The sequence below is a fragment of the Shewanella sp. SM87 genome (genome assembly GCF_025653705.1).
GTDB lineage: Bacteria > Pseudomonadota > Gammaproteobacteria > Enterobacterales > Shewanellaceae > Shewanella > Shewanella oncorhynchi.
This window is the reverse complement of record NZ_JAKKSC010000012.1, coordinates 1-57,671: the sequence shown is the minus strand read 5'-3', so window position 1 is coordinate 57,671 and position 57,671 is coordinate 1. Positions and strand designations below refer to the sequence as shown.

Below are 57,671 nucleotides of genomic sequence, written 5' to 3'. Positions count from 1 at the left end.
GTTTGCATATCCACGATAGGTTGATAATGCAGGGCAAATTCATTTTGTGCCACGGCACGGCGTAGACGTTGTTCTAACTCCATCCGGGCGAACATGGCTTGATTCATACCCGCGGTGAAGTATTTAAAATTGTTCCGTCCCGCATCTTTGGCTTGATACATGGCGGTTTCGGTATTGCGGGTGAGTGAGCCGGTATCTAACCCATCTTCGGGATAGACGCCAATACCAAAGCTGGCCGAAATCTGGATCTCGCGGTCATTTAAGTTAAATGGCATACCTAAGGTTTCAATGATTCGGGTTGCCATGTGTTCGATGGCGAGTTCGTTAGTCAGTCGTGGCAAGATAAGCACAAACTCGTCGCCACCGATACGTGCGATAAAATCGGTTTTCCCCGCAATGCCTTCTAAGCGCTTTGCGACATCTTTAAGTAATAAGTCGCCAGTGGCATGGCCTTGTACATCATTGATATATTTGAATTGATCCAAATCAATCAGCAAGATAGCCAGCTTGCGAGAGTCATGCTGCGCCACATGGATTTCGTGCTGCAGTCGTTCATTGAACAGCTTACGATTAGGCAGCCCAGTTAACCCATCGAAGTTGGCCTGATACCAAAGATCCTGCTCATATTGCTTACGCTTACTGATATCCATTAATAAACCAATATGTTGGATTATTTTACCTTGCTCATTTCGCACCACAGTGATCGCTAGATACTCGGGATATACTTGGCCATCTTTGCGTTTATTCCAAACTTCACCCTCCCATTTCCCTTCTTTTTGTAGTGACTCCCACATGGCGGTGTAAAAGTGCTTAGGATGACGGCTAGAGCTGAGTAGGGAGGGACTGCGGCCTTTCACCTCTTCCAATGTATAGCCAGTAATATTGCAGAAAGCCGGATTGACCAGTTCGATATGGTTGTCGGCATCAGTCACCACTATGCCTTCGGCAGAATAGTCAAACACAGCTGCAGCGCGGCTTAGGGCATGGTTCGCTTTTTGCCGTTCGCTAATCATACGGTTCATGGCACGGGCCATGCGGGCGAGTTCATCTGTGCCTGAGACTTGGATATTAATATTGAGCTGTGGATCTGCTGCCATTTGCTGCATGTCATTGGCAATCTTAGTGATCTTATCCATAAAATTGCGGATTATCTTTCGTCCAAGCCAAAGTGTGATGGTCGCGGTGAACAAAGCCGAGAACAAGTATAAGCCGAGTAAGATTAAGGTGTGGTTTTGTTGATATTCGCTCTGCTGCGCCATGTTCTTGGTGATATTTTGCGCCAGCAAATGTAGTTGATTGATACGCTGAGTGGTGAGATCCCACCACTCCTGGCTATCAATTGGATGTGGCGGCATTAATAGTTGGCTCATCGCTTGGCTTAATTTGTCCTCGCTGGCAGGGACTTGCGCGATGGCTTTGATCTCCGTCATCGGCAAACCTTGCTGCTTCAGTTGCTGCAACTTGACCATGCTGAACTGGTATTGATCTATGCTGTCCTCAATGGTTTTCAGCGCTGCTTTAAATTCGGGTAGAAAGCGGGTCTCATGACTGAGTTCATCCAAATTAAGCTGAATCGTCGCAAGTGCGGTATTAAATTTTTTCAGTGAAAGCTCATCGCCCTTTAGTAGATAGTTCTCGAAACTATCCATTAAGCCACCGTAACCTAAGTAAGCATTAATATTTTGTGCCAGAGCACTAATGCGAGTTTGTTGTTCAATTTGTTTGCTGATTTGCAGAATGCGTTGATTTTCTGGCGAATCTTGTAGGTTTTGCAGCAAGGACTTTCTTTCGGAAATTGATGCATTACTTGCGTGCATCACGGCTCGATCATATTCATACATGAAGGAGATTATGGTGCGGTAATCATTAATATTGAGTGACTTGCTGCTCAGTAATTGATTGATGGCACTTCGTTCTTTTACGGCCAACTCCTGCACCATAAGCAGGTTCAAGAGATCGGTATAGGCGCGGGATTGGTTGATTTCATTGGTTTGTAACTGCAATAACTGGATGAGCTGCAAAAGCTGAGTGTGGAATTGATTATAGAGATCTGTAAACTGGCTCATTGTACCGTTAGCATGGTTTTGGTGGACGTTAGCGAGTTTGTGGCCTGTGAGTTTGAGCGCATCTAACAATGCGTTCATTTTGTTTGCTTCAATACTTTTAGGGTCGAGCGCCTCCAGAAGATGCTCTAAAGGCTCGCTGTTCAGTAATGCATCGAGTGCTTTTGACCTAGTCGCTTGTTGCTGTAATAGCACTTCATCGGTTGGTCGCTGATTTGTACTTAGACCATATTCGTTTTGCAACTGATAGAGTAGCTCAGTGATTTGTGCCGTCGTTTGTACCGCAAGATGACTGTGCTTGGCCGAGTGTGATTCCTTTATTAAGTCATGCATGCGCGTCAGAATGAAAAAGCTCATCATTAATAATGGGACTAACGAAAACAGAATGAGCTTTTGCTTCAAACTGAGATGGTGTAGCGCTGACGGCATTAAAGATCACTCCACTCGTTCGCCTAGGCAGAAAAAGAAAATTCAACGTAATAACGTTGAATCCGAGTTACAAATAGGACTAGGCACAGGGTGAGGATATTTAACATAGGCAGCCAGCTACCGCGACCTTTAGTTTATGGATATCTAATCTAGGTCACGAAATTAAGCAAATTGTTATATATCATGCTAAGAGACTATTTTTATTAACCTATTTTGCACCTATCAAACAAGCATTTGCTTTGTCTGTGATGTGAAGCAGTATTTCATCATTCGAAAGAATGACTTGTTTAACTTTACCTTTTATCGTTTTTTTAGTGCATTAGGTGGAACGCGATTGTTAACGGTAAATCTACTTAAATAAAAAGGACGTTTGCCGCAGCGAAACGTCCTTCTATTTAAATCAATGCCCTAGATTCAGGCGATTGGCGCGTTATCTAGCCGACATTGGCCAGCAATGATTTGCGATAAACGACAATATCTTCAATCGTTAACACGGGTATATTGTGCTGAGTTCCGAAGGCAATAATTTCGGGCAAACGCGCCATAGTGCCATCGGTGTTAGTGACTTCACACAATACGCCAGCGGCTTTTAAACCCGCGAGTTGCATTAAATCAATAGTGCCTTCAGTGTGACCACGGCGGGTCAACACCCCACCCGGTTGGGCGCGAAGTGGATACACATGGCCAGGACGAGCGAGATCACTTGGCTTAGCGCCATCGGCAATCGCCGCTTTAATGGTGGTCACGCGGTCTGCAGCAGAAACGCCAGTCGTCACACCGACTTTAGCTTCAATACTCACAGTAAACGCCGTGCCGTATTGGCTCGAGTTGTTTTCCACCATAGGGGGCAACTCGAGGGCTTTGACTTTTGCATCGGGTAAACACAGGCAAACAATACCGCTACATTCACGGATGAGCATGGCCATTTGAGCGTTAGTCAGCGTCTCGGCAGCGAAAATTAAATCGCCTTCGTTTTCTCTATCTTCGTCATCGACAACTAACACACCTTGGCCTTGACGCAGGGCATTAAGACCCGCTTCAACGCGTTCGATAGCAGTACCAAAAGGAGCAAGTAAAGACTGATTCATGGTTAATATCCTTAAATAAACGACATTGGAATATCCAGAATCAGGGCGTGCAGAAATACAACGTAATCAAACCAAAAGGCTCGATTTTGCTGTAGCAATATCACTTCACTTGGTGTGAAGTTATTGCAAAACATGAGGCTAACACTGAGATACACAAGCGCGTTGCACTGAGATACCACAATGTTGTCTTACATTCTCTTCCATCCGGACTCAGCACTGTCGCCATTAAAGCAAAACAGTCCATTACCGTCGGCTCTGGAATAGTCAGTTTTGCACTAGGCAAAATCTAAGGCACCAGATCTGCTGACCCCGAAAGTGATTTCGGGCGCTCGCGGGCTTTGGGTGTCGCTCAGCAAAATAATCACTTAGTCGTTACCCATTTACCGCCGGTGGGGAGTTTCACCCCGCCCTGAGAATTTGCTTTTGAGCCATTTGCGCTCAAAAACGCGGTTATGTTGCTCTTATTTACCGCGAATGGCAACTTCTCGCGTTCAATGTTTGCGCTAGTGCACACCTGACCACTATCATACTGAACACATAAGCTAATTGACTTGCCGTCGCATTCTTCGACGGTCGTTATGGACGTCACAAGGACGTATAAATGCGCTCTCTGCTACTCACTTTAGGTATTGTTATGCTGTTATCCGCTTGTTCGACCTCCAAAGGGCAAGTACCTGCCCCGGTTGCTGAAAAAATTCCCCATGTGATGACTTTACATGGCGTAACGCGTACCGATGATTACTATTGGCTGCGTGATGATGAGCGCAAAGATCCTAAAGTGTTGGCCCATCTCAACGCTGAGAATCTCTATACCGCTGCTTATTTCAAGCCATTAAAGCCATTGCAAGATGGTCTTTATAAAGAGTTAACCGAGCGTTTAGTCGCCGATGAGTCGAGCGTGCCGTACCAATGGCATCAGCACAGCTATTATCACAGATACCAAGAGGGCAGCGAATATCCGCTGATCAGCCGTAAGGGCGCCGATGGTGTTGAGCAAGTGATGCTCGACGTTAACGAGCGAGCTAAGGGCCATGAGTTTTATGGTTTAGGTGGCGCGAGTGTGAGCCCAGATGAAACCATGTTGGCCTTTGGCGAAGACGTCCTCAGCCGCCGTGTATATCACATCTATTTTAAAGATTTGGCTTCGGGCGACATGATCACCGACGTGCTTGAAAATACCGAAGGTCGTGTAGTGTGGGCGAACGACAACAAGCATGTGTTCTATATCGCCAAAGATCTAAAAACCTTGCTGGGCTATCAAGTGTATCGCCACGAGCTGGGCACTAAGCAATCGAGCGATGTCTTAGTGTATGAAGAACAAGACGATTCATTTTATATTTCACTTGGTAAAACCTTAGATGAGTCGCAAATTGTGTTGTTCCAAGAAAGCACCACGACGAGTGAAGTGTCTATTCTCGATGCCAGCGAGCCTTTAGGTTTATTCAAGCCAGTATTAGCGCGGGAAGAAGGTCACGAATACAGTGTGTCTAAGCTGGGTGATACTTATTACATTCTCACCAACTGGCAGGCGACTAACTTCCGTTTGATGAAAGTCGCCATTAAAGATGCGGCGGATAAATCTAAGTGGCAAGAAGTGGTTGCGCATAATTCCAATGCCCGTATCGAAGATGAGTTAGTGCTCAAGGATTATCTGATTATTCAGACCCGTGAAAACGGCCTGACGCGGATTAAAGTGATGCCGCTCAATGGTCAAAAGCCCTTCGAGTTGAGCTTTGATGAGCCTGCTTATGTGATGGGTTTAGAGATTAATTCCCAGCAAGACAGCAATAAGTTACGCATATTTTACTCCAGCCTAACGACGCCAGAAGCTGTATACGAATATTCGCTGGTGAATCCCGATAGACGTGATTTATTAAAACAAGATCAAGTCTTAGGCGGCTTCGATGCCGGCCAGTATCGTGCAGAACGGATATTTGTAACGGCCCGCGACGGTGCGAAAGTGCCCGTCTCTTTGGTATATCGCAAAGATAAATTCAAGAAAGATGGCACTAACCCTCTGTATCAATACGGTTATGGATCTTACGGTTACACAGTAGAACCCGATTTTTCTTCATCCGTTATCAGTTTGCTTGACCGCGGTTTTGTGTATGCCATTGCCCATGTGCGCGGCTCAGAAATGCTAGGTCGCCCTTGGTATGACAATGGTAAGTTGTTGAATAAGCAGAATACCTTCAATGATTTTATTGACGTAACAACGGCATTAACGGCGCAAGGTTATGGCGACAAAAACAAGGTTGTTGCCTCTGGCGGCAGCGCGGGTGGTTTGCTAATGGGCGCGATTGCTAATCAAGCGCCGGATAAGTATTTCGCCCTTGCAGCTCATGTGCCTTTTGTTGATGTGGTGACGACTATGCTGGACGAGTCGATTCCGTTGACGACCAATGAGTACGACGAGTGGGGCAATCCGAACGAGAAAACTTACTTTGATTACATGTTGAGTTACTCGCCCTACGACAATGTCACCGAGCAAGAATACCCACACATGTTAGTGACGACAGGCTTACATGATTCCCAAGTGCAGTATTTTGAACCCGCCAAGTGGGTCGCTAAACTGCGCGATGTACAGAATAAGTGGTACAAGATGGACGATAAGGTGTTGTTATTCAATGTGGATATGGAAGCTGGCCACGGCGGTAAGAGTGGCCGTTATCGCCAGTACCAAGACACAGCCCAAGAATATGCGTTCTTCTTGAGTCTATTAGGTATGGCGAAGTAGGTTATTCGCAAGTGACTGAATCAGCCGTCAGCCTAGGCAATACTGACAGAGGCGCTTTACAGCAACATGAGTCACTGGTGGCAGACACACTTGTCCCAGTGACTAGCGCTGTCGCAACCAAAAATGTTGTTACAGAAGCTTCGCTGAATCCCGTACCATTAAATCCTGCACCATCGAAGCCTACACCCATAAAATCAGCACCCCTCTGGTATTTGTATCTAGTTCGCTGCGCCAACGGGCATTTATACACAGGCGTCACCACCGACGTAGCGCGACGCTTTAGCGAGCATCAGTCGGGTGGCATCAAATCCGCTAAGTATCTGCGCGGTAAAGGTCCGTTAACCCTGATGTATCAAGAGCAGGTTGGCAGTCACGGCGATGCACTGCGCCGTGAGATTGCAGTTAAAAAGCTGAGTCGCGCTCAAAAGCTGACGTTGATTGAGTCAGAGCGTGGATTAGTAGATCGTTAACACTGCATCATACTTGTTCTGTGACTAGTAATGATTAAGCACTGTCATTCCAGTGACTCGCCGTAGATATATCCCTATAGGCTCGACGACGGCATCCATTCCGTCAACGGTCACTTCCATGTCAGTGCTTAATCTGGCTAACTGCATAGTATCCTGTTACCTAGAGCATTCTCTTAAGCCTAATGTCAGACAGAACTATCTATCTTAGTTGGCATGATCCTATTGCAATATATGATAGGTTTGTAACTCGCACATGGGATATTCTGTCTGATAGATTGTTGTGTAAGGAAAGTGATAGAAATCTGATTAATTTATTTTGATACAAATAGTTAACGATGCACGCTTTCTCTGCTCTAATGAGGTAAGCGAGCATGCACACTATTCAAAGGTTATCTTAATGGAGGTCTTTTTTATATGCATGGCGTTTGCAAATTATGTAATCAAGAAGCGAAGCTTGAGTTGAGTCATTTTATTCCAAAATTTATAGGAAAGTGGCTTAAGAAGACTTCAATTACGGGTTATTTAAGAGATGGAAATCAAGTAAGTAAACGACAGCAAGATATAGCCAAAGAATATTGGTTATGTGGAGATTGCGAAGATTTATTTTCAACATGGGAAAGAACTTTTTCGGTTAAAATATTCCACCCTTATATGAAAAACTCGAGTTTAGTAGCAGTGTATGGAAATTGGTTGTCAAAATTTGCAGCCTCTTTGTCTTGGCGAACACTTACTTATGTTCGCAGCAAAAATAGCCATGAAACTAAACCGCAAGAATACCTAGAAATGTTGGAAAAAGCTGAAGAGTGGTTAGCCAACTTCTTACTTGGTAAATCTTCAAACTTATACGAATTTGAGCAACACATATTTCCTCTTGATGTTATTGAGTCAACAAATTTCGATAATCTTCCAACAAACATCAATCGGTATTTCCTTCGTGCTATTGCCATGGATATTGTGGGTAACTCACAAGGCACGTACATTTATACGAAGTTACCTTCGTTTATTGTTATAGGTGTAATTAAGTCAAAGCAATCGAAACAAATGCGATCTAGCCGTGTGGCTATTAGCGGTGGAACAATATCCCCAAGACAGTACGTCTTTCCTGACGGTTTTGATGGTTATATCAGGGATGCTGCAAATAAAATATCTGAACTATACGAGCAAATCCCAGAAGAACAGCTTGCAAAGATTGAAAATTATGTGATTGATAATGTGGATAAAGTGGTAGGTTCAAAACTGTTTGAAGCTATTGTCCATGATTATGAGAGGTTTGGTCGAAAGTCATTAAGATAATAAAGCATTTAAGAGTGATTCCTAAAGCTTGGTATTTTTAGTTCAAGGTTGGGGGCTAGTGGCAATGTTGCTCATACTTGAATGCAACATTATATGTGAAGTTTATCAAGGCATTCATTGTTCAATTTGGCCACAGGTATACTCAAAGGTTAATGAGATTAAGCACTGTCATGGAAGTAACCGTTGGCGGCATGGCCGCTCTTTCACATCCATGTGATCGCGGTATTTGCACTTCTGTATGCAGCAGATGCCGCCGTTGAGCCTATAGGGACACTTCTTGTTAAACGAAAGGGCGGCGAGTTACTAGAATGGCAGTGCTTAATAGTTTAACGATTAATTTCCATAATAAATCAAGTGGTTAAGCTTTTATCGTCACCAAAGACTGGTCTGCATTGGGGTGAGTCGATTTTTTCTTCTGCTGAGCGATAAGTTTTTCTGCTATTGGTATTCTGAACTCCATTCAACAGCTTAAGAATGCCACTTACACAGATCTTTTCGCGCTCTCGAACTACATGTCCGGCCTTTTTCTATGCTTAATTTACAATCCCAGGTAGGGCTTCTCTCAAAAGTTCCAACTCCTTTTTGTTTGCTTTAATCCAAAGTTTTTTCAAGTTTGGTATCGAAGCCAAGATTTCTACAGTCTCTTTAGTTTTAATTACATTTGTTTCAACAAGATACAACGCAAAAATATTTTTATTTCCACGCAACTCGTTAATACTGGACAACTGTGGGTTTCCACTGAGGTCTAAAATTTTTACGCTGTCCAGCGTTGAAATGATAGAACCAAAATCTAACTTTTGACATTTATTTAAAGATAAGTAGCTTAAATTCTGGGTGTTTCCGGTAATTTCAGAGAGTTTGCTTGCATGGGACACACTTAATGATTCAACTGAGTCTGAGCATAAATTAATTGACTCTAATGAACGAACAATGGAGCAGTTTAATGAAATTGCGACATCAACTTTTAGATTAATAACTTTGGAGTTGAATATATTTACATGCTTAATCCCGCCAACCAATTCAGATGATTCATTTTGCTCAACATAACCTTTCCGAATGAATGCCATTATGGCTTTCCAATCATCTCGCTGCCACTCAGTGTTATATACATAATCCAATATTGGTAATATAGAATCGAAGGTAGGCAATGAATTTTCCCATCTCTGCCATTCTGAAACATTTTCTGGTGCTAACTTTATATATTTCTTAAAAGATGAAATGTCCATATTATCACTTAATTAAAATTGGGTTGTCGAATTCAGAACGTTGATCTCTTCCGGTATATTTTTGCATTTCTTTTGAGAAGCGGCTCTAAATTCTGATGATTTATTCTGTCACGCTATCCCTTTACTCACTCTTATTTGAGCTGACTAAAGCTTTAAAGCGAAGGTCACTCTTGCTCAGAGGGGTAAGTGCCTCGGCTTGGGTGAGATATTGCATAGTGATGTGGATAGCATCTTGATGGTGACTAAATTCCCTAAAAATACGCTTTGCAATCAGCAGATTTAATTGATGTGTAGCTAATGAGGCATGCTCATGCTTTATCTGTAAAATAACATCTTCTAGGGAGATAGGGGGAATTTCTTCCAAGGTTATAAGAAAGGCTTTTGCGACAGTCCTGGCGTGTGATAAATAGTCTGAGTGCGCATCTAAGGCGTAAATATGCTTGAAAATGTGTTTGGCTAGGGCTTTATTGCCGTTGCGATAAAAAGATTCGCCATCAAAACAAATATCCCCTAGTCCTTCCATTATCTGTCTAGGGTTATCCGATAGAGAAAGCGCTTCAATTTCTTTTTGGTATTCCGAAAACTGATCCATATTCTCGACCTTACTGGCAATACAGTGTGACTTTTCGACTATTGAAGTGGGAAGGCTGACAATCTTAGCAAATCCACAAGGTTAAAGCGTAACGGTCTGAATAAAATCAACATCATTTCTGCAAACTCAAGCTTAATTTCGGTATAAAAAAATGCCACTACAAGGGGTTAGTGGCATAAATGCATAAGTCGGGCATACGCTTAAAAGGGTGGGTAGAAGACTGACATCTTGGCTGGGAACCGTTGCAACATCAGCCTCTACGCCGGGAAGTGGGTAAAACCTTTGGGAGTAGAGTGGTAAAACGGCGCGTTATTGCATGCTTACTGGGCCGTCGATTTTGTTAAATGTCACATCGCCAGAACCTGCCGCAAGAATCGTTAATCCCTTAGTGTTAAAGACATTAATGTTGCCTGAGCCATCTGTGATGGTCACAGCACTTTGCACATTGGCGACCTCTATGTTGCCCGAGCCGTCATCAATTGCGATATTGCCGCGAATATCGGTCACCTTGATGGCACCAGCGCCATCTTCAATGGTTAGGCTGCCGTTGATTTGGCTGATTTCAATATCACCTGAGCCATCCTCTATGTTGATATTGTTACCACCGTTGATAGTGAGTTCACCCGAACCGTCTTTGACGTTCATGTCCGACGTCATCTTGTTGATCAAAATAGCCCCTGAACTGTCATCTATATCCAGTGTAAAGTTCGCAGGGACTTGCAGTTTTAGGTCTATATAGGGCGAGTCATTGTTAGAATCTGTTTGCTCAAAGTTGGCCTTGAGCTTGGCTTTATTGGCTTTTTTCTCAAGGGTGAGAATGACTTTGCTGTCATCGTTGCCGTCCTTATTGCTATAGATGTCGGCGACGAGTTTAATTTGGCTAAGGCCTTTGACACCGATAATTTCCAAACTGCCTGCGCCAGTTTCTGCAATCAGGCCTTGTAAGTCTTGGCTATCGAGTGTGAGTTCGCGTTGTTGGTGGTCTAAGTCTGGCATGCCTGCTGCGTTCACATTAAGAATGCAGCCAGTGAGCGATACCCCAGCAGTAAAAAACACTATAAAAGCGAGGGTGAATATAAATGGGCGTAGTGACATGTTAGCTTCCTTGTTTATCTGGCACTCGATTTTTTGGGTGAGTGCTGAGTCGTCTTGCGATGTGTAAGACATTGCACAGCCCATGCCAATTTTAAGTTTCATTTATAATCAATTGGTTAAGCTGAAAGTGTCCGAGGTTAACTGTGCGGACATGTCCGCTACATGGGTGATTTACTCATAGATTAGTGAAATTGCTCATTTATTAAGTTAGTTTAAGCTCCGTAAGTCACGCGGAATCAAAAATACAAAAAAGACAAGAAGGGATGCTGATGGATTATTTAACAACAAACAAAACGGCTTGGGATGCGCGCACTCGGGTACATTTAACTTCTGATTTTTATGATGTGGCGGGCTTTCTTAGTGGTAAGACTTCGCTGCGGGAAATTGAGCTAGGTGAACTCGAGGTTGCAGGTAAAAGTTTGCTGCATCTGCAATGTCATTTCGGCTTAGACACCTTGTCGTGGGCGCGAATGGGATCGAGAGTCACTGGCGTCGATTTGTCAGAGGTCGCGATTGTTGAAGCGCAAAAGCTGGCAGAACGGACACAGTTGTCCGCCGAGTTTATCTGTAGCGATGTTTACAGTGTGGCGAGCAAGGTTGAGCCTCACGATATTGTGTTTACGTCCTATGGTGCCATTGTTTGGCTGCCGGATTTAACCCTATGGGCGCAGACGGTTGCCGACTGTTTAACACCCGGCGGACAGTTTTACATGGCCGAGTTTCATCCGGCGCAGCAGTTGTTCGATGGCTATAGCTATTTTAATCGGGGTGAGCCAGACATAGAGCAGGAAGGCACATATACCGAAAATACCGGTGATGATCAGCAAACCTTAATGTGCTGGTCGCACAGTTTATCTGAAGTGATCAATGCGTTATTGCAGGCGGGCTTAGTGTTGGAGTTTTTCCACGAGTTTGATTTCAGCCCCTATAACTGCTTTGAAGGGCTCGAAGCGCAAGAAGATGGTCGTTATGTGTTAACACACCAAGGGCAGAAGGTGCCCTTGGTGTATAGCATCAGTGCGCGTAAGCCAGCGTAATCACAGCCTTTTGTAATCGCGATGATCAACGACTACGGTAAACCGGATACTTAAGGTATTGGTTGTCGTAGTAAGGGCTGCGTTCATAGAACCAGCGTAGGCGTGCCTCAGGATCGGCGGCAAACTCGGCATTGGTCAGTGCTTTGTCGAACTCAGCTTGTAGCTTAGGATCATCTTTTAGCATCTTGGCCGCCAGTGGCTCTACCGCATAATCTTCAATGTATTCAGTACGAGTGAAGATAGGATTGAAGAAACCCCATTGCAGTAAAGAATCTGGTGATTGCGGCTCAAGCAGTAAAATCGCCAGATCACCTAGCGGTTGATCCGTACTGATTTTAATGGTGCCAGCGGGCAGAGTTGTGCTGACTTTGGTTAACTCTGACTCGGCTTTGACCGTTTGGCGGCCCTCAAAATCCTTAGTGTTAAACACGGGATTGCTGAGGGTATATTGCTGCAATTTCAACTCGGTTGGCTTTTTGAGCGTGGTCATGCGAATGCCATGCACGTTAAGACGATCAATCACTTGAGTCCATTGCGCTGGAATATAGTAAGCACTCGGACGAGTGACCTTAATGTCGGGCACTGTTTCAGCCATCACAGGCAAGTTAGGGTAAAGCTTAGGTTCACCTGTCCAGCGCACAACTTCAGCGCCACTGATGGGGCTCTTTTCAAGTTGATAATCTATGCCTTTAAAATCCCAGCCTTTTTCTAATGGTGCTAATTTCCAAGTAAGGGTGATTAGCGGTGAGGCGCGGTATTTATCTTCTTGAATCGCACTCTTAAGTTTCGTCGCCTGTTCACCCACGGTTTTGAGGGTTTGCGCTAACATCACATAAGTGCCGAGCACCCTTTGCTTAAAGGGCTTTAGGCTGTGGTTTTCAACCAGAATGGTGGGCAAATGGCGAGCATCGCCATAACCGTTAGAGAAGCGCGGGCTTGGATTCCACAGCGACATGCCTTTGTTAATATCGGCGTTATCCACGGCAAAAATCAGTGCGCCGGGAATATGGCCTTGTTCCGTTAATGCCGCTTCAACCGCAGGTCTGTAGCTGTTTTCGAGCCAGCGGTAGCTCGCAGGGCTTAAGCCTTGGGCAAGGTTATAACCAAAGGTAACATCGTATTGATAGTCGATGCCGTCAGTAACATGCACATCGATATACAGATCCGGTTGCCATACGTTGATTGCGCGCAGCATGTGCTGCATTTCTAAGCTGTCGGCCTTAGCATAATCGCGGTTAAGGTTGAGATTATTAGCCGTAGTGCGCCAGCCCATATTCACAGGGCCACGTTGATTTACACGATTAAATTCGCCGCTGCGCTCATGGGCATCAACACTAAAAATAGGCACAAACAAGAGGTTAGCTTTATCGAGCAGGGCACTTTTATCGCCTTGGATAATGTCACGTAGCAGCATCATGCCGGCATCTTTACCGTCGATTTCTCCCGCATGAATTCCCGCCTGCACTAGCACTGTTGGCTTAGTGTTTTGTTTGAGGCGTGCCGATTCATTAATGCCTTCACTGCTGGCGATATACATCCAAATATCGCGCCCTTGTGGGCTCTTACCTAAGCTCACCTTTTGTAATTTATCTGTCTCGCCCGCGAGTTTGTCGAGCCAAGCGATAGTGGCATCGTAGCTTGGACTTTCAATACCGCCACTTTGCTCAAAGGGAGTCGCCCACTCGCTATCAACACTTAACATGAGCGATTCGCTGGCGCCAGACCAAGTGATGTTTGGCGGTAAAATCGCATCGTTGACAAAGGTGTTGGCTCGTTCAGGAATGGGCGCTGGTTGTGCTTCTGGCGCTGCAACTGTGGTATCGGCCAGTACATTAGTCGCAGTTTCAGTCGCTTGGCTATTCGCTGCTGGACTTGCATCCTGTGACGTTGTGATTACTGGGGAGCCAACTGCCAATGTTTCGGTGGTAGAGGCTTGCGCCATAGTGGCTGCCGGAGTTGTTTGGGTTGTGGTTTTCGCATCATTGGCAAAAGCATTACCAGGGTACAGATTGCCCGTAGAGAGACAGGCAATGGCGATAACGGAGAAAGAAAACAAGCGCATGAAAAGAGTCCATCTATCGAATTTTTATTAGGACGGTATCTTTTCATTAAACGCCCCGTTAACGCAAGGGCGGCTAAGGGTTATCCGGCATTTCTGACATGGATTTAAGCACTAAGCGAAATGGGAAAATCGACTAAGCCGTTTTGTTGGGCGTTATCTGAGAAGCTGGCCGCTTGTGATAGGCAATGTCGATAATGGCAATGTCTTTATAAAGTGCTTCGACGGCAATCGCGAGCTGATAAATTAGCCAGCTATAACCTGTGAGCGCAAATCCCTGCGGCACTTGGTCGTTTACGGCTGTCACTGGATCTGCGGTTGATGCTTGAGTGGCTGCGACTAGGGCAAGCTGGAGTCTGTGTTGCAATTCTTGATCTAAGCATTCTGGCAGTGTCGGCAATTGTTGAGCTTTACCCGCTACAAATTCTGCAAGTTGTTGCAAATAGAAGGCAAGCTCAGAGGCAACCGCATTAATCTGCAGATAGGCGTCTTTGTCTTCTTCCTGCCAGCGGGTTAAGGGTAAGAGTTCAAGTAAGGTGATTAAGCGCACTTGTTTATTGGCTAACTGCGACAGTAGCACTTTGTGTTTTTTGAGGGTTTGACTTTCCCATTCCAAGGAGAAAAATAGTTTCTTTTGAGTGAGTACGGCTTTCATCGCAGCCTCCAGTCTAGCGCGAAAATCGAGCTCATGATTGGCGGGTGCCTTAAGATGCTCGGCTAATACTTCGGCCATATTGTCGATGGCATGGGCGAGTTGGGAGCGCCAATCTTGTTTAGCTTTAATCGGAAAAATGAACAGTGAGACCAAAATAGCAATCACGCAGCCGGAGAGGATGTTGGCCGTGCGCCATAGTGCCTCAGAGGTGTCATGGTTGGCGTCGCCGACCACGATTATGATGGTAAATCCGGCCACTAAATAGGCATAGCTATAACGTCCGGCCGAGATAAAACAAATCAAGCTAACGGCTAAGATCAGCAGGCTCATGATTAGCCAATAACTGTCCACAGTGGCAACTAACATCACCCCATAAGCTGAGCCTAAACAAGTGCCTATCGCCCTTTGTAGCGACTTTTCAATCGCGCCGCCTACCTGAGGCAAGCTCATCATAATGATCACTATCGTGACCATGCTCCAAATAAAATGCGGTGGCGCCCAAATGGCATTAATAGTGACAGCAACGAGTAAGGCTAGCCCGAGCTTTAGGGCGTGGATTGAGCGGAAATGGCGATAGATAAAGTCGGCAAAGGGTGTGGCTGGGGCAAATACAGACATAGGGCAAAATTCCTTTGAGCTAACTTAACGATGTTAATCTGGTGGCAGTATCGCAGAAAAACCGTGTCACTTGCGGCCATAGCGCCATAAAGAAATGTAAATTGCGAAATCTAGCAAATTGAGCTTAGTGGATGGCGCGGGAGAGATCACATTAACACTCAGATTAAATAGGCTTAACTGATGCGTGTAGGGCAGGCCATTATACCGTGCTGCAGATATAAAAAAGGCTTGAATAAGCGTTGCCTATTCAAGCCTATATTCAAAGTGTTTGAGTTAGCTTAAGCTGCGCTCACTATCCGCTTTAACGTCAACTTCTGTGTATTTATCCATAATCAAGGCACAAGCTGCATCGCCAGTGATATTGAGTGCGGTACGGATCATGTCAAAAACCCTGTCTAATGCAAACAGCAAAGGTAAACCATCGATAGGAATTCCCGCAGCTAACAGCACTGCCACTACTAAGAAGGATGGGCCCGGCACACCTGCTTGACCAATTGCACCTAAGGTTGAGGTGAAAATGATGGCCGCATAGGCTGTCATCGACAGATCAACGTTATACATTTGGGCGAAGAACATGGCCACTAAACCATAATAAATCGCGTTGCCGCTCATATTAATGGTGGCGCCTAACGGTAGTACAAAAGCCGTTGTTGCCTTAGAGACTTTAAGATCTTCCTCGCAGGTTTCCATATTCACTGGCAGAGTCGCCATTGAAGAGGCGGTCGATAAGGCCATTACCTGCGGCTTCTTCATTGCCGAAATAAACTGGCGCGCCGACACTCTTGAGAAGAGTTGCACCACTAATGGGAAGAAGATAAAGCCGTAGATCAGAATCGCAGCCACAAACACGGCGAATAACTTAAACACGACTTCTAGTGCATCAAAACCGAAGGTGCCGACAGAATCGGCCATCAAACCAAATACACCGATAGGGGCAATGATCATCACGCAGTTGATCATCCACACAAAGGCATCAACGACTGTGTTGAGTGCGGCCAAAATAGGTTTAGCACCATCGCCTTTAACTTTAGTCAGTGCGATGCCGAAGAAGATACTAAAGACTAAGATTTGTAATATGTTACCGCCGTTCAGCGACTCGAACACATTGGTTGGGATCATGCCGATAAAGGTATCCATTACCCCTGGTAATGCGCCATGTTCCTTGGTTACTTCCATCAAGTCTGTGCTGCTGTGGGCGGTAAAATCAACGCCTGCACCCGGTTGGAACAGATTACCCATCAAGAGTGCAAGCACAACGGCAAAGCCCGACGTGACAATAAAAAAGCCGAAAGTGCCAATGCCAATCTTACCCGCCGATGGGCTATCGCCTAAGCTCGCTGCTCCGCTGATGATAGAAACCAATACCAGTGGTATCACTAGCATTTTGATTAAATGGATGAAAATGGTTCCGAGTGGTGCAAACACACTTGCACTCTCGCCCATCATAAAACCCACCAGTGCACCGATAATCATGGCAATAACCACTTGCACACCAATGTTACCTAATAAACTCTTGCTCTTCATTCTTGCGAAACTCCCCAGTTGCCGCAGCATTTTGTGTCATGCACAGACGATTTGAACCTAGACGACTCAAGGCTTAGTGATTAAGGCTTAATCTAGGCTAAAGGTTCACTCTATGTTAAAGGCAAATGCCCGACATTTTTGACCGAGTAAAGTACCACAATTGCATAGCAGGGGATTGTGAAACATCACTAACCTTGGTTTCAAAATAACCAAAGTCTAAATCACGTTAACGTTAAATGAGGAATGCTTAAATTTATGCACTTAAAAATGAATAAAGCTTATTTTATTGTGGGTTTTTAACTTCTGGATTGATGAATTGTGATTTTGCGTTAGGTTGCAGAGTCGCGTTGGGTAGATATAACGACTGTTGAAAGTATCAATTTTAACCTTTGCGTAGTTTTTTCTGTGGTATACAACCCGTTTTTTCCATTATTTATGGATGAACTGACTGCAAGTGATTGGAAGAAGCAGATTAACTCAAAGCCATAGACTTATATTTTTTAAGCAAGTTAACATGTCACTCTGACGTTAATATGAAGGAGACATTGGTGGATATAGGATCATTCCTTGGCGAATCAGAGCCGTTAAAAAACTGGATTAATAAGTGTATTACTCAGCGAGGCTTACAATATTGGCTCGTTTATCAAGATACTGCGGAAAATGAAATTCTCCAACTGACCACGCGGCTACTGCCAATTGTCGATGATATGAGGGATTGGTCTAATGAAGAAATCGATGAGTTTGAAGATAGTCTGATAAACAATGGTTATTGCTATCTGCTCAATATGGATCAAATCGAGGATGTAATCGATAATATTAAGCAGCAAAAAGCTCAGCCCAGTGAACAGGAACTACTTGAAGCTATTATCTTTTACTATGAGCGAGATGCGTTTATAAGCCTTTAATCGGTGCTAATTTGCTTGATGGCGCTATGGGTGACGAGTCGCCCCTACGTTACCTTGGCGCTTAGCCACTTAAGATGAGCCCAGATAAACGCCCCGAAATGTCACTTCAGGGGCGCGGATGGATTAAGGTTTACTTTGCTAAGGACTTAAAGTGGTTGTACAGCGTATTGCTGAAACTGCTGTCGTAGGTGAAGCGATAAAACTGTTTATTTACTGATGTATCAAAAGCCTTGTTTAGCTCAACTTCGGTCAGCAAGTAAGGGCTGACTAGGTAGTAGTGTGCACTAACCATTTCGCGCTCAATAGGGTCTTCAACTATTTGAGTTATGGTCAACAGCTGCTCATTACTTGGACTGGTACTAATGCCCCATTCATATTGCGCTTCGGGTTGGCCGAAACTATCGAGAAGAGTGAACTTATTGGGCGTATCTTGAATATACCCGTCAGGGTAAGCGTACGACCAGAAGAGTTGCACTAGCAGCTTAGAGTACATCTGACTTGCTGTTGCAACATCAGTTTCATGTTTGATGGGAGCTTCATTGCGGCAAATCACATCGGCAACTTGCTTAAGATCCATACGATATATCTGTGCAGGCCAAGCGAGTGGCGCCAGTTTAAGATCCGCAGGGAGGTTCACTAGCAAATCTTGCCAGTCAGCGGCACTGTTTTGGTACTTCTGAAAATTCATTTGGATTTCGACATCAGTGCCAGCGTAGACGGTTTTTAATAGGTTGCCCTCGATGATCGGCTCTTTACTGGCATAACCTTGATCGTTACGTGTGGAATTAATCCATTTTTGCATCGGCTCATTCCAACATTCGGTTTCAGTATCCTCTTGAGATGTTTTTTCGATGAGCATAGCGACTTTACCTGAGATTACGCCAGTAAGGCTTTGCTTATCAACACCATAATCCAAGGTGATAAAATGACTGTTGCGTACGGTTTGTATACTGAGTACGTGTAATTCGCCTGCTTGATTGTGCATACTGCTATACACATTATCCCAGTCAACACTGTTCATGGCTTTGTCATCAACCGGCGCTTCCATATAACCGAAGGACACTAAGGTGCTTTCCACCTTATTAGTGACGGCAACAGGATTGGTTTGCAGATAAGCATCAGTGCCAAATCCATACCCTAGGATTAAATTCTCGAAGGCTTCAAATGCGGCGATTAACACTTCGATGGCTGCCAAAATTTCCACTGTGCGCTCATTGGTGAGATTTAGCAGATAATCGTGTAACAGCAGCGTGTCGATAAATGTCGGTTGCAGGGTGATTTCGGGCGAAAGACTAAATAAATCGGCTTCAACTTGTTTAAATCCACTGGCGTATAAGGTTTTTAGTTTTGCTCGGAACTCAATCACTTGCTGTGGCGTTAAGTCGGCCTCAATCATCTTGCGATAGCGTGAAAATTCAATATTAGTCAGCGCATTGATATGACCCGCATGATCGGGCAGGGCAACGATATTCATGCCGCCAGTGGTGGCGTTGGTGTTAGCTGCGGCGGAGCTCATCGCCAATGCTGAGCGTGCAGATGACGCCGCGTTATCAATCCAATTGGCCAACAGGTAATAGTTAGGTTTTTCGGTCTCGCTTTTCCAATCTATTTGATATTTACCATCGGTATCCGTCGTTGTGCTAGGTTCGCCCTCAGAGCAGCTTAAATCCTGGTTAAGATCGACGCACACGTTGGCCCCCGCGATAGCGCCGATATAAGTGACCTGACCTGTGACTTTATGTGCGTATTCTGTGGGTGGCGTCGGCTCTGGGATCGGTGTTGTATCATCTTTATCGTCCGAGCCAGAACATGCCGTCAGCAAACTGGTGGCGATAAGCAAAGAGAGCAGTTTAGGTTTAAACATCTTGTATCCTTACGTGAATATACTCGGCAACTTCCATCGCCATTATTTAAGCTGTGTCTATTTTATTTTAATATGAATCAATATCTTGGAGCGTTTTTCTATTGTTCAAATGTGATTAGCTTTACATTGGGTACGATGACGGGGTAGGCAATAGCGGATAGTAATTGAGAACGCTTTTGATGAGACGTTTACCATTTTTTAGAGAAATCCCTTTCGCTACGACTTAACATCCAATCCTGTAATTAACTCAGGCGACTGTTGTGCTAGTGTTAATTGCTTGTGTATTTTCCTTTCTGTTTAAAAATCAAACAAGTATGCAAAAGTATGCAAAAGTATGAAAGGTGCATACTTAGCTTGAAGATTTTAATGAGAGACTTGAGCTGGTTAGATCGCACATTCCAGCATTAACAGCGGTATGCCATTGGTTTCTGCTTGTTGCATACGTTCTGCCATTTCTGTTGGACTCAGTCCAGGATGGATAGGAATAAGCTTTTTTGATGCCAATAATGTTTTGAGTTCAGCGCAATTCACTGTTTTGTCAATGCTGATGGTCTGGACGTTAAGTTCGATTAAGCTTGGCCAATTATTTGAGCTAATGCGGCTGAGGAACAGGCTATCGAGTTTTATGTTTTTACCCGAAAAGTCAGTGACCTTCATATCGGTCAGCATTAAGGTTTTAAGATTATTACTGTTCAGATTACCGAGTGTGCTGATCGTGCCACCTTTTAAGCTTAGGGTGTCGAGATTGTTAAAGGCGCTGAGATCTTGCAACGTCACTATGTCTGTGGGGTTAAATTGGCAGTTAAGCAGACTGAGTTCTTGGCTCTGCTGAATAGTGAAGAGTTTAGTTTGTTTTTGGATGCAGTCATTAAGTGGCATATTGCTGAATTTAACGGCGGATATCGGTTGTGAAATTTCAGTAGCGAGCTCCGTTTCAGGCTCATCAGACTCGCTATTGTCTGGCCCAATATCCTCTTCGAGGGCTTGTTCATCTCCCATATCATCGAGTATTGGCGCATCATCTTTAGCCATTTCATCTGCCATATTTTGTGATGCAGTTGGGTGGGGCAAGCCCTGTTTAGCAGCAAATGCATTGATCAAGGCGTTGGCTATTGCATCCCCTTTCTCGCCTGTGAGTCCATCGACAATAGCTGGTGTATCATCGCCTAAAACACAGAGCCGAAATCGATGAAACAGACTCGTTAAGGTGTTTACCCGTGCCTGATTAATATTCATGTCCATTAAGGTTGGAAAAGCGTCGCCTAGGTTTTGGAGTTTAGGGTAAGTGTTGAGCCTATCCACATAGGCGTTGAGCTCTTTGATTTGTGTTCTGAAATCTGCCACAAGTTCTGGTTGATGGCATTGACTCGCATGCGGAACTTGCTGCTGTAATTCTTTAAAATACCTAAGGTACTCATTCGCTAACGTAAGCTGTTGCTTTGCCTTAATCGCCAGACGTTGAGGAATGCCTTCCCTTATAACGGCAAGTGCATCGCCTTGATGACGATCTAACGCATCGTCAATTTTGTCCTCAGGCGCTGTTTCCCCTAATGCAATGGCTTGCTCTATGAGTGGTACTGTTTGGCTGTCAAAAGTCGCCAAAGCCTGATCTCTATCCTGTGCGGCGCTAGCAGGAAAAATACTGCAGGCAAGTAAACTACACAGTGCAATAATTCTTATCTTTTCCATAAGTATCAATATCCGTTTAGCTTCAATTTTCAGATTATTTTAAAACATACATAGTAGGTTCCAGTTAGCTAAGCAGGGGAACATTGCAAAATGTTGATAATTGCTTACCTATCGCCTGTATTTGGTGCAAGTCACCATATTGAAATTTCAATGGTTCAATTTGAGTATCCATCACTATCAACAAATCATACCCATGGGGCTGGCCGAGACGTTGCCGTATTTGAAATGCTGCGATGTGGTTGATGGGGATGACTTGTTGAGTTAGCGGATAGAGCGAACTGACTTTAGTGGTGATCAGTTGTCGTTCGAGATCAATCTGAATACGCCTTCGAGCAAATAGCAGATGCCAACTAAGAAGTGCAATGAATGACCAGATAATCACTTCGCCATAGGACCAATGTTCAAAACCTAGTGCGTTAAATAAGGTGATTGAAGCGACTAGGCTTGCAAAAATCCAGCGCCCAATGGTTTGTGCTCGAGTTTTAGCCATGATTGCTATGGTCGGTGAGAGTTGTTTAAAGTGCATCGCTATAGGCTTCCAATAAACTTCATCGCAAAGCCAAACACCATAATAAATGGCAGCGGATAAAACAGTTTAAGTATTAATTTGGGGTGCCAAAGTGGTTCGATATCTGCCGAAGGCGGACGATGAGTAGGATTGTCATTCTCTTTAGCGTCAATCGCTTGTGCGCTATATCCATCGGCCGTGTTGATGGTGTCGACCTCTTGCGCGATAGGTTTATCCTGACCATTTAGCGAGAGTGACGCGATAAATGGTTCATTCGATGAGAGTATGTCTAGCTCACGGATATTGGGAAATTGGGTGATTTGCTCTTTGGCAGAGAGATTAAATGTCTGTGCAAAGAACATCATAGCTTGGGTGGTATCGGTTAAACCCCCGATGGGGTACACAAGATTATGCAACTTAAGCTCATATTGATTTCTTTTATAGCTATCGTGGCGCAGTAGTAACTCGGTAGATTTCAGTGGGGCTAGGTAGGCTTTTTTGAAGTGATAACCCAAAAATTGTGATTGTACGAAACGTTGCTGACTTGGATTATCAAGTACCAAATGCTGCTTGAACGCCCAGAGAATGAGCACTACAGGTAGCAACAATGCCACCACAAACTGGTAAAAAGTCTGTTCACCGCCGTCGAGGGTTATCGCCATGATAAGAGATGCCGAAAGTGGCAATAGCGCCAATAATGCTAACCCTCGACGAACATAATGGCTTTTAGTTGCAAGGCGAAGCTGTTCAGGTAATCCATCAGGATTGATAAATCTTGGAGCTTTTTTAGATAATTGCGAATACTGCATCACTACCTTGCCTTTATGTCGTTGGCTGTTTTAGGTCACTTACGGCAATTTGGAGAGGAACCAACCTTCTTGCGTCTCGACAAATTTGCAACTGACCGAGGCTTGTTCATTGGGGCTGGTGATCAGCAGTTTAACTCTTGCCTCTTGGATAGCGCCTTTTTGCCGTTTAAATTCATCTGCTTGGCTGTAGCTCACGCCTTTGGGAGTAATTTCATCCATGGTTCGGTCAACATACCAGCGCTTGTGGGAGCGTTGCAAAATCTCGCCAGCATATTCCTGTTCTTTTTGAGTTGGTGCGTACGGCATAAGAGCGATAAAGGCCGCTAGGTCTTGGGTCTTAATAAAATCGAAAGTGCCTAAGCAGCGTTGGGTTAATTCATCGTCTAATTTTTGATTTACTGCTTGCACACATAGAGGCATAAATAAAAGGGCGATTATGGATAGAGCGCGGGCAGAGTGGGGTAGTCGCAAAATAAACATCCTTGTGATGAAAGTGAATCTCGGCTAACAGACAGGCTAAGCGATTGACATCTAATATGTTGTTAGCCTGTTTTTTTCGCCAGTTATTTTTGCGTGTAGAGTTCATCATCACAATCACGCTAAAGTATTAACTTGTTTCTGATTTGTTATTTGATACTGCATTTAGTGTTAACTTGCTCACCAGTATTTCTATGGAGGGTAAATATTAATGCGTGTTTTCAGTTCAGGTTGCTTAGTGGGTTTATTGGCGTTATCAATGGGTACTTTTACGTCGTTGCCGTTAAAGGCGGCCGATGAGGAATTATTTACACTGTTTCCTACGGCAAAGTTAAAAGAAGAGCTGACTCGCCACTATGTTGAGTATCCTTTTATTATCAGCGTTGGCGAGAGTAGAGCGGACTTTAGCTTTAAGCCGATATTTGGCCAGTTACAGCAGCAAACATACGAATTAGCACCTGAATATAGTCCTAACCATATACTCGATAATTATCGGGCTCAATTGAAAAAGCTTGGCGGTGAAGTATTATTCGAGTGTCGTCTTGAAACGTGCGGTAATACTCGGATATTGCGAGAGAATATTGCCTTGTTGGATGGCGTGATTGGTGTCGATAATGGTTATTTATTCGCTCGAGTTAAGCATGAGCAGAAAGAGTTTTATACTGCGGTACAAACTGCAAGCACGACTAATTCTTATGCAACTATCCATATCACGACCTTAGAAGTTGTGCCTGAACCTTTAGGTTTAGTCACTGCTAATGCGGCATTTTTACAACAAGCACCTAAGCAGATTGAGTTTAATGACAATGTACAAAAGGACACTGAAGGTGCTGAAGATCATCCGTTGCTAAGTCGCTTAAAGGGCGCTGTGATTCATGAATTTAAACGTCAGGGTTTTGCTAGCACAGCTTTCGTATCTGCTATGGATGCTGCCAACAAACCTGTGGTGGTGGAGCGTGCAGGTAAGCTGACTCAGAATGGTTATCAGTTGCCAAAGGAATACTCAAGTTATGAGGTGTTTAGCAACTATAAAGCAGCGCTGACTAAACTCGGCTTCGAGGCGCAATTTGAGTGTAAGGGAGAGGCCTGTGGCCCTGAAAGAAAATTTGTCGAGGCAATTGATTCTTTAGTCAATATTGGTAATGAAGAGAGCCAGTTTTATGGCTGGTATACCTTAACTCGCCCCGAGGGCAATGTGCATGTAAGTACTTATACCATTGGCTTTATTGGCGGCTTATGGACAGAGTTACGGGTATTGGAAGAAACTCAACTTAAGGATGACCGTGTCGGTATCAACCTTGCGGCTTTGACTGATCAAATTGAAGCTAAAGGACATGTCACCCTAGAAGGGCTGTTATTTGAGTACGATAGCGACAAGTTATTACCAGAAGCTCTGCCCGTTGTGGAAGTGCTGGCGAGTTATTTAAGCGCTAACCCAAGCCGCGCATTTTATGTGGTTGGCCACACTGATGACAAAGGCAACCAAGCTTATAACCAAGGTTTGTCACAACGTCGTGCTGTTGCAGTCGTCAAGTTGCTTACCGCAAGTCATGGTATTAAAACTCAACAGCTTGAAGCTGTGGGTATTGGCGAGCATGCGCCCATTGCCAGCAATAATGATGAGGCGGGGCAACAACAGAATCGTCGAGTAGAGTTAGTGCTGAGATCGGATACTAAGTAAACACAATAGCTTGATTCAATAGATATAAAAATGGCGCTCACAGTTAACTAAGTGGGCGCCATTTTTGTTTATCTGTGATCGCTCAGCCGAAAATCTCAGCCAAGCGATATTCACACTAAGATAGTGCCGGGAAGGAGAGCGAGCTGCCAATCCCTAGAGGCAAGCCTAAGGCCCAATATGCCAGTAAGAAACCGCTCCAAAGTAAAAGAAAACTGATTGAAAACGGTAACATCAGTGCCACTAAGGTGCCGATGCCTGATTCCTTAACGTATTTTTGGCAAAACACCACAATTAACGGAAAGTAAGGCATCAGTGGGGTGATGATATTAGTGGATGAGTCGCCCACTCGGTAAGCGGCTTGAGTCAAATCCGGTGATACACCCAGCTCCATTAACATGGGCACCATAATGGCACCAATCAATGCCCATTTGGCTGAAGCGGAACCCACTAATAGATTGACGAACGCCGTGAGAAACACAATTCCCACCAAAGTCACACCCATAGGAAGGGCTAATTCCTTTAACGCCAACGCGCCTTTAATGGCCATTAACGCGCCTAAATTAGATTGACCAAAAGCATAAATAAACTGGGCGCAGAAGAAGGCCATCACGATGTAATAACCCATGCCGCTCATGGATTTGCTCATGCCTTGAATAATGGCTCTGTGGTTGTTTGCCGTGCCAGCGGCATAGCCATACACTATGCCGGGCACGAGGAAGAACACAAAAATAATCGCCACAATGGAGCGCATTAAGGGGGCTGAAGCACTGGTTAAGGCGCCGTCAGTAGCACGCCAAGCAGAATGTTCACCATAGGCGGTTAATACTAATCCTAATGCACACAACAACATGGCGGCCATGGCGAATTTGAGTCCGCGGCGCTCATGGGGTTGCAGTTCATCTAGGGTTGGGAGCGTGCTGGGATCGCCATTCACCGCAGTGTTTTTTAGGCGCGGCTCGATAACTTTATCCGTTAAGAACCAGCCAACTAAGATAATTAAAATGGCAGAAGCCGAAGTAAAAAAGATGTTATTCAGTGGGTTAATCGTTAATGTGGCGGCCGCGGGATCGGCCGATAATCTTGCCGCTGCCTGAGTTAAGCCCGCTAACATAGGATCAAGGCTGGATGGCACGCCAACGGTTGCAGAAAAACCGCCGGATACGCCAGCGAAAGCGGCGGCAATACCGGCTAAGGGATGACGACCCGCGGCATAGAAGATCACCGCGCCGAGTGGGATAACGAGTACATAACCCGCATCAACCGCGACATGGCTTAGAATACCCACGGCTATCAATACCGGAGTGAGTAACATCTTGGGGGTAATAGATAAAATGGAGCGCAGCCCTGCATTAATAAAGCCAGTATGTTCAGCAACGCCTAGGCCCAGCATGGCCACAAGCACCACACCTAGCGGCGGGAAAGTGACAAAGGTCGTGACTATCGCCGAGGTAAAAGCGGTTAACGCACCACCATCAAGCATATTGACGACTTGAATCGGGTTACCAGTACGAGGGTCGATTTCATCAAAACTGACACCCGATAATCCCCAAGAGATCAACCAGACTAAGCCCAGAAACATCGCAAATAATACCGCCGGATCAGGCAGTTTATTGCCGACGACTTCGACGCCATTGAGAAATCGCTGGAATCCAGTGACAGGTTTATGATTTTCCATTTGGGTGCCGCTTCCTAAAAAATGATGATTGTTATCGGTGATTATAAAAACGCAGCATTAATTTAAGCTTGGTTTAACTAATCGATAAGAAATAAAACACATAAAAATCTATCGTAGTGGCTTTAGTGTGGGTGGATTTAATCATCACTAAATCAATTTAGCCGCAAATAAAAAGCGCGGGTTCATGACAGAACCCGCGCTTTTTTACTCAACAATGTGTTTGATTACATTATCCGAATGGATCCACTACGCGCTTATGCTTTTGGGCCTGCATTGCGGATAGCGTCTGACACTTGATACTTAGCGAAGTTTTTAGTGAAAGCTTCGGCCAACTTCTGGGCGTATTCGGCATATAGCGCTTTATCGCCCCAAGTGTTGATTGGATTGAGTAAATTGCTGTCTACACCACTTACTGCCACAGGAACGGCGAGGTTCAAGGTGTCTAAGTGGACGGTTTCAACATCTTTCAACTCACCGCTGACAATCGCATCGACGATGGCGCGGGTGGTGGGGATGTCAAAACGTTTACCTACACCGTGTGGGCCACCAGTCCAACCAGTGTTGACTAAGTACACTTGGCTGCCGAAGGACTCAATGCGCTTCATCAACAGTTCTGCGTACACGCCAGCAGGGCGTGGGAAGAAAGGTGCGCCGAAGCACGTTGAGAAGGTGGATTGAATCGCCGAGGTTGAGCCGATTTCAGTCGAACCTACTTTGGCGGTATAGCCAGACAAGAAGTGGTATGCCGCTTGTTCTTTGGTCAGGATAGAAACCGGTGGTAATACGCCAGATACGTCGCAGGTTAAGAATACAACCGCATGTGGCTCAGCGCCGCAGTTGTCTTCTTTACGTTGGGCGATGTGCTCCAGCGGATAGGCTGCGCGAGTATTTTCCGTTAGGCTGCTGTCTTTGTAGTTAGGTACGCGGTGTTCGTCCATCACGACGTTTTCAAGCACAGTGCCGAAACGAATCGCATCCCAAATCACGGGCTCATTCTTCAGGCTTAAATCGATACATTTGGCGTAGCAACCGCCTTCAATATTGAATACGCCGCCGGGTGCCCAGCCGTGTTCATCGTCACCGATAAGGAAGCGTTTTGGATCGGCAGAGAGTGTGGTTTTACCTGTGCCAGATAAACCGAAAAATAGCGTAGTGTCGCCATCTTTACCTACGTTGGCTGAGCAGTGCATAGGTAGCACGCCTTGGGCTGGCAGTAGGAAGTTCTGCACTGAGAACATAGACTTTTTCATTTCGCCAGCGTATTTCAGGCCGGCAAGCAGCACTTTACGTTCAGTGAAGTTTAAAATCACGGTCGCATCTGAGTTAGTGCCATCACGTTCTGGTACGCAAACAAAGTCAGGGGCATTGATGATCTGCCACACTGGTTTGTCTTTACGATTAAATTCTTCAGGAATGATAAATAGATTGCGGGCGAACAGTTGGTGCCAAGCGTATTGCGTGGTGACTCGTACTGGTTGGTAATGTTCAGTGTCAGCACCGACTTCGAGATCAGATACAAACAGTTCTTTATCGGCTAGGTAAGCTTCAACCCGTGCCCATAAACCTTCAAAAGCACCTGGATCGAAAGCCTGATTGACTGGGCCCCATTCGATATCAGCTTCTGAACTGGGTTCTCTTACAATGAAACGATCGCCAGGTGAGCGACCGCTGCGAGCGCCTGTTTTAGCAACTAATGCGCCATTGGCTGTCAATTCACCTTCGCCGCGTAGCAGGGCAAATTCGACAAGTTGTGCTGTTGAGGGGTTAAAGTGAACGCGGTTTAATCCATCCGCCATAGTGAGGTCTCCATTTGATTTGTAAGGTTATTTTAATATCGATCGTCTGCCGATTTAATTTTATTTATCGCCTGAGTCGTGCTAGGTGACAAAGTGAGGGCGATTGTAGCCTAAGCCGAGTGCAATGTGTGAGGGGATTATAGGTATGAATAAAAAATGGGCGCCAAATAGGGCGCCCATTTTTTAGCGGGAGTCGTTTTACTGCTGGGTTGTTGATGTTTGACCGTTAGCAAATAAGGTTGCTACGTCTATGGCATCAAAGGTGTATTTAGCGTGGCAATATTCGCAACCCATTTCTATCTTGCCATCTTCGGCGAGTATGGCTTCGATTTCTGCTTGATCTAAGGTCTTGATCGCGCCGGCACTGCGCTCATGGGAACAAGTGCATTTAAAGCTCACATCGATAGGATCAAATAAGCGTACTTCTTCCTGATGATAGAGGCGATGTAACACGCTTTCTGCATCAAGAGTAAATAGCTCTTCGGCCTTGATGGTCGACGTCAGTTGGCTCAAGTGTTCGAAGTCGGCGTTGTGATCTTGCTGGCTTGGCAGAATTTGTAGGAACATGCCCGCCGCTTGTTTGCCGTCGGCAAATAACCAAATTCCAGTAGGTAACTGCTCAGATTGATTGAAGTATTCTTCAACACAGGCAGCAAGCGTTGGCTTGTCTAGTGCAACGACACCTTGGTAGCGTTCACCTTCGTCGGGTGTTAAGGTGATGACCATATAGCCTTGGCCGAAGAGTTCTGTGAGGCTAGCATCATCGGCGAGTTCAGCATTCCAGCGAGCCACACCGCGTAACTCTTGTAAATTGTTACCGTTGATCACCGCTAAAGAAACAGGGCCGTTGCCTTGTAACTGTACGCTGATATCACCGCTAAATTTCAATGTAGCGGTTAATAGTGAGGTGGCTGCCATTAATTCACCCAGTAGCACTTGCAGTACGGCTGGGTATTCTTGGGCGCTGATCACTTGTTGATAGCTGTCTTGTAACTGTACCAGTTCACCGCGCACATCGGCATTATCGAACAAGTAGCGGTGTAAAGTATCTTGGTTCATCGTGTATCTCACTGTTAAAGGTCTTTAAAGCGCATGAGCTGGCGTCGTTGCTTTTTATCTGGTTTCTGATCGGGTATCGGGTTATTGAGCATGTGGAGGCGTCGTTGCTCAGCATTAATGGCCCGTTTAGCCAGACTTGTCGCGGTTTCTTCGTACAATTCTTGTGCAATCGCACCACTTTGGCGTAATTGCGATAATTTTTTTATGACGATCTCTTTATCGTCATATCCTTGGCGTATCTTAAGGACGGCGCCTATCTCGGCATTCCTACTAGATTTGGCACGCTGGCCGTTGTAATGTACTTTGCCGCCGTTAATCATTTCTTTGGCGATGGCACGGGTTTTATAAAAACGTGCAGCCCAAAGCCACTTATCGAGTCGAATGTCTGTTTTATCGCTTTGACCTTGAGTCATAGTGTCTCCAGCTAAAAGATCGATGAGTTCACATGCCGAGCAAGAAAATGCGTGAAGAGCATTTCTATTATGTTAAAGGGTGGCGTGCTTCACACCCTTTTATGGCGGGCAAAGTTAGCATAATTGGCCTATTTTCGCCAATTTGAATGCTGTTATGGGCTTGTTGCCAAATGCTGCCTAGGTTAGCATGAGACGGTAACCGCCTAATTATTATAATCAGAACAGAGACCTGTATCGAGGGTCCACATAAAATATGGATTTATTAGATAAAGTTATCGCAAAAGCCATTGGCATGCCCCATAAGCCCTTAAGCCGGATAGTCTTCTGGTTGGGTTTTATTGTGATCATGTTGTTAGCCGCGCAAATTACATGGAAATTAGTGCCTACTAGCTCATCACCCAGTGCTTGGTCGCCAACGCCCGTTAACCTGACGGGTAAAGGTGCTGGGCAGGTTGATCTTGCGGGTTTACAGCAGCTTGGTCTCTTTGGTAAGGCAGATGCTAAATCTGAAAAGCCAAAAACTGAGGTTGTTGAGACTGTGACCGACGCGCCTAAGACCACACTCTCTATTCAGCTCACTGGCGTTGTTGCATCGACAGCGGATCAGAAAGGCTTAGCAATCATTGAGTCAAACGGCAGCCAAGAGACCTACAGCTTAGGCGATAAAATCAAGGGCACTTCGGCATCACTGAAAGAAGTCTATGCCGACCGTATTATCATCACTAACGCTGGCCGTTACGAGACATTAATGCTCGATGGCTTAGTTTATACTAGCCAAAGCCCAGCCAATCAGCAGTTACAACAAGCTAAGACTAATAAGACTGGCTCGGCAGTGAGCCGTGTCGATCAACGTAAAAATGCCGAAATCTCCCAAGAACTCGCCGAATCCCGCACCGAATTGTTAGCCGACCCTAGTAAGATCACCGATTATATTGCCATTTCACCTGTCAGACAGGGTGACGCTGTGGCGGGATATCGCTTGAATCCAGGGAAAGACGCCAATTTGTTTAAGCAGGCGGGTTTTAAAGCTAACGATTTAGCCAAATCAATTAATGGATACGACTTGACCGTAATGAGTCAAGCGTTAGAAATGATGAGCCAATTACCCGAGTTAACCGAAGTTTCTATTATGGTTGAGCGGGAAGGACAATTGGTTGAAATCATGTTTAGTTTGCCGCAATAACACGCGTTAGAGGAAAGAAAAAGAATGAATAACAAAAGGATTCGACGCAAGCTGATTGCTGGGGTTGTTGCGGGTGCAGCCATGTTCTCCTCCCAATTCGCTTGGTCTGAACAGTATGCGGCCAACTTTAAAGGCACGGATATTCAAGAATTTATCAATATCGTTGGTAAAAACCTGAATAAGACCATCATAGTTGACCCGACAATTCGCGGCAAAATCAACGTTCGCAGTTATGATCTGTTGAACGATGAACAGTATTACCAGTTTTTCCTCAACGTTTTACAAGTTTACGGTTATGCCATCGTTGAGATGGAAAATAACGTTATTAAAGTCATTAAAGACAAAGATGCCAAAACCGCTGCAATTCGAGTCGCTAACGATAACGACCCCGGCCTTGGTGATGAAATGGTGACGCGTATCGTGGCCTTGTATAACACTGAGGCCAAGCAATTAGCGCCGTTATTGCGCCAACTTAATGATAATGCGGGTGGCGGCAACGTAGTGAACTACGACCCTTCCAATGTCTTGATGTTGTCTGGCCGTGCTGCTGTAGTGAACAAGTTAGTCGAAATTATCCGTCGAGTAGATAAGCAAGGCGATACCTCGGTGCAAGTCGTGCCGTTAGAATTTGCTTCTGCGGGTGAAATGGTACGAATTATCGATACCCTTTATCGTGCTACCGCTAACCAATCCCAATTGCCAGGCCAAGCGCCAAAAGTGGTTGCTGACGAACGTATCAATGCCGTGGTCGTGAGTGGTGATGAGAAGAGCCGCCAACGTGTGGTCGAGCTTATCCGTCGTCTCGATGCCGAACAAGCCAGCACAGGTAACACAAAAGTTCGTTATCTACGTTATGCCAAAGCAGAAGATTTAGTTGAAGTGCTGACCGGTTTTGCCCAAAAGTTGGAAGGCGAGAAAGATCCGAGCGCTCAGGCTGCAGGTGGTAAACGCCGTAATGAAATCAATATCATGGCGCATACTGAAACCAACGCCTTAGTGATCAGTGCTGAACCCGATCAGATGCGCACTATCGAGAGCGTGATTAATCAACTCGACATCCGCCGTGCTCAGGTACTCGTAGAAGCCATTATCGTGGAAGTCGCCGAAGGCGATAGCGTCGGCTTTGGGGTCCAATGGGCCGCGAAAGCGGGTGGTGGTACTCAGTTTAATAACTTAGGCCCAACCATAGGTGAAATTGGTGCAGGTGTATGGCAGGCGCAAGATCAAGAAGGGACATTCATCACTAACCCGAGCACTGGTCAGGTGATAGGTCAAAACCCGAGTACTAAGGGAGATGTGACGCTACTCGCCCAAGCCTTAGGTAAAGTGAACGGTATGGCTTGGGGCGTGGCCATGGGCGACTTTGGTGCCTTAATTCAAGCAGTGTCGAGTGACACTAACTCAAACGTACTGGCAACGCCTTCTATTACGACCTTAGATAACCAAGAGGCCTCGTTTATTGTGGGTGACGAAGTGCCTATTCTGACAGGTTCTACCGCCAGCTCGAGCAACAGTAACCCATTCCAAACCGTTGAGCGTAAAGAGGTTGGGGTTAAACTGAAAGTGGTGCCACAGATCAACGAAGGCAGCTCTGTTAAGCTGACGATTGAACAGGAAGTTTCTGGGGTTAACGGTAATACAGGCGTGGATATTTCCTTCGCGACTCGTCGGTTAACCACTACCGTTATGGCGGATTCTGGTCAAATTGTGGTACTCGGTGGTTTGATCAACGAAGAAGTACAAGAAAGTATACAAAAAGTACCTTTCTTGGGTGATATTCCCATTCTAGGACATTTGTTTAAATCTTCTTCGAGCAAAAAAACGAAGAAAAACCTCATGATCTTCATCAAGCCAACGATCATACGTGATGGCATCACGATGGAAGGGATTGCTGGGCGTAAATATAATTATTTCAGAGCATTACAGCTTGAGCAGCAAGAGCGTGGCGTGAACTTAATGCCAAATACTCAAGTGCCAGTGTTGGAAGAATGGAATCAGTCTGAGTATTTACCTCCTGAAGTTAACGAGATTTTAGAGCGTTATAAAGAAGGTAAAGGCTTAGATACTCAGATGCGTAAAACGGATCCAACGCTCAAAACGCTCGATGAAAACAAAAACAAAGATAAAACCAATGAGTGAAATTCAACTATCCCAAGTCGATGACCTCAGCCAAGTCTCTAATGAGCTAGGCCTTGAAGCTGAAGGTGATGAGGTCTTTCGTTCGAGCAGTAAAGAGCGTTTACCTTTTGCCTTCGCACACCGCCACGATGTGGTGCTCGCGCTGGGTGAAACGGGCGAGTTAAGCTTGTTCTATACGAGTAAAACACCCTTAACGGCTATGCTCGAAGCGCGGCGTTATTCGGGTGTTGATTTGCCTTTGGTTAAGCTCGAAGTGGCAAAGTTTGAGGCCAAACTCACTCAAGCATATCAGGCGAACTCGTCTGAAGCGCAGCAGTTGATGGAAGACATAGGCAACGAGATGGATTTATTCACCCTTGCCGAAGAGCTGCCGCAGACCGAAGACTTGCTCGAAGGTGATGATGATGCGCCTATCATCAAACTGATTAATGCCTTGTTATCTGAAGCGATTAAAGAAGAAGCGTCGGATATCCATATCGAAACCTACGAGAAACAGCTTGTAGTGCGGTTCCGTATCGATGGTGTACTTAAGGAAGTGCTCAAGCCAAACCGTAAACTGTCGTCGCTGTTAGTGTCGCGGATTAAGGTTATGGCTCGCCTCGATATCGCCGAAAAACGTGTGCCACAGGATGGCCGTATTTCGCTGCGAATCGCAGGTCGTGCGGTAGATGTGCGGGTATCGACCATGCCATCGAGCCACGGTGAACGTGTTGTACTGCGTCTGCTGGATAAAAATACTGGCAACCTCGATTTAGAACAATTGGGGATGACCGACAGTATTCGCGTTAAGTTTGAAGATCTTATTCGTCGTCCTCACGGGATCATTTTGGTGACTGGCCCAACGGGCTCGGGTAAAAGTACCACTCTGTATGCGGGTTTGACGGAGATCAACTCTAAAGACACCAACATACTCACAGTAGAAGACCCTATCGAATACGAGTTAGACGGTATTGGTCAGACCCAAGTTAACACTAAGGCCGACATGACCTTTGCTCGTGGTCTGCGCGCTATTTTGCGTCAAGACCCCGATGTCGTGATGATAGGCGAGATCCGTGACCTCGAAACCGCGCAAATTGCGGTGCAAGCGTCACTCACTGGTCACATGGTGATTTCAACCCTGCATACCAACACAGCGTCTGGCGCGATTACACGTTTGCAAGACATGGGCGTAGAGCCTTTCCTCGTGTCTTCAAGTTTACTCGGCGTGTTGGCTCAACGTTTGATCCGAACCCTTTGTCCTAAATGTAAAATCGAGCATGTGCCCGATGCGCGTGAGCGTGAGTTGCTGGGCATACCTGCCGATGACGACAGACGTATTTTCCGTGCCAATGGCTGTAAATCCTGTGGTAACAATGGCTACCGTGGTCGAACCGGTATTCATGAGCTTTTACTGGTTGACGATAATGTGCGTGAATTGATCCATGGCGGCCGCGGAGAGTTAGCCATCGAAAAGTATATTCGTCAGTTTGTACCGAGCATTCGTCACGATGGCATGAGCAAAGTGCTCGCGGGCATCACCACTCTCGAAGAAGTGCTACGTGTGACTCGCGAGGAGTAATTTATGCCAGCATTTGAATATAAGGCACTGGATGCCAAGGGAAAGCAGCTTAAGGGCGTGATTGAGGCGGATACCGCCAGACACGCCCGCAGCCAACTGCGCGATCAGCGCATGATGCCCTTGGAAATACTGCCTGTTACTGAAAAAGAAGCCAAAGCTAAGAGCAGCAGTTTTTCGTTTTTCAAACGTGGTATTTCAGTTGCTGAATTAGCTTTGATCACCCGCCAAATTGCGACCTTAGTGGCCGCGGGTTTACCGATTGAAGAATCCCTTAAAGCCGTTGGTCAGCAGTGCGAGAAAGATCGTCTCGCGAGCATGATTATGGCGGTACGTTCTCGGGTGGTGGAAGGTTATAGTCTGGCCGATTCCTTGGCTGAATTTCCGCATATTTTCGATGATTTATATCGTGCCATGGTGGCCTCGGGTGAAAAGTCCGGTCACTTAGAAGTGGTGCTTAATCGGTTAGCAGATTACACAGAGCGACGCCAACAGCTTAAATCTAAGCTGACCCAAGCCATGATTTATCCCGCGGTTTTGACCACAGTGGCGATAGGGGTGATTTCAATCCTGCTAGCAGCGGTTGTGCCTAAAGTGGTCGGACAGTTTGAGCACATGGGCGCGGAGCTTCCCGCCTCGACCCGATTTTTGATCTCGGCCTCTGACTTTGTTCAAAACTATGGTGTGTTTGTGGTCATCGCCTTAGTGCTGCTGTTCGCACTCTTTCGGCGCATGTTAAAGTCACCTGCGTTTCGGATGAAGTACGATAATTTTTTATTGAGCATGCCGGTTGTTGGCCGCGTGAGTAAGGGATTAAATACGGCGCGTTTTGCGCGGACGTTAAGTATCTTATCCGCCAGTTCAGTGCCTTTGCTCGATGGTATGCGTATCGCCAGTGAAGTGTTGCAGAATATGCGAGTGCGCGCCGCAGTTGACGATGCGACCGCACGCGTGCGGGAAGGAACTAGCTTAGGTGCAGCGTTGACTAATACTAAGTTGTTTCCGGCTATGATGTTATACATGATTGCGTCGGGCGAGAAGAGTGGTCAACTTGAGCAGATGTTAGAGCGGGCCGCCGATAACCAAGACAGGGAATTCGAAGGTAACGTCAACATAGCATTGGGTGTATTCGAGCCTATGCTGGTGGTCAGTATGGCGTGTGTTGTGCTCTTTATCGTGATGGCAATTTTGCAGCCAATTTTAGCCTTGAATAACTTGATTAGCGGTTAATTTTTGAATTTATGGATTATGACCAAGTCGATTGGCATAGGATTTTTTAGGAGAAGTAGTCGATGCAAATGAACAAGAAACATCAAGGTTTTACCTTACTCGAAGTGATGGTTGTTATCGTGATTTTAGGGATTTTAGCCTCTATGGTTGTGCCTAACTTGATGGGTAACAAAGATAAGGCTGACCAACAAAAAGCCGTGTCTGACATAGTTGCACTCGAAAATGCCTTAGATATGTATAAGTTAGATAACGGTGTCTATCCATCGACCGAACAAGGCTTAGAAGCATTAGTGCAAAAGCCTACGATTTCGCCTGAGCCACGTAACTACCGTGAAGATGGTTATGTAAAACGTTTGCCAGAAGATCCATGGCGCAATAACTACCTGTTGTTAAGCCCTGGCGAAAACGGCAAGTTAGATATTTTCAGTGCAGGCCCCGATGGTCAACCAGGTACCGAAGATGACATCGGTAACTGGAATTTACAGAATTTCCAATAAGATGCTAAAGCTGCGTCACGCTGGTTTCACCTTAATGGAGGTGATGCTAGTGATTTTGTTGATGGGGCTCACGGCTGCGGCCGTGACTATGTCTATCGGCAATTCTGGGCCGCAACAGGCCTTAGATAGAACGGCGCGGCAGTTTATTGCGGCCACTGAAATGGTGCTTGATGAAACTGTTTTAAGTGGCCAGTTTATTGGTATTGTGATTGAGAAAACTAGTTATCAGTTTGTTTTTTATAAAGAAGGTAAGTGGGAGCCTTTGGATAAAGACAGACTCTTATCTGAAAAGCAAATGGAGCAAGGGGTTGAGCTGAACTTAGTGCTCGATGGTTTACCTTTGGTACAAGAGGATGAGAAAGACGATTCTTGGTTTGAAGAACCGCTGATTGAACCCTCTGCCGATGATAAGAAGAAACACCCTGAGCCACAGGTCATGCTATTCCCGAGCGGTGAAATGAGCGCTTTTGAGCTGACGTTTATCGCTAAAACTAACAAAGGCCAGCAGGCCGAAACGTTAGTGGTCGGTGATGCGCTGGGCAGATTAACCATAGGGCGCCCCGATGAAACGCGTTAAGGGCATGACCCTACTCGAAGTGATTGTGGCCCTTGCCGTATTTTCGATTGCGGCCGTGTCTATCACTAAAAGTTTGGGCGAGCAGATGGCAAACATGCCGATTCTGGAATCGCGCACTTTGGCACAGTGGGTGGCTGATAATCAGATGGTCGATGCCAGACTTGATCCACAGTTTCCTGAAATCGGTAAAAAAGAAGGTCAAGTTGAGCTCGCAGGAAAGGATTGGTATTGGCGTAAAGAAGTGGTGAAAACGACGGACGATAATTTTCGTATGATCCGCATTAGTGTGAGTGAAGACGAACGATATCAGCGTATTGCCGCACAAGTGAGCAGTTATGTCCTTAAAACTAACTAGTGCGCAGCGGGGATTCACCCTGTTGGAAATGCTGATCGCCATCGCGATTTTCGCCATGATAGGTTTGGCTTCTAATGCGGTACTCAGCACAGTGCTGACTAACGATGAAGTGACGCGCGCTTTTTCAACTCGGCTTAAAGCTCTACAACAAGGCTTTGGTGCGATTGAGCGTGATCTCGCGCAAATGGTGGCGCGCACGCCAAGATTACTCGAAGGTGGTCGAGGTTCGACCGTCTTCCAAACGGGCAATGATATCTTAGATTCGGAATCAGAAGCCTTAGTGTTTTACCGCTTAGGCTGGTTAAATCCCGACGGTTTATTACCGCGAGGCAGCTTACAGTCGGTGGCGTATGTGGTGCATGAAGGGCGGCTGGAACGTTGGTATTTTCCTTATCCTGAGCCTGAATTTGGCGCCGAGCCGATTAAGACAGTGATTATCGACAAAGTGCTGTCGGTGGAATATTCCTTCTTCATGGAAGACAAGTGGGAGCGTAAAGTCGAGGCGACTAAGTTGCCTAAAGCGATCGCCATGGAGATTGAGATTGAAGGTTTAGGCAAGATCCAACGTAAGTTCTTGTTGCCGCTGGGTGCTGTTGCACCAGAAAAGTCTAAGGATGACGATAATAAAGACGAAAATCCTGACGATACGAACAAAGATAAAGACAAAGATGGAGATGGAGTCGATGATGGCTCGGGGAACGATCCTGGTGACGGTTCTGGTGATCCAGGTGATGGTGACCCTGAAGACGAGGGTCGCGAATGAGAACCCAATATCGGTCTAAACAGCGCGGTGTCGCACTGATAGTTGTGCTCTTGATAGTTGCCATGGTGGTGATCATCGCGACAAATATCACTGGCCGTAATCAGTTATCCATGCGTCGAACGTTGAACTTGGCCCAGTACGATCAAGCCTATTGGTATGCTATTTCTGCCGAAGAACTGGCGAAGAAGATTTTAAAACAAGATTTAGACGACTCGGAAGGTCGGGTCCACAGGCAACAATATTGGGCCATGGCCGATGTTGTGTTTCCGGCGGAATACGGTGAAATTGCTGGCAAGATCACTGATATGCGCGCCTGTTTTAACTTAAATGCCTTGTCTGTGACCACGAAAGAGGTGGAAAACAGTCAACCTAAGCTGCCGCTGGCGGCGAAGCAATATAAGGCCTTGTTGGTGAGTTTAGGGATGGACGACTTTAGTGCGGACCGTCTGACCCAGACCTTAAAAGATTATATCGACGAAGACACCACTGCTAGCCCTTATGGTGCCGAAGATGCGGAATACGAAGCGCGAAATGTGCCTTACCGTGCGGCCAATACGCTGATGAATCATCGCAGTGAATTACGGGCAGTGATGGGATACACCCAAGATATCTATTTGAAACTCTTGCCCTATGTATGCGTTATCCCAGGCAATGACAGGCAATTACTGAATGTGAATACCTTGGAAGTCGAGCAAGCGGCACTGTTAGCTGGCATGCTCGAAAATCAGATTTCGGTAGGCGAAGCAGAAAGTATCATCAACCAACGCCCCGGTGATGGCTTTGCCAAGATAGATGATTTTTATGAAAGCTCATCCATGGGATCGATCAAGTGGGAAGGTGCCATGAAGTCGAGCTTTGTCATCGATAGCCAATATTTTTTATTGGCCTCGGGGGCGAAGGTTGATAACGCCGTATTTAGAATGGAAAGTGTGCTCAAAAAGAGCGGCGGCAATAAAATGGAAGTGCTCACCCGTCAGTTTGGTGGCCAAAAATAATGGCAGTGCTCACCCGTCAGTGTTTGATGTTGGTGGACAAAAATAATGGCAGTGCTCACCCGGCAGGGTTTGATGTTGGTGGCCAAAAATAATGGAAGTGCTCACCCGGCAGAATCTGGTGGACAAAAATAATAGCAACGAGCTCAGTCACGCTTTCTTGACTGGGACTGGTGGAGAAAAACTGTGAGTGAACGGCTATTTATTCGCTTAGGCAGAACAGCAGAGCAAGCGTGCTCTTGGCTCGTTTGGTCGGAGCAAGAACAGGAAATTATCGCTTCTGGTGAGCTCGCCAATGCCCAAGGTTTGTCGACCTTAACCGAGCGTGCGGGCAATCGTCCCGTCGATGTGTTAGTGCCCGCCGCGGCAATGACACTCACTAGTGTGCATTTGCCCGAAAAAGGCCAACGCCAAGCCTTGAAAGCCTTGCCTTTTATGCTCGAAGAAGCCTTAGCCGATGATGTCGATGCCATGCATTTTACTGTTGGTCCACGTGACGGTGACGCCTTAAGTGTGGTCGCAGTGGCCCATGAGCAAATGCAGACTTGGTTGAGTTGTTTGACTGAAGCGGGTTTAAAAGTGAAGCGCATTGTGCCTGACTGTTTAGCCTTGCCATTGCAAGAGTGCCAATGGGCGGCAATGAATTTTGGCAATGAGCTATTGCTGCGTACCGGATTAGCTTCGGGCCAGAGCTTACCTCTGCCTTGGTTGCCAATTGCGTTAGAACAACTTAAGCCAGTGCAAGGTGAGGTCTCAGTTGCCAGTTATACCGAGATGCAACTCGAGGGTGTCGAGCTTAAGCTGCAGTCACTTGAGCTACCTATGTTAGTGTTAGCCCGCGGTATTTTGCATGCGCCAGTGAATTTACTGAGCGGCGTTTACACGCCGAAGCGTGAATACAGCAAACAGTTGATGATGTGGAAGAGTGCAGCCATCGTTATTGCCATCGCTTGTGTGCTGGCCTTAGTGAATAAAGGGCTGACTATACATCAAGTCAATGGTCAGGTTGCCGATCTTAAAGCCCAGAGTGAATCCATTTATCAGCAAGTGATCCCGGGAAATTCGCGCATTGTTAACCTACGTTCGCAGATGGAAAGTCAGTTACGTGCATTGCAGGGACAGGGTAGTGGTGCGGAGTTTTTTGCCATGCTCGATGGTTTACAGGATGCCTTTAAGCAAGTGCCTGAACTTAAACCTAATAGCTTAAGATTCGAAAGCGCGCGTAACGAGATCCGCATGCAAGTGAGTGCGAAAAATTACGCGCAGATCGAGAAGTTTAAAGAGATTGTCGGTCGTCGTTTTCAACTCGATGGCGGCACTATGAATAGCGGTGAAGAGCAAGTCACCAGTACCTTAACCTTGAGGAGCAAATAAGATGGATAATTTGCGGACTTGGTGGCAAGGGCTCGCATCGCGCGAGCAGCAATTAGTGGGCTTTTGCTCGGTATTCTTAGTTATAGGTATTTTTTATTGGGGTGTTTGGACGCCGATTGCCAATGCTGAAGCCGATGCATTACGTAACCTCAATGCACAGCAACAGACGTTGAACTATGTAAAACAAACGGCGAATAAAATAGCGAGTCTTAAGCAGAACGGTGCTAAGCCGACTACGTCGGGCAGTTTAAGCTCAGTGGTTAATCAAACTGCGGGCAATTATGGGTTAGTGATTACTCGCATGCAGCCCCAAGGCGATAAGATCCAAGTGTGGATGGACGATGTTCCTTTTGATGCCTTGTTAGGTTATTTGAGTGAGTTAGTACAGAAGAAAGGACTTTCACTCGAAAGTGTTGATTTGGCTGAGGCTGATGTACCTGGCTATGTCAAAGTGAGACGTATCCAATTAGCGCAATAAATTAAGGTGTAGCTGTGAGTTTGATAAAAAAAGTCATCATAGGCGTACTGATTTATTTAATATTTTTAGTCGTTCTATTCCCCGCTAAGATTGCGATAGCGTTAGCCCCATTGCCCGCGAATATCAGTATTTCGGGTGTGAGTGGCAGTATTTGGTCTGGCAGCATAGAAACCTTAAGTATGCCGCAGCGCCAGGTAGAGCAAGTGCGTTGGGATCTGAGTCCTTGGGCGCTATTTTTAGGTAAAGTGAAAGTTGATTTTCAAGTGGGCAGCCGCGCAACACCTGTCAGTGCTAAGGGATTAATTTCTTGGTCTATGGGAGGCTTAAGTGCGAAGGGGTTACGTTTCGAAGCGCCAGATAGCTTTTTACTCGGCAATGCAAAACTGCCTTTTAAAACCGAAATATCCGGTGAAGTCAGCCTATTAGTCGAGACGTTAGAGCAAGGTAAGCCTTGGTGCGAGCAGCTGTCTGGTAAGCTGTTTTTGAATCAAACCAATGTTAAGAATCAGTTTGGTAACTATCCTCTAGGTAATATTGAACTCGGACTGAGTTGTGTCGAAGGCAAAGCGCAATTGGCTACAGATGAAACCAAGAACCAGCTTGGTATTGTTGGTACCTTACAGTTAGATGAAGGCAATATGGTGAAGGTTGAGGCTAAGATTAAAGAAACGGCAGAGCAACCGGAAGATATGCGTGAGTCGCTGAATATTTTAGGTAAGCGTGGTGCGGATGGTTATTTCCCTGTGGTATATCAGGGGCGGATCCCTGGGTTATAGGCTGTTTTAGATGAGCACTTAAACTTAATGTGAGTGCTCAGATGTGAAGGCCGTAATGCGAGAGTTGTGATAAAACGTTCGATCATAAAACAACGTGATGAATAGAAACGAAGGCACCTAAGGTGCCTTTTTTATAGCCTTTTTATCGCGTTAGATCAGTCAGTAGTGAGTGATAGTCGGTAATCGCGGGAAAATCGTGAAAGACTTTGATTGGTTTTTTACTGTCTGGGTTAGCAATCCCCAATTGATGGCCCACTCCAGCAAGTTTAGCGGCTTTGAGTATGGGTTCGCTATCGTCGATAAAGAGACAGCGACTTGGTTCAAGGTTGAATTGCTTAAACAAGGTCAGCCAAAATTGTGGGTGTTCCTTAGGGTAACCTGTCTCGTGGCTAGAAATCATGTCATCGAGCCCTGCTGCCAGCTCGGTATGTTCAAGCTTTAGGGCAAGACTCTTGGGATGCGCATTGGTCACTAAGATGCGCCGTTTACCTGCAGAGGCCAAGGCCGCTAAAAATGGCATGCTGTCTTGGCGCAGTTGAATACGATCCACTAAAGTGCAGTGCAAGCCCATAATGTCGAGCTGCAGTTGCTCCTGCCAATAATCGAGACAGTACCAATCGAGCGTGCCTACGACTTTCTCATAGGCGTTCACAACTAATTGCTGCGCTTCGTTGTGGCTCAAACCTTGTTGTCGACTCAATTCCTGCGGTACTAAATTCAGCCAAAAATGATTGTCGAAGTGCAAATCCAATAGGGTGCCATCCATATCGAGCAGAACCGTATCGATAGTCTTCCAGTTAAACATGGGTATTTCCTATTTTTGCAAAACTGAATCACGCTTAGCATTGATTGTTGCACTGCGTAATACTCAGTGATGACGATGATTCGAGTCACTTGTATGCTTAAATCTTTGTGCTAGTCTTGGATGATTAATTATTTTTAGTCTGAAAATTAAGCGGTTGGATATGGATATCTGTTCTTTTGCCCTATTAGCTCAAGTTTCAAACCCCCTTAGTTTACAGCAAGAGTTGAATGCTTTGCTGCAACAAGACTGGTTACCCCATGTAAATCAGCGTGATTATATGGGTGGTTGGGATGTTCTCGTCTTACGCTGTGCAGCAGAGTATCGCGGTGCTCATCCTATCTTGCAAGCCTTCTCAATTTCTACCGGTCAGCACTGGCAAGATTTGCCTCAACTCGAATCGAGCCCTGCGTTATGCCATTTTCTACAATCTTTAGCCTGCCCAGTGAAATCCGTGCGTTTGATGCGCTTACATGCGGGGGCAGAAATCAAACCCCATAGAGATCAAGGACTCTGCCTAGAACAAGGCGAGGCAAGACTGCATTTGCCACTGCAAACGAATGAGCAACTCAACTTTTACGTGGACGATAAACGTGTACCCATGCAGGCCGGAGAGCTTTGGTATATCAATGCCGACCAAGTCCATTGGGTTGAAAATAAAGGGCAGGATGCGCGGATCAATTTAGTGATTGATTGCGAGGTCAATACTTGGTTAAGGGAGTTAATCGATGCTGCAAAGATCAGAGCTTGAATTAGGGCATAGTTTGGATGTAGCTGTATTAACTCAGTTTGCTAATTCGCTACTGCTGTCAACCTCAGCAGGGGAGTCTAAACGGCTCATTGATCCCATGCTGAAGCAGTTGTGCCAAATAGCGGCAGTGGAGTTACACCCCGAGTCTTTTTTGGATACTGAGGCGAGCCATACGCCTTTTGGTAAGGCGGTGTCATTCACTACCGCGGCGCAGTGTGCCGAAGATCCCGAACGGGGTCGAGTCTTTATACAAGGGATTTATCAAGCAATACAAGATCGTCTAAAGGCTCATCCCGGGCAGATTGTGAACATCTTATATGCGGGGACAGGGCCTTTTGCTTGGTTATTATTACCTCTGCTGCCGTTATTTTCTGCGAGTCAAATTCAAGTGACCTTGCTCGACATTCATCAAGCCTCGTTAGATAAAGTCACCAAGCTTATTGAACACTTTGATTTGGCTGATCGTGTGGTGGAGAGTGCCTGTGCGGACGCCACGCTTTGGCAGCCAAATACAGTCGTAAAGTTTGATGTGATTCTTTCCGAAACCATGAAGCACTTGTTGCAACAGGAGCCGCAAGTGCAAATTTTTACCCATTTACAGGCGTATCTTGCAGATGATGGTGTGCTCATCCCGCAAAATATTGAGTTAGACGCTTGGCTTGAGTGTCGTACTGTGCAGGATTTTGTGGAGACGCATTATTTAGGACCTTTGTTTGCACTCAACCTGCAAACTGCGCGCTTACTTGCCAGTGGAGACCGTAGCTTCTTGGCTGGTACTTTACTGCTCCCCGATTTCACCCCGAGTGCGGTAACGCTTAAGTTCACGACTTCCGTTCAAGTCTATGGTAATTCCACGCTGAGCGAATACCAATCTCAACTCACGTTACCTCGATATCGACGTGAACATTGGCTTAAGCCACTCTCATGCCTTGCTTTTCGATATGAGCAGGGTACTCATCCCGATTTTGTGTTTGATGTTATAGAGCAAAAACCAGTGCTGGTGTCGAGTGACGATCTGAGCTGCTTAGGCATTTATCATTTGCAGCGGCTTTGGCAAAAGATACAGCTACGCAAACGGGGAGTGCCATTCACTGAACTGGCTAATGAATGGCACTTAGATAAAACCTTGCTGGATCTTTGTGGAATAGGGCTAGAGCCGGGTCTAAGAGCTTTATATCAAAACGATCATCAGTCAGCTTTTGTTGCTTACATTCAGCAAATCGCCAAGCTGACAGCCGCGGATATTGCAGGGATTAATCAGCAATTAGGCGCTATTTTCCATGGATTAACGCCATCGGTCACTGTACCAGAAGTCGAAGACTTCAATTCAGCGGAGGTTGAAGACTCAAATCCGGCTGCAGTACTCAGTGAGTCACAACTCAATTTTTGGCAAAGTGAAGGCTACTTAGTGATCCCGCAAGTACTCACGGCAGAGCAATGCGCCGCAACTCGAGATTTTATTTGGCAGCAGTTAGGAGCCAATGAACAAGATCCCACCACTTGGTATCAACCTCATGAGTTTATGCAGAAAATCATGCTACAACTGTTTCGCCATCCGCAACTGGACGCGAATCGACAAGTCCCCAAAATCCGTCAAGTGTTTGAACAATTGTGGCAGCAAACGGATTTAGTTATGACAACCGATAGAGTCAGCTTTAATCCACCAGAAACGCCAACTTGGCATTTCCCCGGTCCTGATATGCACTGGGATATGCCGCTACAGCTCCCCGTTAAGTTTGCGACTCAAGGGTTAATTTATTTAACCGATACCAGTGCGGAACAAGGCGCATTCTGTTGTGTCCCCGGATTTCATCTCAAGATTGAGGAGTGGCTTCTCGAACAGAACAAGCCTGACATTGAGCTTCAGCAACAGGATTGGCATCGCTGGCAAGTAAAACCTATAGCGGCTAAAGCGGGCGATTTAATCATTTGGCACCATGCCTTGCCCCACGGCGCCAGTCCTAATCGTGGGACGTTACCGCGTATGGTGCAATACATTAACTTTTACCCTATGGCATCCTAATGGTTGATTTTAAAGAACAACAGCAACGCTATTGGTTGTTAGTTCATAATCCAGCCGCCCTGAGGGAGCTTGGCAAGGTTATGACTCTCACCAACTTTTGCCAATATTTGCGGCTTTTTTGGCACTTACCAGACTGTGGTGATGATACGTTACTGGCTATCTTGCATACTGGTAATCGACAAAGGATAGAGCCGGATTATTCACTCTTCTGCCAGTTTTGGGCGCCAACTGACTATGACCCTAAACGCAGAGTATTAGAGTGGATGTCCGCCGCAGAAAAACCGATTCATCCTTTCTACTCGGAGCATATTTCTGCCGTGCGGGGTCAGTTATTGTCCGCCTTGATCAAACCTCAAACTGCTCTGTTACCAGTGCCAAATCTTTCAGGGCTAGTAGAACAAGTGCAGCCTGCCGGATTTATATTTCACCTCTCCCGCTGTGGATCTACCTTAGTGTCGCGCAGTTTTGCGGGGTTATCTAAATGCAGGGCGTTATCTGAATCGCCTTTGCTGACTCAAGTGCTATTGGACAGGAGCCTATCAGACACACAAAGACGTGCAGCTTTAATATTTTGCATTAACACCGAAGGTCAGTTGTTTCATCCTGAACAGCATTTGTTGATTAAATGGAATGCGTGGGATTTGCAGTTTTGGCCATTGATCCTATCACTTTATCCTCAAGTTCCCGTGTTATTGCTACTTAGGGACCCCGTCGAGATCTTAGCCTCACAGCAAAAGTCTGCTGGATATCATATGGTGCGACAACCGTCTCGACCTTTATTCCTTGAATTATCAGTACCAGAGGAGGGGGAGTTGATACTGGATTATCAATGTAAGGTATTGCGCTTGTTATTGGGTTATGGGTTAGAGATGAGTCAGCGTAACCAAGTGATGGTCGTGGATTATAAGGAGTTGTTACCCGCGATAGCGAATAAAATCGCAAACTGGTTTTCGTTGGCTCTCTCTAAAGAAGAGTGCAGCCAAGTCGAACAATGTCAGTTAATACATGCTAAAACAGCCACGCAGCCCTTTGTAGCAGATTCACAATCTAAACAAAGTTTTTTTTCGGCTAAGCAAAAAGAACAGATCCACCGTTATTGTAACTGGTCTAATCTTCACCTTTTTGAAACCAAAAGTTAACATAAATATTGTATTTTTGTGTGATGTGAACTAGCTTTAGCCAACTATCTATATTAAAAAATATCAGCAAGTTAACGTTTTTATCCTAGGGATGGAAAATGCAATCATGTCATTTCAAGCCGTTAGCCGTTTTATTCTGCGAACGCATTCCCCTGAGCCATTCTTTAAACCTGTCATTCGATTTGTTGAGTTTTGCCCGTTAACCCCGAGCTGCCACGACGAATTAAAGAACTATAAAGCGCTGTTAGAGTTACTTATTACAGGGAATGTATTTGATGGTAGAAGACATAGTATTACCTAAAGCCTATTCATTGCGTTATGCGTATAAAAATGACGATGCTTTTGTATTTTCACTATTTTGTTCTGCAAGGACGGAACTGTCTCTATTACCACTTTCCCCACAGCAACGAGAGTTGTTAGTGCAACAACAATACCGCTTACAGCAAGCGGGTTACGCAGCCCAATATCCTCAAGCCATGACTCTGATCATTGAATATCAATCAATTTCTATTGGCAAAATCATACTTAATCCCTCTGTTAACAGTGTGCATATCGTTGACTTTGTCATCGCGCCGCAATTTCGTGGCTATGGTTATGGTTCAGTCATTTTGGACTCGGTAAAAGCCTATGCCCAAGCAAAAGAGGCGAGTGTGAGTCTGAGTGTTGATCGACAAAATATGCGTGCGAAACAGTTATATCTTCGTTTGGGTTTCTCACCTTTTGAAATATCACCTACTCAAGAGTGGCTATCGTGGCCATCACCATAGGTAGTGTTGTTTGAGGGAAGAGGAAAGCGTGTGTAATCAAACAGATGATGTATAGATAGGTTTATTTTTATTAAGGAGTCATGGATGTCTGATTTTTTTCTCGGAGAAATTAAGCTTCTCCCATACAACTGGGCACCTAAGTATTGGACTTTGTGTGCAGGGCAATTATTGCCAATCAACACCAACCAAGCGCTTTTTTCACTCTTGGGTACGACCTACGGTGGCGACGGTATTAATACTTTTGCGTTGCCGGATTTACGTGGTCGCGTACCAGTTCACCCTAATGTTAGTGCAGGTTTGCCTCAGGGCAGTAAGGCGGGTGTTGAAAATGTAACCCTAGTACCTAACAACCTGCCAGTACACAATCACCTTGTGATGGCCAGTTCTACTGCCGGCGATACCACGTTGTTTGCAGGCAATAATATTGCCGCCGCCAAAAATGCAGCAGGTGAGGTCAATTTGTATGGGTCCGCTGCAAGTTTACAAGGGTTGGACCCTGCAACGGTATCCAGTACTGGCGGCAATCAAGCCCATGAAAATTGTCAGCCTTCACTGGTAATGAATTATTGCATTGCCACTCAAGGCATTTACCCTTCACGTAACTAGAGGAGAATCACTATGGATCCTTATATCGGTGATATCCGTCTTTTTGCGGGTAGTTTTGCACCTAGAGGTTGGATGTTGTGCGCTGGTCAGCTATTAAGTATTAGTGAGCAAAGCACTCTTTTCGCAATTATCGGAACCTCTTATGGTGGTGATGGGGTAACAACATTTCAATTGCCGGATTTGCGCGGTCGCCTTCCGGTTGGGCAGGGTAATGGCCCTGGTCTGACTCCCCGTGTTATCGGTCAGCAGTTTGGTGTTGAATCCGTTACCTTATTAACGCCGCAAATACCTTCACACAGCCATAGTTTGTCGGCGAGCACAGCAAGTTCCTCCACATCACCCAGCCCTACGGGTAATGTCTTTGCCCACAGTAATACCGATAATATTTATGCTCCTTTGCCATCTAGCGGTGCCGATCCCCAAGTTATGAATGCACTCAGTGTGCAAGCCTCAGGGGGAACACAACCACACAATAACATCATGCCTACTACAGCGATAAATTACATCATATGTATTGAAGGCATTTTCCCATCGCGTAATTAAGGAGCGAAATTATGGATCCATTTATAGGTGAAATCCGTTTGTTGCCATTCAGCTTCGCTCCCCACAATTGGGCGCTGTGTAATGGCCAAATATTGTCAATCGCAAGTAATACCGCGTTGTTTTCAATTATCGGAATTACTTATGGTGGCAATGGTACAACCACGTTCCAATTGCCTAATTTGCAGGGGCAGACCGTAGTTGGTGTAGGTCAGGGCCCCGGGCTGAGAACCTGGGATTGGGGCGAACAGTTTGGTGAAAATGGGGTGACGCTGATCTCCACTGAAATGCCAGCACACAACCACACGCTGACCGGTTTGAATAATCAGGGGACTTTGCCTTCTCCGGCAGCGAATACCTATCTTGCGAAGGATGGACGTGGTGGTGGCATAGTCAACTATATGCAGGCAGCACCAGGTACATTAAATACCACTATGGCACCACAGACTTTAGGTCTAAATGGTGGTGGTCTACCCCATGAAAACCGTCAGCCATTTATCGCATTGAATTATTGTATTGCCCTTTATGGTGTATTTCCGGCACGCAATTAATTGATGAATGATCCCGGCATGTTTGTCGGGAAGTTTTTAATAAATATTTTTAATTAGTAAGTCACATTAATGCCAAACAAATTACATTTTATTTCAGGTTTACCGCGTGCTGGCTCGACGCTGCTCGCAGGTATACTTCGGCAAAATCCACGCTTTCATGCGGCTATCAGTAGCCCTGTAGCGGGGCTTGTGAATGGTGCCCTCGAACAAATGGGGGCAGGTAGTGAGTCCTATTCATTTTTCGATGAACATAAACGTAAGGTCATTTGTCGGGCATTAATTGATGCTTATTACCAAGATAAAAATCATCCGGTTATTTTCGACACCAACCGTCACTGGACTGCCCGTCTACATCAATTGGTAGAGTTGGTTGATGATTTTAAAGTGATTTGTTGTGTGCGCAATCCGGCTTGGATTATGGATAGTTTTGAAGTGATTTACCGTAAAAACCCATTTGATTACAGCCGTATGTTCAATGCGGCCTCGCGTCAGACGGTGTATAGCCGCTGCGAGTCATTAATCAATGCTGGTGGTGCGGTTGGAAGTGCATGGACCGCACTCAAGGAAGCCTATTACGGCGAGTTTTCTGATCGCTTGCTATTAGTGGATTATGATCTGCTTACCCAGCATCCGGCACGCACGCTGGAGTTAATCTATCGTTTTATTGGCGAACCGCAATTCGATCACGATTTTAATAATGTCGACTATGCTGAAAATGAGTTTGACCACAATCTTGGGGTCAAAGGTTTGCATAGCGTTAAGCGGAAAGTGGAATACAAAAGTAGGCGCAGTATTTTACCGCCTGACTTATTTATGAAGTATCAAGAAATGGACTTCTGGCTGGATAGTACTGGCACTGCAGCCAATATTATTGCAAGTAAAAAACCTGTAGCACCTAACGCAAAAAATGAAGGGAATCACTTATCATGAGACATGCACTGCTTAGTGGGCTTTCCTCGCTGTTATTACCATTCGGACTCTATGGTGCTGGTGCTATTGCAGCGCCGAGTTATCAGCGATCCTATTTGAGTTCATCGATAAGTGCATCGACCGATCTATTATTGCGTTCAGACACCTCTCTACCACAGGATCTAATTGATTTATCAGGCGAACAATTGGATATCCAGAGTGCACATCCGGTGCGTGAGCTGGTGATTGTTGATGGTGCAGTGGCTGAAGCTGATAAATCGGTATTGCGCCGCGCCCTTAAACCTAGTGTTCAATTGGTAGAGTTAGATTCTTCTATCGCTGGATTACCGCAATTAATTAATGTACTTGATGGACACAAAAATCTCGCTGCTATTCATGTGGTCTCCCACGCACAAGCGGGCGCTATTTTGCTGGGTAATTCACGTATTACTCCGGAGACAATCCAGCGTGAAGTGTTGGCATTTGCCGCGTTAAAAGGCGCGGTGCGTGAAGGTGGCGATTTATTATTTTACGGTTGCGATCTGGCCGCGAATGACAGCGGTGAAGAGTTGCTGGATATCATCAGCAATAACACAGGTTTGGATATTGCCGCCTCCAATAATTTAACCGGCAATGCCGAATTACAAGGCGACTGGGATTTAGAAGTTACCCGCGGAAATATTGAATCTACTTTGGCGTTTTCTGAAAAAGCATTAAGGGATTTTTCAGGGGTGTTAGCGCCAATTGTAAATGGCACTTATGGTTTTGTAGGTTGGAGTGGGCAGGCAACTGCACAGCTCAGCACAACTCATTTCAGATTAACCGCTAAGGGTGGTGATGGCGTCACTCAAAATCTAGCTAGTAGCATTGGCAATTTTGCTTACATGCATGGTGGTGAGACTAGCACTAACCATTATTTTTATTTGCGCGCAGATGGTACCAATACCACTGCATTTGAGTTAACGGGATTAACGGGAGGCGAGGCTGCTGATCCTGCCTATACAGCTCAATTTACTAATCTGCGTATTGTTGGTTACTTGCAGAATGGCGGAACTGTTACCTCCTCGACTGTTAACGGAAGCGGAGTTAAAGAGACCTTTACCTTTGCACCAGGACAATTGGCGTCTTTTTCGGGCGTTAAGCTAAAAGGCTTTAAATTGTTTTTTGATTGTGCCAGTGCTTGTAATTCTTCAACGGATGGCCCCGAGTTCTTTGAGTTTTATGGTTTCACCGTCGCGAATACAATAGATACTCCTCCTGCCAACTCTGATGCCACCCTCATCGCAGCTGGTGGCGTTGTTGAGCCTATTGGTCTTGCCACCACCATTGATACGGTCGGTGAAGCTGTGGGTGTTTTTGATTTCACCATCACAGATGGCGGAACTTCAGACGGTCTTGCAACCACTGTTTCTCAAATTGTTGTCAGCGTGAGTGGCACCAGTACCGATGCCGAGCGCAGCAAAATTACCTGGCGCCTGAACGGGCCGGATGCCAGCAATATGAACGGTACTTACAACGCTGGTGCAGATACTATTACCTTCTCTGGCCTGGCTATGTCCGTTGCTGATGGGGGCAATGAAACTTACACGGTTAATGCCTACTACAACGACAATACGACGCTCACAGAAGATCGCACTATTATTTTGAGTGTGGATGGCGATACCAACCTCACGGTCGGTGGCAGCGGTACGCAAATGGCAAGCGGGCAGAGTGCTGTCACCAATGGCAGCGGCACAACCCTTGATGTGGTCGCTAGCCAGCTAGTCTTTACCACCCAGCCTGCGGGTTCTGTTTCCGGCGCGGCATTGACGACCCAACCTGTTATTGTGGCGCGTGATGCGTTCGGCAATACCGATGTGGACTTCGCCGAAACCCTTACCTTGACCGAGTCCAGTGCGGGCACCTTAACCAACGCTACTCAAGCGGCGACCGCGGGTGTGGCGACATTTAGCAACCTGACTTATACCGCCACCGCCGATCAGCAAGCATTCACTCTGACCGCGAATGATCAGGATGGCGTTGGTTCAAATTTGCCGACTGTTGATGCCAATTCTGTAACCTCAGATGTAGTAGCCACCCAATTGGTATTCGATACTCAACCTGCACCTACTAGCGTCATTAGCGGTCAGAACACTGCTTTCTCTACTGTGCCAATCGTATCGGCACGCGATGCAAACAGCATTGTGGACACGGGTTATGCTACAGGTATTACCTTGGCGGAAGTTAACGGTGCGGGCAGCGCGACGATCACGGGGACGGGAGATACCGATGGTAATGGTGCCACAGTGTCTATCACTCCCAGCAGTGGCGTATCCACTTTTACCAGTATGCAAATTACCTACACCAATTCTGGCGTGGGTAGTGAAACTTTCAATTTGCGCGCATCTTCTGGTGGTTTAACCACGGCAGATAGCAGTCAATTAACGGCGTCAACCACGCCGACAGTAACCGATGGCAATATCAGCATTTCAGGGGGGACAGGGTCAGGGGGAGCCTTCAAAATTGGCGATACCGTCACTGTGACCTGGAATAATACCGCTGGCGGCAATAATAATGCCGGAATCACAGGTGTGACTGTCGATTTCTCGCAATTTGGTGGTGGCGCCGCTGTGGCTACGACGGATAGCAGCGGAACCTGGACGGCAACTTATACTCTCACTTCTGGTGCGATTGATGCATCCAGTCGTAATGTCAGCGTGACCGCAACCAATGCCCAAGGGGACACTACTACTGCTGACACAACCAATGCCGTTGTGGATAATGTTGTGCCAGTTGTCACAGATAACCGTCTTAGCATCAGCGGTGCCACTGGTACCGGAGGTGCCTATAAAATTGGCGATACAGTAACCGCCAGTTGGAATAATACTGCGGGTGGCGATAACAACACAGACACTATTAGCAGTGCTACTGTGGACTTTTCTGCATTTGGTGGCGGTGCGGTGGTGGCGGCGAGCAATAGTAGCAGTACTTGGACAGCAACCTACACTATTACCTCAGGTGCTATTGATGCCACAAACCGCAATATCAGTCTTACTGCGATTGATAACGCGGGCAACACTACAACAACTGCAGACACCAGCAACGCGACAGTTGATAGTATTGCGCCATTGGTATCCGATGTGAATATCGGCATTTCCGGCGGCACTGGTACTGCGGGCGCTTATATCGCCGGCGATACAGTCACTGCTATCTGGAATAACACCGCAGGTGGCGATAACAACAGCGATACCATCAGTGCAGCGACAGTTGACTTCAGCCAATTCGGCGGCGGTGCGGCTGTGGCCGCCAGCAATAGCAGCGGTACTTGGACGGCGACTTATACCTTAGTTGCGGGTGCCATTAATACCAACAATCGTAATGTGTCGGTTACGGCGATGGATAACTCTGGCAATATTACCACTCGGGCCGATAGCAGTAATGCGGTTGTGGATAGTGTGGTGCCAGCCGTAACCAGTGTCAGCGTTCCGGCCAATGCGACTTATATAGTAGGGCAATCCCTCGATTTTACCGTCAATACTAGCGAAGCGATTACCGTGAATGCTGCTGGTGGCACGCCGCAGCTTACCTTGACGATTGGCTCTGCCACTGCGTACGCCAGTTACCTTTCCGGCTCCGGTAGCAATGCACTGACTTTCCGCTACACAGTGCAGAGTGGTGATCTCGATACTGATGGAATTGCGATTGCTGGGTCGATAGATGCCAATGGCGGCACCTTAAAAGAGAGCTCGGGTAATACTCTAAACTCAGTATTAAATTCTATTGGCAGTATGGCTGCGGTATTAGTTGATGCGATAGCGCCTACTGTGAGTAGTGTTGCTGTCCCTGCAAATGATACGTATGTGGTTGGAGAAACCTTGAGTTTTACGGTGAGCAGCACTGAAAATGTGACTGTTAATACGGGCGGCGGTACGCCGCGTATCGCCGTAACCATTGGCGGAACCACCCGTTATGCTTCCTACGCGAGTAGCTCTGGAACCACTAATCTAGTCTTTAGTTATACAGTGCAGGCAGGTGATAACGATACTGACGGCATTATGTTGGCATCTAGCATTGATGACAACGGAGGAACCTTACTTGACGGCGCGGGTAATAATTTAGTGCTCACGCTGAACTCGGTTGGTTCAACTGTCGCAATTCTCGTGGATACAGCCGCACCGACAGTGCAGAGTTTTAGTCCCGCAGATGGTGATGTGAATGTCGCTATCGGTGCTAACTTTGTGCTGACCATGAATGAGGATATCCAGCTTGGTGCTGGCAATATAGTGATCTACGATGCCGATGATCTGGCCGTAGCGACGATTGATGTGGGTTCACCAGCCGGGCAGCTAATGATAACGGCTGGCGTGTTGACTATTAACCCAACCGCTAATCTAGTTGAAAACACCAGTTATTATATTCAAATCGCCAATGGAGCTATTACCGACTTGGCGGGTAACATTTACGCCGGCATTAGTAATAAAACCGATTGGAACTTTACCGTTGCCGATGTAACTCCACCAGTTGTTACTGGCGTGGTAGTATCGGGCTCACCCGCAGCGAACGCCGCTAGTCTCGTGTTTAGTGTGAGTTTAGATGAGGTGGCGAGCAATCTCTCTATCGATGATTTTGCTCTTACGGCAACAGGTTCGGCAAGTGGCAGTATTGCCAGTGTTTCTGCGGCATCCGGCACCAGTGTTGATGTGACTGTGAATACTGTGAGTGGCACTGGTAGCCTGAGACTCGATGTCAAGGCGAATTCCAATATCCAAGATGCTTCCGGTAACGGTAATGGAACCAATGGCTATACTGCCGCTTATACCGGTGGCGCAAGTCACACAGTCGATCGCGATGCGCCTTTAGCACCTTCGGGACTCGATCTTGCCACGGCTTCCGATTCCGGGATCAGCAGCACAGATAATTTAACCAGCGATACCACTCCGACACTCACAGGCAACGCTGAGGCGAATAGTACTGTGACGCTCACGAGCAGCATCAATGCTGTATTGGGTACCACAACTGCAGATGGTTCTGGAAATTGGTCGTTTACCACGCCGCCATTAACCAGTAATTCCGCGCATAATATTACGGCCACTGCGACCGATGTTGCGGGCAATACTGGTGCGGTGTCAACGGCACTTGCGCTTACGCTCGATACACAAATTCCCTCGATAACCAGCTCGGCTCCTGCAGGAGGTGCCGCAGCGGATGCCAGTGTGATATTCAACCTCGCTTTTAGCGAATCAGTGAATAGTCTGACGACGGAAGATTTTGCTCTGGCGAGCACAGGCACTGCATCTGGCACTATTTCGAGCGTTTCCGCTAGCTCTGGAACGGGTGTTGCCGTCACTGTTAATGGCATATCGGGTACGGGTAGTCTGAAGGTAGGCCACACAACGAGTGATATTGTTGATGATGCGGGTAATGCACTCGGTGCTTATAGTGCCGGCACTGCACACTCTGTCGATACGGATGCACCAACTATTTCGGGTGTCAGTTTTGACCAGACGTCGGTTACTCAGGCAAATCAAAGTGCGATTAGCTTGACCTTAGCGAGTGCGGAGGCCGGAACCAGCGCGAATTACACTATTACTGGTAGTTCAGGCACGCCTGTCACAGGATCTATTGCGGTCGCAAGTGCGTCACAACAGATCGTCAATATAGACGTGAGCGGCTTAGGAGATGGCACTCTGACAGTGAGCCTGACCCTGACCGATGCGGCGGGCAATGTTTCTAGCCCTGCCGTGACCAATACCATATCGAAAGATGCTGCAGTGCCTACTGTGGATGTCGTCGCCGTTAGCGATGGGCATTATGGTGTCGGTAGCACTATCGATATCACGGTCACCTTGATCGAGGATGTGACTGTTTCTGGCACGCTTTCTACTCTGTCGATCGATATCGATGGTGTGGCTCGTCAGGCTGTGTTTGTGTCTGCGGCGAGTGGTGTGCTGACCTATAGATATACAGTTCAAGCGGGTGACAATACGGGGGCGAGTGGGTTAATTGTCGATGCTAATGGCATAGCGCTAAATGGCGATACCATGCGGGATGCGGGTAGCAATGATGCCGACCTAAGCTACAGCCAGTGGAGCAGTGTCGATGTGATTGTCGATACGACGGCTCCCGTTAATCCTATAGTGACGACACCTTCAAGCGCTATGAGCACCAATCAGGTAACGACATTGGTCAGCGGTACGCACGCTGAAGATGGGGTGACAATCAGCCTCTATGCCGACGTGAATAATGACGGTGTTGCCGATAACGCGACTGTGTTGGATGACACTATTGTGGTGGCGGGCGCTTGGACCCTGAGCGCCGGATTATCGACGGACAGTGACAATAATTTTGTCGTGGTTGCAAGCGATGCTGCGAGTAACGTTTCAGCCCCTCAGAATGTCCCCACTATTACTCAAGACGCCACAGCACCTGTCGCACCTTCTGCACCTGATCTCGATGCGGCAAGCGATTCAGGTGTGAGTTCAACGGATAACATCACCAAGAATACGACTCTCGTACTAACGGGCACTGCAGAGGCCGGCGCCAGCATTGTCCTTAGCAGCCATCTTGATGGAGTGCTTGGCACTGTTAACGCAGATGGGAGTGGTGACTGGAGTGTCACCGCGACGAACGTGAGTGCTGGAACCCATAGCATCACAGCCGTTGCTACTGATATTGCAGGAAATAGCAGTATCGAATCGAGCGCCTTATCTGTGACCCTTGATACGATCGCACCCACTTCTTCTGCAATTGATAATCAAAACATTCAACCTGGTGAGAGCTCATCTACGCTCGCATTTACTATTACCGATGATGTAACCGCTGCAACGGATATCCTAGTAACGCCAGCGAGTTCTGATACCTCTGTGGTTCCACTTGCGGATGTTGTATTGGCAGGAAGCGATGCTGATAGAGGTGTGACTGTGACTGCGCTGGGATCGGGCACGAGCACCATCACCCTGACGCTAGTAGATATTGCGGGTAATTCTAGCACTCGGACCTTCGATGTTGTGGTGAATAGTGTACCCACTATTTTAGGGACACCTGCGACCAATGTGGCTCAAGGTACACTTTATAACTTTATGCCCATCGCAGCAGACGCGGACGGTAATAGTTTAGTCTTTGATATTACGAATCGACCTTCGTGGGCGAGCTTTAATACAGCTACGGGGGCATTGAGCGGTACGCCGAGCAATGCAGATGTTGGTACGACGACGGCAATTGTGATCAGTGCGAGTGATGGAGTGCTCAGTGCGAGCCTGCCCGCTTTCAATCTCACTGTGACGAACGTCAACGATGCACCGACGATTAGTTCGATGGCGATGACGGCGGCAACCCAAGATGTCGCGTACAGCTACACCTTGACTGCAATTGATTCTGATGTGGGTGATGTATTAACGCTGAGTGCCATCAATAAACCGAGTTGGTTAAGTTTCAACTCGATGACAGGGTTACTCAGTGGTACGCCGAGCAATGCGGATGTGGGCAGTCATGCTGTGTTACTGCGAGTGACGGACACGGATGGCTTAACGGCTCAGCAAAGCTTTAGTATCACGGTGACTAACGTCAACGATGCACCGACGATTAGTTCAATGGCGATGACGGCAGCAACTCAAGATGCGGCGTACAGTTACACCTTGACTGCAACTGACTCCGATACCGGTGACAGTTTAACCTTGAGCGCAGTGACCAAACCGAGCTGGTTGAGTTTCAACGCGGTGACAGGGTTACTCAGTGGTACGCCGAGCAATGCGGATGTGGGCAGTCACGCAGTCACCTTACGAGTGACGGACACGGATGGCTTAACGGCTGAGCAAAGCTTTAGTATCACGGTGACTAACGTCAACGATGCGCCAACGATTAGTTCAATGGCGGTGACGGCAGCAACCCAAGATGCGGCGTACAGCTACAACTTAGTGGCCAGCG

Annotated in this window: 47 protein-coding genes and 1 riboswitch (1 of these 48 running past the window's edge); of the genes, 28 read left to right on the top strand and 19 right to left on the bottom strand. The window is 46.3% G+C overall.

Features of this window, described 5'->3' with window-relative positions; translation table 11 throughout:
• Together L5M11_RS11550 and ribB are read right to left on the bottom strand one after the other, a co-directional pair.
• Positions 1-2,492, bottom strand: the 5' portion of a protein-coding gene (locus L5M11_RS11550; RefSeq protein WP_263192136.1) for an EAL domain-containing protein. Its footprint begins 733 nt before the window's first position; 2,492 of the gene's 3,225 nt are visible here — the first part of the coding sequence; its start codon is at positions 2,490-2,492; its stop codon lies off the left edge, out of view.
• A gap of 434 nt (positions 2,493-2,926) precedes the next feature.
• Positions 2,927-3,580, bottom strand: coding sequence for a 3,4-dihydroxy-2-butanone-4-phosphate synthase (gene ribB / locus L5M11_RS11545; RefSeq protein ID WP_113941272.1), 654 nt, complete (start codon positions 3,578-3,580; stop codon positions 2,927-2,929).
• 188 nt (positions 3,581-3,768) lie between these two features.
• Positions 3,769-4,001, bottom strand: a riboswitch (FMN riboswitch).
• 180 nt (positions 4,002-4,181) lie between these two features.
• Here ribB and L5M11_RS11540 point away from each other — a divergent pair.
• Both L5M11_RS11540 and L5M11_RS11535 read left to right on the top strand, forming a co-directional pair.
• Complete coding sequence (locus L5M11_RS11540; RefSeq protein ID WP_263164068.1) at positions 4,182-6,317, top strand: S9 family peptidase; 2,136 nt, start codon at positions 4,182-4,184, stop codon at positions 6,315-6,317.
• Positions 6,318-6,328: 11 nt separating this feature from the next.
• Positions 6,329-6,787, top strand: a complete 459-nt coding sequence (locus L5M11_RS11535) for a GIY-YIG nuclease family protein (RefSeq protein ID WP_263192135.1) — start codon at positions 6,329-6,331, stop codon at positions 6,785-6,787.
• A gap of 24 nt (positions 6,788-6,811) precedes the next feature.
• Here the strand turns inward: L5M11_RS11535 and L5M11_RS11530 are convergent, their stop codons facing one another.
• A complete protein-coding gene (locus tag L5M11_RS11530) occupies positions 6,812-6,934 on the bottom strand; it encodes a hypothetical protein (RefSeq protein WP_263187938.1) in 123 nt (40 codons plus the stop codon).
• A gap of 267 nt (positions 6,935-7,201) precedes the next feature.
• On the opposite strand from L5M11_RS11530, the gene L5M11_RS11525 reads away from it, so the two are divergent.
• Positions 7,202-8,080 (top strand): hypothetical protein, encoded by an 879-nt coding sequence (locus L5M11_RS11525; protein ID WP_263192134.1) that lies wholly within the window; start codon positions 7,202-7,204, stop codon positions 8,078-8,080.
• 533 nt (positions 8,081-8,613) lie between these two features.
• On the opposite strand, the gene L5M11_RS11520 is transcribed toward L5M11_RS11525, so the two are convergent.
• The 3 genes from L5M11_RS11520 to L5M11_RS11510 all read right to left on the bottom strand — a co-directional run bounded on the left by L5M11_RS11520 (position 8,614) and on the right by L5M11_RS11510 (position 10,993).
• Complete coding sequence (locus L5M11_RS11520; protein ID WP_263192133.1) at positions 8,614-9,306, bottom strand: hypothetical protein; 693 nt, start codon at positions 9,304-9,306, stop codon at positions 8,614-8,616.
• Positions 9,307-9,427: 121 nt separating this feature from the next.
• Positions 9,428-9,898 carry a hypothetical protein gene (locus tag L5M11_RS11515; protein WP_219251733.1) on the bottom strand — a complete coding sequence of 157 codons (471 nt, stop codon included), beginning with the start codon at positions 9,896-9,898 and terminating at the stop codon, positions 9,428-9,430.
• Between the two features lie 309 nt (positions 9,899-10,207).
• Positions 10,208-10,993, bottom strand: coding sequence for a hypothetical protein (locus L5M11_RS11510; RefSeq protein WP_263183200.1), 786 nt, complete (start codon positions 10,991-10,993; stop codon positions 10,208-10,210).
• Between the two features lie 269 nt (positions 10,994-11,262).
• Here L5M11_RS11510 and L5M11_RS11505 point away from each other — a divergent pair, with 269 nt between their 5' ends.
• Positions 11,263-12,030 carry a class I SAM-dependent methyltransferase gene (locus tag L5M11_RS11505; RefSeq protein ID WP_263183199.1) on the top strand — a complete coding sequence of 256 codons (768 nt, stop codon included), beginning with the start codon at positions 11,263-11,265 and terminating at the stop codon, positions 12,028-12,030.
• A gap of 25 nt (positions 12,031-12,055) precedes the next feature.
• Here L5M11_RS11505 and L5M11_RS11500 read toward each other — a convergent pair whose 3' ends face one another.
• From L5M11_RS11500 to L5M11_RS11490, 3 genes are all read right to left on the bottom strand, one after another.
• A complete protein-coding gene (locus tag L5M11_RS11500) occupies positions 12,056-14,092 on the bottom strand; it encodes a M14 family metallopeptidase (protein WP_263192132.1) in 2,037 nt (678 codons plus the stop codon).
• A gap of 133 nt (positions 14,093-14,225) precedes the next feature.
• Entirely contained in the window at positions 14,226-15,362 is a 1,137-nt protein-coding gene (locus tag L5M11_RS11495; RefSeq protein ID WP_263192131.1) for an FUSC family protein, read from the bottom strand.
• Positions 15,363-15,635: 273 nt separating this feature from the next.
• Complete coding sequence (locus L5M11_RS11490) at positions 15,636-16,886, bottom strand: dicarboxylate/amino acid:cation symporter (RefSeq protein ID WP_131525701.1); 1,251 nt, start codon at positions 16,884-16,886, stop codon at positions 15,636-15,638.
• Positions 16,887-17,434: 548 nt separating this feature from the next.
• Here L5M11_RS11490 and L5M11_RS11485 point away from each other — a divergent pair.
• A complete protein-coding gene (locus L5M11_RS11485) occupies positions 17,435-17,791 on the top strand; it encodes a hypothetical protein (RefSeq protein ID WP_263147090.1) in 357 nt (118 codons plus the stop codon).
• A 130-nt stretch (positions 17,792-17,921) separates the two neighbouring features.
• On the opposite strand, the gene L5M11_RS11480 is transcribed toward L5M11_RS11485, so the two are convergent.
• The 5 genes from L5M11_RS11480 to L5M11_RS11460 all read right to left on the bottom strand — a co-directional run bounded on the left by L5M11_RS11480 (position 17,922) and on the right by L5M11_RS11460 (position 23,069).
• Positions 17,922-19,655 (bottom strand): hypothetical protein, encoded by a 1,734-nt coding sequence (locus tag L5M11_RS11480; protein ID WP_263147086.1) that lies wholly within the window; start codon positions 19,653-19,655, stop codon positions 17,922-17,924.
• A gap of 384 nt (positions 19,656-20,039) precedes the next feature.
• Positions 20,040-21,344 (bottom strand): hypothetical protein, encoded by a 1,305-nt coding sequence (locus tag L5M11_RS11475; protein ID WP_263192130.1) that lies wholly within the window; start codon positions 21,342-21,344, stop codon positions 20,040-20,042.
• Positions 21,345-21,408: 64 nt separating this feature from the next.
• Positions 21,409-21,870 carry a hypothetical protein gene (locus L5M11_RS11470; RefSeq protein ID WP_263192129.1) on the bottom strand — a complete coding sequence of 154 codons (462 nt, stop codon included), beginning with the start codon at positions 21,868-21,870 and terminating at the stop codon, positions 21,409-21,411.
• Positions 21,871-21,872: 2 nt separating this feature from the next.
• Entirely contained in the window at positions 21,873-22,661 is a 789-nt protein-coding gene (locus L5M11_RS11465) for a hypothetical protein (protein ID WP_263192128.1), read from the bottom strand.
• A 39-nt stretch (positions 22,662-22,700) separates the two neighbouring features.
• Entirely contained in the window at positions 22,701-23,069 is a 369-nt protein-coding gene (locus L5M11_RS11460) for a hypothetical protein (RefSeq protein ID WP_263192127.1), read from the bottom strand.
• A gap of 280 nt (positions 23,070-23,349) precedes the next feature.
• On the opposite strand from L5M11_RS11460, the gene L5M11_RS11455 reads away from it, so the two are divergent.
• Positions 23,350-24,819: an OmpA family protein gene (locus tag L5M11_RS11455; RefSeq protein ID WP_263192125.1), complete on the top strand. Its 1,470-nt coding sequence runs from the start codon at positions 23,350-23,352 to the stop codon at positions 24,817-24,819.
• A gap of 115 nt (positions 24,820-24,934) precedes the next feature.
• Here L5M11_RS11455 and L5M11_RS11450 read toward each other — a convergent pair whose 3' ends face one another.
• From L5M11_RS11450 to hslR, 4 genes are all read right to left on the bottom strand, one after another.
• Positions 24,935-26,494, bottom strand: a complete 1,560-nt coding sequence (locus L5M11_RS11450) for an AbgT family transporter (protein ID WP_263183184.1) — start codon at positions 26,492-26,494, stop codon at positions 24,935-24,937.
• Between the two features lie 254 nt (positions 26,495-26,748).
• Positions 26,749-28,290, bottom strand: coding sequence for a phosphoenolpyruvate carboxykinase (locus L5M11_RS11445; protein WP_263192123.1), 1,542 nt, complete (start codon positions 28,288-28,290; stop codon positions 26,749-26,751).
• Between the two features lie 198 nt (positions 28,291-28,488).
• Positions 28,489-29,349, bottom strand: a complete 861-nt coding sequence (gene hslO / locus L5M11_RS11440; RefSeq protein ID WP_105250990.1) for an Hsp33 family molecular chaperone HslO — start codon at positions 29,347-29,349, stop codon at positions 28,489-28,491.
• Between the two features lie 14 nt (positions 29,350-29,363).
• Positions 29,364-29,762, bottom strand: coding sequence for a ribosome-associated heat shock protein Hsp15 (hslR, locus tag L5M11_RS11435; protein WP_011848177.1), 399 nt, complete (start codon positions 29,760-29,762; stop codon positions 29,364-29,366).
• A gap of 253 nt (positions 29,763-30,015) precedes the next feature.
• Between hslR and gspC the strand changes: the two genes are divergently transcribed.
• From gspC to L5M11_RS11375, 12 genes are all read left to right on the top strand, one after another.
• Positions 30,016-30,945, top strand: coding sequence for a type II secretion system protein GspC (gspC, locus tag L5M11_RS11430; RefSeq protein WP_131525237.1), 930 nt, complete (start codon positions 30,016-30,018; stop codon positions 30,943-30,945).
• Between the two features lie 24 nt (positions 30,946-30,969).
• Positions 30,970-33,084, top strand: coding sequence for a type II secretion system secretin GspD (gene gspD, locus L5M11_RS11425; RefSeq protein ID WP_263192122.1), 2,115 nt, complete (start codon positions 30,970-30,972; stop codon positions 33,082-33,084).
• Entirely contained in the window at positions 33,077-34,642 is a 1,566-nt protein-coding gene (gene gspE, locus L5M11_RS11420; protein ID WP_263192121.1) for a type II secretion system ATPase GspE, read from the top strand. Before gspD ends, gspE begins: the two co-directional genes overlap by 8 nt.
• Before the next feature lie 3 nt (positions 34,643-34,645).
• Positions 34,646-35,869 (top strand): type II secretion system inner membrane protein GspF, encoded by a 1,224-nt coding sequence (gene gspF / locus L5M11_RS11415; RefSeq protein WP_105250995.1) that lies wholly within the window; start codon positions 34,646-34,648, stop codon positions 35,867-35,869.
• 62 nt (positions 35,870-35,931) lie between these two features.
• A complete protein-coding gene (gene gspG / locus L5M11_RS11410; RefSeq protein ID WP_105250996.1) occupies positions 35,932-36,366 on the top strand; it encodes a type II secretion system major pseudopilin GspG in 435 nt (144 codons plus the stop codon).
• Position 36,367: 1 nt separating this feature from the next.
• A complete protein-coding gene (gspH, locus tag L5M11_RS11405) occupies positions 36,368-36,943 on the top strand; it encodes a type II secretion system minor pseudopilin GspH (RefSeq protein WP_168827004.1) in 576 nt (191 codons plus the stop codon).
• The gene (gene gspI / locus L5M11_RS11400; RefSeq protein WP_105250998.1) at positions 36,930-37,298 is read left to right on the top strand and encodes a type II secretion system minor pseudopilin GspI; all 369 of its coding nucleotides are present in this window, start codon (positions 36,930-36,932) and stop codon (positions 37,296-37,298) included. Before gspH ends, gspI begins: the two co-directional genes overlap by 14 nt.
• Entirely contained in the window at positions 37,279-38,061 is a 783-nt protein-coding gene (gspJ, locus tag L5M11_RS11395; protein WP_105250999.1) for a type II secretion system minor pseudopilin GspJ, read from the top strand. Before gspI ends, gspJ begins: the two co-directional genes overlap by 20 nt.
• Positions 38,058-39,056 (top strand): type II secretion system minor pseudopilin GspK, encoded by a 999-nt coding sequence (gene gspK, locus L5M11_RS11390; RefSeq protein ID WP_263147059.1) that lies wholly within the window; start codon positions 38,058-38,060, stop codon positions 39,054-39,056. Before gspJ ends, gspK begins: the two co-directional genes overlap by 4 nt.
• 183 nt (positions 39,057-39,239) lie before the next feature.
• A complete protein-coding gene (gene gspL, locus L5M11_RS11385) occupies positions 39,240-40,427 on the top strand; it encodes a type II secretion system protein GspL (protein WP_263147056.1) in 1,188 nt (395 codons plus the stop codon).
• Between the two features lies 1 nt (position 40,428).
• Positions 40,429-40,905, top strand: a complete 477-nt coding sequence (locus L5M11_RS11380; protein ID WP_105251002.1) for a type II secretion system protein M — start codon at positions 40,429-40,431, stop codon at positions 40,903-40,905.
• Between the two features lie 14 nt (positions 40,906-40,919).
• Positions 40,920-41,681 (top strand): type II secretion system protein N, encoded by a 762-nt coding sequence (locus tag L5M11_RS11375; RefSeq protein WP_263192120.1) that lies wholly within the window; start codon positions 40,920-40,922, stop codon positions 41,679-41,681.
• Between the two features lie 142 nt (positions 41,682-41,823).
• Here the strand turns inward: L5M11_RS11375 and yrfG are convergent, their stop codons facing one another.
• Entirely contained in the window at positions 41,824-42,486 is a 663-nt protein-coding gene (gene yrfG / locus L5M11_RS11370) for a GMP/IMP nucleotidase (protein WP_263192118.1), read from the bottom strand.
• A 160-nt stretch (positions 42,487-42,646) separates the two neighbouring features.
• Here yrfG and L5M11_RS11365 point away from each other — a divergent pair, with 160 nt between their 5' ends.
• From L5M11_RS11365 to L5M11_RS11320, 10 genes are all read left to right on the top strand, one after another.
• Positions 42,647-43,234: an aspartyl/asparaginyl beta-hydroxylase domain-containing protein gene (locus L5M11_RS11365; RefSeq protein WP_173242591.1), complete on the top strand. Its 588-nt coding sequence runs from the start codon at positions 42,647-42,649 to the stop codon at positions 43,232-43,234.
• The gene (locus L5M11_RS11360) at positions 43,212-45,257 is read left to right on the top strand and encodes a phytanoyl-CoA dioxygenase family protein (protein WP_263192117.1); all 2,046 of its coding nucleotides are present in this window, start codon (positions 43,212-43,214) and stop codon (positions 45,255-45,257) included. Before L5M11_RS11365 ends, L5M11_RS11360 begins: the two co-directional genes overlap by 23 nt.
• Positions 45,257-46,396, top strand: a complete 1,140-nt coding sequence (locus L5M11_RS11355) for a sulfotransferase family protein (RefSeq protein ID WP_263192116.1) — start codon at positions 45,257-45,259, stop codon at positions 46,394-46,396. The genes L5M11_RS11360 and L5M11_RS11355 overlap by 1 nt, the downstream gene beginning before the upstream one ends.
• Positions 46,397-46,502: 106 nt before the next feature.
• On the top strand, positions 46,503-46,697 hold the full coding sequence (locus tag L5M11_RS11350; protein WP_263192115.1) for a hypothetical protein: 195 nt from the start codon (positions 46,503-46,505) through the stop codon (positions 46,695-46,697).
• Entirely contained in the window at positions 46,672-47,163 is a 492-nt protein-coding gene (locus tag L5M11_RS11345; protein WP_263192114.1) for a GNAT family N-acetyltransferase, read from the top strand. Before L5M11_RS11350 ends, L5M11_RS11345 begins: the two co-directional genes overlap by 26 nt.
• 84 nt (positions 47,164-47,247) lie before the next feature.
• Positions 47,248-47,769, top strand: a complete 522-nt coding sequence (locus L5M11_RS11340; RefSeq protein ID WP_263185009.1) for a phage tail protein — start codon at positions 47,248-47,250, stop codon at positions 47,767-47,769.
• 12 nt (positions 47,770-47,781) lie between these two features.
• On the top strand, positions 47,782-48,312 hold the full coding sequence (locus tag L5M11_RS11335; protein ID WP_263170003.1) for a phage tail protein: 531 nt from the start codon (positions 47,782-47,784) through the stop codon (positions 48,310-48,312).
• 11 nt (positions 48,313-48,323) lie between these two features.
• Complete coding sequence (locus tag L5M11_RS11330; protein ID WP_113941567.1) at positions 48,324-48,860, top strand: phage tail protein; 537 nt, start codon at positions 48,324-48,326, stop codon at positions 48,858-48,860.
• Positions 48,861-48,929: 69 nt separating this feature from the next.
• Positions 48,930-49,790 (top strand): sulfotransferase family protein, encoded by an 861-nt coding sequence (locus L5M11_RS11325; RefSeq protein WP_212600796.1) that lies wholly within the window; start codon positions 48,930-48,932, stop codon positions 49,788-49,790.
• Positions 49,787-57,671 (top strand): DUF4347 domain-containing protein (locus L5M11_RS11320; RefSeq protein WP_263192113.1); only part of this gene is annotated, 7,885 nt, incomplete at its 3' end. The genes L5M11_RS11325 and L5M11_RS11320, both read left to right, overlap by 4 nt.

Excerpts from the sequence above, each read along its gene's own strand:
- L5M11_RS11325 (WP_212600796.1), top strand. The coding sequence starts at position 48,930 with ATGCCAAACAAATTACATTTTATTTCAGGTTTACCGCGTGCTGGCTCG.
- gspJ (WP_105250999.1), top strand. The coding sequence starts at position 37,279 with ATGTCCTTAAAACTAACTAGTGCGCAGCGGGGATTCACCCTGTTGGAA.
- L5M11_RS11335 (WP_263170003.1), top strand. The coding sequence starts at position 47,782 with ATGGATCCTTATATCGGTGATATCCGTCTTTTTGCGGGTAGTTTTGCA.
- L5M11_RS11445 (WP_263192123.1), bottom strand. The coding sequence starts at position 28,290 with ATGGCGGATGGATTAAACCGCGTTCACTTTAACCCCTCAACAGCACAA.
- yrfG (WP_263192118.1), bottom strand. The coding sequence starts at position 42,486 with ATGTTTAACTGGAAGACTATCGATACGGTTCTGCTCGATATGGATGGC.
- L5M11_RS11380 (WP_105251002.1), top strand. The coding sequence starts at position 40,429 with ATGGATAATTTGCGGACTTGGTGGCAAGGGCTCGCATCGCGCGAGCAG.
- gspK (WP_263147059.1), top strand. The coding sequence starts at position 38,058 with ATGAGAACCCAATATCGGTCTAAACAGCGCGGTGTCGCACTGATAGTT.
- L5M11_RS11465 (WP_263192128.1), bottom strand. The coding sequence starts at position 22,661 with ATGCAGTATTCGCAATTATCTAAAAAAGCTCCAAGATTTATCAATCCT.
- L5M11_RS11500 (WP_263192132.1), bottom strand. The coding sequence starts at position 14,092 with ATGCGCTTGTTTTCTTTCTCCGTTATCGCCATTGCCTGTCTCTCTACG.
- L5M11_RS11530 (WP_263187938.1), bottom strand. The coding sequence starts at position 6,934 with ATGCAGTTAGCCAGATTAAGCACTGACATGGAAGTGACCGTTGACGGA.
- hslO (WP_105250990.1), bottom strand. The coding sequence starts at position 29,349 with ATGAACCAAGATACTTTACACCGCTACTTGTTCGATAATGCCGATGTG.
- L5M11_RS11495 (WP_263192131.1), bottom strand. The coding sequence starts at position 15,362 with ATGTCTGTATTTGCCCCAGCCACACCCTTTGCCGACTTTATCTATCGC.
- L5M11_RS11330 (WP_113941567.1), top strand. The coding sequence starts at position 48,324 with ATGGATCCATTTATAGGTGAAATCCGTTTGTTGCCATTCAGCTTCGCT.
- L5M11_RS11340 (WP_263185009.1), top strand. The coding sequence starts at position 47,248 with ATGTCTGATTTTTTTCTCGGAGAAATTAAGCTTCTCCCATACAACTGG.
- L5M11_RS11475 (WP_263192130.1), bottom strand. The coding sequence starts at position 21,344 with ATGGAAAAGATAAGAATTATTGCACTGTGTAGTTTACTTGCCTGCAGT.
- gspE (WP_263192121.1), top strand. The coding sequence starts at position 33,077 with ATGAGTGAAATTCAACTATCCCAAGTCGATGACCTCAGCCAAGTCTCT.
- gspC (WP_131525237.1), top strand. The coding sequence starts at position 30,016 with ATGGATTTATTAGATAAAGTTATCGCAAAAGCCATTGGCATGCCCCAT.
- L5M11_RS11355 (WP_263192116.1), top strand. The coding sequence starts at position 45,257 with ATGGTTGATTTTAAAGAACAACAGCAACGCTATTGGTTGTTAGTTCAT.
- ribB (WP_113941272.1), bottom strand. The coding sequence starts at position 3,580 with ATGAATCAGTCTTTACTTGCTCCTTTTGGTACTGCTATCGAACGCGTT.
- gspH (WP_168827004.1), top strand. The coding sequence starts at position 36,368 with ATGCTAAAGCTGCGTCACGCTGGTTTCACCTTAATGGAGGTGATGCTA.
- gspG (WP_105250996.1), top strand. The coding sequence starts at position 35,932 with ATGCAAATGAACAAGAAACATCAAGGTTTTACCTTACTCGAAGTGATG.
- L5M11_RS11470 (WP_263192129.1), bottom strand. The coding sequence starts at position 21,870 with ATGCACTTTAAACAACTCTCACCGACCATAGCAATCATGGCTAAAACT.
- L5M11_RS11490 (WP_131525701.1), bottom strand. The coding sequence starts at position 16,886 with ATGAAGAGCAAGAGTTTATTAGGTAACATTGGTGTGCAAGTGGTTATT.
- L5M11_RS11515 (WP_219251733.1), bottom strand. The coding sequence starts at position 9,898 with ATGGATCAGTTTTCGGAATACCAAAAAGAAATTGAAGCGCTTTCTCTA.
- L5M11_RS11525 (WP_263192134.1), top strand. The coding sequence starts at position 7,202 with ATGCATGGCGTTTGCAAATTATGTAATCAAGAAGCGAAGCTTGAGTTG.
- L5M11_RS11455 (WP_263192125.1), top strand. The coding sequence starts at position 23,350 with ATGCGTGTTTTCAGTTCAGGTTGCTTAGTGGGTTTATTGGCGTTATCA.
- L5M11_RS11520 (WP_263192133.1), bottom strand. The coding sequence starts at position 9,306 with ATGGACATTTCATCTTTTAAGAAATATATAAAGTTAGCACCAGAAAAT.
- L5M11_RS11345 (WP_263192114.1), top strand. The coding sequence starts at position 46,672 with ATGGTAGAAGACATAGTATTACCTAAAGCCTATTCATTGCGTTATGCG.
- L5M11_RS11540 (WP_263164068.1), top strand. The coding sequence starts at position 4,182 with ATGCGCTCTCTGCTACTCACTTTAGGTATTGTTATGCTGTTATCCGCT.
- L5M11_RS11510 (WP_263183200.1), bottom strand. The coding sequence starts at position 10,993 with ATGTCACTACGCCCATTTATATTCACCCTCGCTTTTATAGTGTTTTTT.
- gspI (WP_105250998.1), top strand. The coding sequence starts at position 36,930 with ATGAAACGCGTTAAGGGCATGACCCTACTCGAAGTGATTGTGGCCCTT.
- L5M11_RS11350 (WP_263192115.1), top strand. The coding sequence starts at position 46,503 with ATGTCATTTCAAGCCGTTAGCCGTTTTATTCTGCGAACGCATTCCCCT.
- L5M11_RS11480 (WP_263147086.1), bottom strand. The coding sequence starts at position 19,655 with ATGTTTAAACCTAAACTGCTCTCTTTGCTTATCGCCACCAGTTTGCTG.
- gspD (WP_263192122.1), top strand. The coding sequence starts at position 30,970 with ATGAATAACAAAAGGATTCGACGCAAGCTGATTGCTGGGGTTGTTGCG.
- gspF (WP_105250995.1), top strand. The coding sequence starts at position 34,646 with ATGCCAGCATTTGAATATAAGGCACTGGATGCCAAGGGAAAGCAGCTT.
- hslR (WP_011848177.1), bottom strand. The coding sequence starts at position 29,762 with ATGACTCAAGGTCAAAGCGATAAAACAGACATTCGACTCGATAAGTGG.
- L5M11_RS11450 (WP_263183184.1), bottom strand. The coding sequence starts at position 26,494 with ATGGAAAATCATAAACCTGTCACTGGATTCCAGCGATTTCTCAATGGC.
- L5M11_RS11505 (WP_263183199.1), top strand. The coding sequence starts at position 11,263 with ATGGATTATTTAACAACAAACAAAACGGCTTGGGATGCGCGCACTCGG.
- L5M11_RS11360 (WP_263192117.1), top strand. The coding sequence starts at position 43,212 with ATGCTGCAAAGATCAGAGCTTGAATTAGGGCATAGTTTGGATGTAGCT.
- L5M11_RS11365 (WP_173242591.1), top strand. The coding sequence starts at position 42,647 with ATGGATATCTGTTCTTTTGCCCTATTAGCTCAAGTTTCAAACCCCCTT.